Here is a 56,389-nt window from a genome sequence, read left to right as displayed (position 1 = left end):
TTGGGGCGGCGATCCACCAGGAAGGGCGCGAAGCCCGATGTGGTGCATCGGGCGAGCGGCCTGACACCGTGGGCGCCCGCCAAACGGAAACCCGATGGGCCGGGCTGGTTTGGGCCAAATCCTTCGGCCTCCGGCTCGTCCGGGCAGCCAGCCCGGCCTTCGCTGCAGACCTTGACGCCCGGGTCCAGCCTTTGGCTGGCCCGAGGACAGGCCAAGTCCCAAGCCGTCACCGGCAGAATGGTTCCGTGCAACCATGAAAGGCTCTAGATGGACCAGAACAGCTCTCATCGTCTCAAACGCCGCGGCCTGAAAGTCCTGCATCTTGCCGGGCTATTCCTGGCGATGCTGGTCATCTGCCTGCCGGGCCTGTGGATTGTCCTTAGTTCGCTCCGGCCGACAGTCGAGATCATGGCGAAGCCGCCGGTTTGGATACCGCAGGATGTCTCGCTCGATGCCTACCGTGCCATGTTTGGCGGCGCCGGGCAGGGCGGCATTCCGGTCTGGGAATATTTCCGCAATTCGCTGATCATTTCGATTACCTCGACGGCCATCGCCCTCATAATCGGCATGGCGGGCGGCTATGCGTTCGCACGCTACAAGTTCAAGGGCAAGTCGGGCATCTTCCTCGGCTTCATGCTGACGCGCGCCGTCCCCGGCATCGCACTGTCGCTGCCGCTGTTCATGATCTTCGCCCGGGTCGGCATTATCGACACGCATTTCGCGATGATCCTGATTTATGTAGCGCTGAACGTGCCATTCACGATCTGGCTCATCGACGGCTTCTTCCGGCAAGTGCCCAAGGACCTGGCGGAAGCCGCGCAGATCGATGGCTGTACGCGCTGGCAGGCATTCTGGCAGGTGGAGTTTCCGCTGGCCGGACCCGGCATCGCGTCGGCGGGCATCTTTGCCTTCCTCACCTCGTGGAACGAATATGCGCTGGCATCGCAGATCACCCGTTCGGTGAATTCGAAGACATTGCCTGTCGGCCTCCTCGATTATACGTCGGAGTTCACCATCGACTGGCGCGGCATGTGCGCACTCGCGGTGGTCATGATCATTCCGGCACTCACACTCACTTTTATCATCCAGAAGCATCTCGTGTCCGGACTGACGTTCGGCGCGGTGAAAGGTTAAGCTCGTCATGGCCCCTGTTACACTCAAAAAACTGGTCAAGAGTTATGGCAATGTCGACGTCGTCCATGGCATCGACCTGGAGGTCAAGGATCGCGAGTTTATCGCGCTGGTCGGCCCGTCCGGCTGCGGAAAATCGACGACGCTGCGCATGATTGCCGGGCTCGAGGACATCAGTGGCGGTGTGGTTGAAATCGGCGGCAAGCCGGTGAATGACCTGCCGCCGCGCGCCCGCAATATCTCGATGGTGTTCCAGTCCTACGCGCTCTACCCGCACATGACCGTGCGCGAGAACATGGGCTTTTCGTTGAAGATCGGCAAAGTCGCGCAGAGCGAAATCGACACACGCGTGAACGAAGCCGCAGCAATCCTCGGTCTGGACAAATATATGGACCGGCGCCCCTCACAGCTCTCCGGTGGCCAGCGCCAGCGTGTTGCAATGGGCCGCGCGATCGTGCGCAAGCCGGACGTGTTCCTCTTCGACGAACCCCTCTCCAACCTCGACGCCAAATTGCGTACGCAGGTTCGCACCGAGATCAAGCGCCTGCACGCCAAGGTGCAGTCGACGATGATCTATGTGACGCACGATCAGGTGGAAGCGATGACCCTCTCCGACCGCATCGTCATCATGCGCGATGGTCATATCGAGCAGGTCGGTACACCGGAGGAAGTGTTCAAGCGGCCGGCCACGCGCTTCGTCGCAGGGTTCATCGGTTCGCCGCCGATGAACCTCAACGAAGCGACGGTTGCCGATGGCAAACTCGTCTTTGCCGGCGGGCAGAGTCTGCCGCTGCCGATTGAATTCCGCGGTAAGGTTGCAGCGGGTGACAAGGTGATCTTCGGCCTGCGGCCCGACGATATTTACCCGACGGGTCACGGCTTGAACTCCGGGGAAGCCACCGATGTGCATGAAATGGAGCTGCCGGTCTCGATCACCGAGCCACTGGGCAACGAGACCTTGCTCTTTATTACCATGGCGCAGCGCGAGTGGGTGTCGCGCATGCTCAATCCGCGTCCCATGGGTGCCGGAGAGATGGTAAAATTCAGTTTCGACCTGTCTCAGGCGCATCTGTTCTCGCCGGAAACCGGTAAAACCTTGCGGAGGTGAGAGCCTTTCCCGGCCATATTGACCTATTCTGACGGAGGCGTGTTGTGACAAGATCAAGCAAAGACACGAAGACCCGCACTTCGCGTGCGGGCGAGTGGATTTGCGCCGGGATTGGCGCAACGGGCCCCGTCCCTTCGGGTTTCCGGCTGACGGACACCCACTTTGTCAGGCGGCTTCGGATGCACCACATCGACCTCGCCACCTTCCGCGCGGATTGCCTCGCCAGCCGAGAAACAGAATACGGCCAATATGGCCGGGAAAGGCTCTACTATGGCCAAAATCGAACGAGTTGAGTTGCGCATGGTGGATCTGCCGCCGAAAGTGCTGCGGACCGATGCGATCCAGAGCTTTGTCAGCCAGGAGACGCCGATCGTCACGATCACTGACAGTGATGGCGCTGCGGGCACCGGATACAGCTATACGATCGGTACGGGCGGATCATCGGTGATGCGCCTGCTCTCTGACCACCTCGCTCCCCGTTTGCTCGGCAAGGATGCCGATCAGATCGAGGCGATCTGGCGTGACCTTGAATTTGCCACCCACGCGACAACAATCGGCGCGATTACTGCAATTGCGCTTGCCGCTGTCGACACTGCGCTATGGGATTTGCGTGCCAGGAAGCAGAACCTGCCACTATGGAAACTGGCGGGCGGGGCGAAGGATCGCTGCCCGCTGTACACGACCGAAGGCGGCTGGCTGCACATTGAAAAGCAGGCGCTGGTCGATGATGCCCTGCAGGCAAAGGCCAAGGGTTTCAAGGGCGCAAAGGTCAAAATCGGCCGTCCGCATGGTTCCGAGGATCTGGAGCGGTTGTCGGCGGTGCGCGACGCTGTCGGGGCTGGTTTCGAGATCATGACCGATGCCAATCAGGGTTTTGCACTGGACGAGGCCATCCGCCGCTCTCAGGTACTTCGCGATATCGATCTGGCCTGGCTGGAGGAGCCGCTGCCGGCCGACGATATTGATGGGCATGTGCGCCTGTCGGCGGCAACACCAACGCCCGTGGCCATTGGCGAGTCGCTCTATTCGATCCGGCATTTCCGCGAATATATGCAGAAGCGTGCCTGCTCTATCGTGCAGGTGGATGTGGGCCGCATTGGCGGTATCACGCCATGGCTGAAGGTGGCACACACCGCCGAGACCTTCGATATTCCTGTCTGCCCGCATTTCCTGATGGAACTGCATGTGAGTCTCACTTGCGCGGTGCAGAACGGCAAATATGTCGAATTTATTCCGCAGCTCGATGACCTGACCCACACGCAGATGCGTATCGAGAACGGCTTTGCCATTGCGCCGAACGAGCCGGGCATTGGTATCGACTGGGATTGGGATGCCGTGAAGGCGCGCAGCATCGACGAATTTACCACCGAGATCCGGAGCTGATGCGATGCAACGTATGGGAATGATGATCGGGCTCAACGGGGATAAAGTCGCGGAATATAAGCGGCTGCACGCCGCCGTCTGGCCGGAAATTCTGGAACTGATATCAAGCTGCAATATCCGCAACTACACGATCTTCCTGCGCGAGCCGGAAAACATCCTGTTCGGTACATGGGAATATCACGGGACCGACTTCGAGGCCGACATGGCGAAGATGGCCGCCAATGCGAAGAACAAGGAATGGTGGGACGTGTGCATGCCGTGCCAGGTGCCGCTGGAAACGCGCGCCAAAGGCGAGTGGTGGGCGATGATGGAAGAAGTCTTCCATCTGGATTGATGAGGAATATTCGATGAGTTTTGAACCCGCATCCCTGCAACAGAGCTGGCCCTTGCCGGCGAAGCCACGACCGGTCGTGACCTTCGGCGCGGGCAGCATTGTCGGCGATGCGCATTATCCGGCCTACAACAAGGGCGGCTTTCCGATTGCCGGACTGTTCGATCCGGATGAGGCCAAGGCGCGGAAACTGGCGGATGAATGGGGTGTCACAGTCTATGCTTCCATCGCCGAGGGTGCGGCGGTTGAGAACGCGATCTTCGATCTCGCTACGCCGCCATCGCGTCACGCTGAAATCCTGAAGGTCCTGCCCGAGGGTTCCTTTGCGCTGATCCAGAAGCCGATGGGCAGCGATCTTGGACAAGCGTCCGAGATCCTGCGCATTTGCCGGGAGCGCAATATCACTGCGGCGGTCAATTTCCAGTTGCGCTTCGCGCCGATGATGCTGGCGCTGAAGGATGCGATGGCACAAGGCTGGCTTGGCGAGGTTGTCGATTTCGATGCCTGGCTGGCGCTGGATACGCCATGGTCGCTCTGGCCGTTCTTGAACGGCCTGCCGCGCGTCGAGATTGCCATGCACTCGATCCATTATATTGACCTTATACGGCAGATCCTCGGCAACCCGCTCGGCGTGCACGCCAAGACGCTCGGCCATCCCAATCATGAAGTGGCGCAGACGAGGACCAGCGCCATCCTCGACTATGGGAATAGGGTACGCTGTTCGCTGTCGATCAATCACGATCACAAATTCGGCCGCAAATTCCAGGCTTGCGAGTTCCGCGTCAGCGGCACGGAAGGCGCGGCCTATGTGAAGCTCGGCGTCAACCTCGACTATCCGCGCGGAGAGCCGGACGAATTGATGATCTATCCGAAGGGTGGCTCCGGCTGGGTCAGCGTTCCGCTGAAGGGCGCGTGGTTTCCGGATGCTTTTGTCGGGCGTATGGCCAACCTGCAGCGCTTTGCAAGCGGCGAGGACAAGGAACTGGTCAGTTCGGTCGAGGATGGCTGGTACACCATGGCGCTGGTCGAGGCTGCCTATCAATCGAGCGCGACGCCGGCAACTCCGCTCGCGCAGAAACCGGAGGCTTAGAACCTTTCATGTCTGGATGGAATCATTCTGCCGGAGGGAATTTGGTTCAAGGTCAAGGGGTTTGGCGAGGCCGATGTTTACCCATCGGACGAAGCCGAAGCCCGAAGGCTTTGGAGCAAATTCACCCGGCCCTTCGGGTTTCCGGCTGGCGGCCACCCACTTTGTCAGGCGGCTTCGTCCGATGCACGTACATCGGCCTCGCCACCTTCCGCGTGGATTGTCTCGCCATCCAGGAAACAGAAATGTTTCCATCCAAACATGAAAGGTTCTAGATGTCCGAACAAGCCATCTATTTCGAGGACTATGAACTCGGCCATATGCGTGTCACGACGGGACGCACCATTACTGAGACTGATTTCGTGGTGCACGCCGGCCATACGGGCGATTTCTTCCCGCACCACATGGACGCGGAATTTGCCAAGACAACGCAATTCGGACAGCGCGTTGCCCATGGCACCATGATTTTCTCCATTGGGGTCGGACTGGCGGCGAGCCTTATCAATCCCGTTGCGTTTTCCTATGGCTACGACCGCCTGCGCTTCGTGCGCCCGGTGTTCATCGGCGATACGATCCGCACGCGGGTAACGATCAGCGCAAAGGAAGACGATCCGAAACGGCCGGACAGCGGACGCGTGGTCGAGCACTGTGAGGTGATCAATCAACGCGACGAAGTGGTATTGGTGGCTGACCATATTTTGATTGCGGAGCGCAAGTCCAAGGGTGCATGACAGGCGCAACAGAGTGCCGAACGGAGAATTAAGATGACAGGTAAGCTTGAAGGTAAACGCGTTCTAATTACAGCTGCAGGGCAAGGCATCGGCCGGGCTTCGGTGCTGGCTTTTGCGCGCGAAGGCGCGATTGTGCATGCGACGGACATCAATGAGCAGCTACTTGATGCGCTGCCAAAGGATGCAGATATCCACCCCCGCAAGCTCGACGTGCTGAAGACGGACGAAGTCAATCAGGTGACCGGCGAGATTGGCGCCATCGACGTGCTGTTCAACTGCGCCGGTTTCGTCCATGGCGGTTCGATTCTCGAAATGCCGGATGCTGATCTGGAGTTTGCGCTGGACTTGAATGTCCGCGCGATGATCCGCACGATCAGGGCGGTTCTTCCGGGTATGATCGAGCGCAAGGATGGCGCGATTGTCAACATGTCTTCGGTTGCCAGCAGCGTGAAGGGCGTACCGAACCGTTTTGCCTATGGCGTGACCAAGGCGGCAGTTCTGGGCCTCACCAAGGCGGTCGCAGCCGATTACATCACCCAGGGTATCCGCTGCAATGCGATCTGCCCCGGCACGGTTGAGAGCCCATCGCTGGAACAGCGCATGCGTGCGGGAGGTGATTATGAGGCAACGCGCGCGGCCTTCATTGCGCGCCAGCCCATGGGCCGTCTCGGACTGCCGGAAGAAATCGCCGACCTCGCCGTTTATCTCGCCGGCGCGACTTATACGACAGGTCAGGCTTACAACATCGATGGCGGCTGGACCGTCTAGGAGACTTTGGGAAATCCACCGCGATGGCCATCTGATGCGATTTTCTACGCTTCCGGTGCTCATGGACGAAAAAGTCCACTGCGCTCCGGTTCTCGAAAACCACACCAGCTGCCTCATCAGGATGAATTCTCAAGCATCTCCAACAAGAAAAAGGAGCAGACGATGAAATTTCTACGATATGGCGAGCCAGGACAGGAAAAGCCTGGCGTTCTCGATGGCAAAGGGCAAATCCGCGATCTTTCTGGCAAGGTGAACGATATTTCCGGGGCGGTGCTTGACCCGGACGCGCTGGCCAAGCTTGGCGATCTGGATGTCGAGAGCCTACCGATAGTCGGCGGCAATCCGCGTCTCGGACCCTGCGTCGCCGGTACCGGCAAGTTCATCTGTATCGGTCTCAACTATGCTGATCACGCCGCGGAATCCGGCATGGCCGTTCCACCCGAGCCAGTAATTTTCATGAAGGCGACATCGGCAATCGCAGGTCCAAATGACGATCTGGTCATTCCGCGCGGTTCGGAAAAGAACGACTGGGAAGTAGAGCTCGGTGTCGTCATCGGACGCACCGCAAAATATGTCACGCAAGGCGAGGCGCTGGATTATGTCGCCGGCTATTGCACGGTGCATGATGTCAGCGAGCGCGCTTTCCAGACGGAGCGTTCGGGTCAATGGACCAAGGGCAAGAGCTGCGACACGTTCGGCCCGACCGGTCCGTGGCTCGTGACCAAGGATGAGGTCGCAGACCCGCAGGACCTTCCCATGTGGCTGACCGTAAATGGCGAGACCATGCAGAACGGCTCGACCAAGACGATGGTCTATGGCGTTGCCTTCCTCGTTTCTTATCTCAGCCAGTTCATGAGCCTGCAGCCCGGCGACATCATCTCGACCGGCACGCCTCCCGGCGTCGGCATGGGTATGAAACCGCCGCGCTATCTCAAGGCCGGCGATGTCGTGGAACTCGGCATCGAAGGCCTGGGCACCCAGAAACAGGTGACGCGCGCCGACGCGTAGGCGCGCTGCACCCTTAGCAACAGATACATGAGGCATATCGTGACCCGCATTACCGATCTTCGCGTTTTTGATGTCCGCTTTCCCACTTCGCAAAGCCTTGACGGGTCGGATGCGATGAATCCGGATCCGGACTATTCGGCGGCCTATGTCGTGCTCGACACCAATGCCGACGGGCTTTCCGGCCACGGTCTCACCTTCACCATCGGGCGCGGCAACGAAATCTGCTGCCTTGCCATCGAGGCGATGAAGCATCTCGTCATTGGTCTGGAGCTCGACTGGGTGAAGGAAAATCCTGGTCGTTTCTGGCACTTCATTACCGGCGACAGCCAGCTGCGCTGGATCGGCCCGGACAAGGGTGCGATGCATCTGGCGACCGGCGCCGTCGTCAATGCGGTCTGGGACCTGCTCGCCAAGGAAGCGAAGAAGCCCGTCTGGCAGCTGGTCGGTGAAATGACACCGGAGGAGATCGTCAACATCGTCGATTTCCGCTACCTGACCGACGTTTTGACTCGTGAAGAGGCTTTGGCAATCCTGCGTAAGGCCCAAAGCGGCAAGAAGGAACGGATCGCGACGCTGAAGGCGGAAGGCTATCCCTGCTATACGACCTCGGCTGGCTGGCTCGGCTATTCGGATGAAAAGTTGCGCCGCCTTTGCCAGGAAGCTATCGATGCCGGGTTCAATCATATCAAGATGAAGGTCGGCCGCGATCTCGACGACGATATCCGCCGCCTGACCATCGCCCGCGAGGTGATCGGACCGGATCGTATTCTGATGATCGATGCGAACCAGGTCTGGGAGGTCAATGAGGCGATCGACTGGGTGAAGAAGCTTGCCTTCGTCAAGCCGTTTTTCATCGAGGAGCCCACTAGCCCCGACGATGTCGCGGGCCACCGCAAGATCTCGCCAGGCGATCAGTCCGGTCAAGGTGGCGACCGGCGAAATGTGCCAGAACCGCATCGTGTTCAAGCAGTTCATCGCCGAAGGCGCCATCGACGTGGTTCAGATCGATTCCTGCCGTATGGGCGGACTGAACGAAGTGCTCGCCGTGCTGCTCATGGCGGCGAAGTACGATCTGCCTGTCTGGCCGCATGCGGGCGGCGTTGGCCTGTGCGAATATGTGCAGCATTTGTCGATGATCGACTACGTCGCCGTCTCTGGTACCAAAGAGGGCAGGGTGATCGAATATGTCGATCATTTGCATGAACACTTCGTCGATCCCTGCAGTATCCAGAATGCGGCCTATATGCCGCCATCGCTGCCGGGCTTCTCGATCGAGATGAAGCCGGAATCGATCAAGCAATATCTGCACAGACCGATGGCCTGAACCGGCAAGGGTCCATGAAACGCGGCGGCAGAGATGCCGCCGTTTTCGTTTACGGATATGTGTCGTCTTGCGTAAATGCGATGTCGTTTCCGCACCTATTCTTTTTCTGTGCCGGATGCTTTTATCGGGACACTTGAGGTGCCGCTTTCTAGGGGAAGCGGAGAATTGGGAAGCCGGTCGAAAACCCGGCGCTGCCCCCGCAACGGTAGTGGAGTAAAACGCGGCAAAATAGCCACTGGGAGTGCACCCCGGGAAGGCGCCGTGAAGCCCGGCAAGGCAACTCCAGAGCCCGGAAACCAGCCCCGAGTGACAACACCGACTGATCGCGGTGGGCGATCAAGGAGCATGATTTTGCGCAGGCAACGCTTGTTGACTGTGCGGACGTTCTTCTCCGTCACCACCAGTCAGTTCTTTGCAGCTGTAAGGGCGAGGACACGACATGGATATTCGTAATGAACTGCTCCGGAATCTTCAAAACCGGAAACCGGGCTACGGACTTGAACAGGCCTTCTATTCCGATCCGGACTATTACCGTCTCGATATGGAAAACATCTTCTATCGCGACTGGCTGTTCATCGGTCATGATTGCGAAGTGGCGAAGCCGGGGAATTATTTCACGGTGCAGGTCGGCGACTATCCGGTTGTCATCGTTCGTGACCGGCAGGGAAAGATCAGAGCCTTCCACAATTCCTGCCGCCATCGCGGTTCACGCGTCTGCTCGGCCGAAAAGGGTACTGCGGCGAAGCTCGTCTGCCCCTATCACCAGTGGACCTATGAGCTCGATGGCCGCCTGCTGTTTGCCCGCCAGATGGGCGATGATTTCGACGCCAGCCAGCACAGCCTGAAGACCGTTCATTGCGAAAGCGTCGGCGGGTATATCTTCATCTGCCTCGCACCCGTTGCGCCGGATTTCGCAGCGACGCGCGCGCTGCTCGAACCCTACCTCGCGCCGCATCGCCTCACCGAGACGAAGGTCGCGTTCCAAAGCTCGATCGTTGAAAAGGGCAACTGGAAGCTTGTCTGGGAAAACAATCGCGAGTGCTATCACTGCGTCGCCAACCACCCTGAACTGTGCAAGACCTTCCCGGAGGCGCCGAGTGTCACGGGTATTCAGGGTTCCAAGGACGATCCGGAAATCGTCGCGCATTGGGACAAGTGTGAAGCCGTTGGCCTGCCGAGTGTCTTCCGTATTGCCGAGGACGGCCAGTACCGCGCGACGCGCGTGCCACTGTTGCGCGATGCCGAGAGCTATACCTTGAGCGGCAAGCGTGCCGTCGGCAGGCAGCTTAGCGATGACGTCAATGCCAAACAGATCGGTTCGCTGCTGCTCTATCATTACCCGACAACATGGAATCACATTCTTGGCGATCATGCGATCTCGTTCCGCGTGCTGCCGCTCGGTCCCAATGAAACGCAGGTCACCACCAAATGGCTGGTGCACAAGGATGCGGTGGAAGGCGTCGACTACAATATCGAAGAACTGACGCATGTCTGGCTGGAGACCAACGACCAGGATCGCCGTATCGTTGAAGAAAACGCCTTCGGTATCCGTTCGCCCGCCTACGAGCCTGGCCCTTACTCGGTTGAGCATGAAGGCGGTGTGCTGCAGTTCCTCGAATGGTACAGCAATGCGATGGAGACGCGTCTCTCCGGCGACAAGAAACTCAGCAGGGTAGCTTAATGACGAGAGCGAGAGTGGGCCATATTGCGCCAGTTCTGTTTCTCGGATGGCGAGACAGCCCACGAGAAAGGTGGCGAGGCCGATGTCTTTCCATCGAACGATGCCGCCTGACAAAGTGGATGGCCGCCAGCCAGAAACCCGAAGGGCCGAGCGAATTCGGGCCAAATCCTTCGGGGCTCGGCTTTGGCCGCACAACCAGTGCGACCGCGCCAATCCCCTCGACCTTGTCCGCGAATTCTCTCCGGCAGAACGGTGCAATATGACCTACTCTCGCTCTGGGGGTGTTCCTCAGAACTATCCACACCTCGACCAGATGCAGCCGTGGAATGACCGGCTGCATCTGCTTGAGTGCCTGTCAATTGTTGAGGAAGCGCCCAATGTGAAGACCTTCACCTTCAGGTCGGACAATCAGAACTGGTTCCGCTATGAGCCGGGCCAGTTCATGACTTTCGAACTGCCGGTGCAGCCCGAAGCGGTGCTGCGCACCTATACGCTCTCCTCCACCCCGTCGCGGCCCTTCACCATCGCTGTGACGGTCAAGGCGCAGGAGGATAGCATCGGCACGCGCTGGATGCTGGATCATTTGACACCCGGCGTGCGGCTCAAGGCATTCGGCCCGCTTGGCGATTTCTCCATGCGCAAACATCCGGGCGGAAAATATCTGTTTATCTCGGCCGGATCCGGCATTACCCCGATGATGTCAATGACCCGCTGGATGCATGATTGCGCGCCGCAGAGCGACATCAGTTTCGTCACCTGTGCGCGCCGCCCCAGCGATATCATTTTCCGCAAGGAACTCGAATATCTCATGAGTTGCATGCCCAACCTGAAGCTCGCCTTCCTCATCAAGGAACACGAGATGGGCCAGGTGTGGACCGGCATTCGCGGCAGGCTCGAAGCACCAAAACTGCCGCTGCTCGCCCCGGATTTCAAGGACAGGACAATATTCTGCTGCGGACCGGAAGGGTTCATGCGCGATGTCCGCACCATGCTGGAAGCATCGGGTTTCGACATGAACCACTATCATCAGGAAAGCTTTGGTCCCGCCGCCGAGCCGGTTTTGCCGATGATGGATGACATCTCGACAGAAGCTGTCGAGGCGGCATCGACCGTCACATTCTCCATGTCGGGAATGGATGTGCCATGCGTTGCAGGCGACACGATTCTGAAAGCGGCGCGCGGCGCCGGTATCCGAATCGCAGCGGCCTGCGGATCCGGTCTCTGTGGCACCTGCAAGGTGATGAAGATTTCCGGTGAAGTCGACATGGACCATAATGGCGGCATTCTCGACGAGGAAATCGACGAGGGTTATGTCCTCGCCTGCTGCTCCAAGCCACTCGGCAATGTCGAAATCGAGGCTTGAGAAATCTCTAAACTCAGCCTGATGGGCATCTACCCATCAGGCCAAGCCGCTCGTCTTAAAACACCACGGTCTTGTGGCCGTTGAGCATGACGCGGGATTCGAGGTGCTTCTTCACCGCCCGTGCCAGCACCCGGCTTTCGATATCGCGGCCGGTGGCCACAAAATCCTCGGCGCTCATCGCGTGGCTGACCCGTTCGGTCTCCTGCTCGATGATCGGACCTTCGTCGAGGTCCGGGGTGACATAATGCGCGGTGGCACCGATCAGCTTGACACCGCGCTCATGCGCCTGGTGATAGGGCTTGGCGCCCTTGAAGCTGGGCAGGAACGAATGGTGGATGTTGATCACCTTGCCGAACAGCCGCTTCGACAGATTGTCGGACAGCACCTGCATGTAGCGGGCGAGGATGACGAGGTCGGCACCGGTGTCCTTGACGATCTGCAGCAGCGCCTCTTCCTGTTCCTTCTTGTTGTCCCTGGATACCGGCAGCACGTGATAGGGGATGCCCTCATGCTCGGCAAAGCGGCGGCTGTCCTCGTGGTTGGAGACGATGGCGGCGACATCGGCATCGAGCCAGCCAACCTTGATCTGGTAGAACAGATGCAACAGGGCATGGTCGAACTTCGACACCATGATGATGATCTTCGGCTTCTTCGCCTGATCGACCAAAGTGGTCTTCATGTCGAAGCGGTCGACACATGATTTCAGGCTGCGTTCGATGTCATCCTTGACGATCGCTTCCGGCGTGGTGAAGGCGATGCGCATGAAGAAGCGATTGGTCTGCCGGTCCCAGAACTGGTTGCTCTCCGCAATATTAGCGCCGGTACCGGCAAGTTCCGTCGTCACCGAGGCAACGATGCCGGGCTTGTCTTCGCAGGAGAGGGTGAGCACGAAGCGATGTGCATGCTCGGCCGCTTTCGATGCGGCCAGGTGATTTTGGGGCTGATGATCCATAAGTTAAACTCCAGGAAGCTCTTTCAGGAAACGGTCCAGTTCGTCACGCGGAATTCCAACCACATGTTCGGGCCCCGGATAGTTTTGTGCGTGCACGTCTGCGACAAACTCGGAAAAGGCTGCGACTCTCTCCTGCTGCAGGCGGTCATATTCAGCCGAAAAGTTGCGGTAGACCTTGGCATGACGCGGATAATGGCCGCGATTTGAACCGAGAACGTCCTGTGCGAACAGATATTGCGCGTCGCAACCCGTGCCCGCACCCATCGAGATCATGAACATCGACGTCCGCTCGGAAATGGCACGTGCTACGTCGACGGGAACCACCTCGATTTCCGCCGCAAAGGCACCGGCGTCCTCCAGCGCTTTGGTCTGCCGCCAGATTTCCAGTGCACTCAAGGCTGTCTTGCCGACGGCTCTGAATCCCCCGGTCCAGGTTGCTCTGGAAGGAATGAGCCCGACATGGCCGCAAACCGGGATACCTTCGTCACGCATCCGCCGCACCGTGGCGAGACTTGCGGCGCAATAGACCGCATCCCCGCCCGCACGCAGCGCCTTGAATGCGGCGCGCAGATAGTCCTCGGCCGTAATGAAATCCCCATATTCGAGGCCAGGGAAGGTGAAGGCTGAGGGTGCGGCGTCGCGAAACTCCGGCGTGAGCAATGCGGGCGGCACCGACAGCATATCGACGCGCGCCCGTTCAGCGGCTTCCGCTTCTTCAAGCGTCTCCACGCGCAGCATCGTCAATTGGCGGCGGCCCTTCAATGCGAGGATGTCCGCTACCGTAGGTCGTCCGTTGGCCATTTCCTGTCCTGTCTATGCTGCGAGGAGCGATTTCAGTCTGACGCCGGGTGCCGCAAGCTGGATGGGGTCGGGTCTGGCGCCGCGGGCAATGAGCATTTCGGCAAGCCTTATGTCCTTTGCGACCGCATTGCCGGGGCCGATACCGCTTGCGGCGGCAAGGCGGCCGTCGTCAGTGAGGTGAAAGAGGATGAAGGCACCATCGCCTAGCTGACGGCATATGGTCTGCGTGCCTTCGTCCGGCAGTCCGGCAACCTGCAGACCAAGCTCATATTGATCCGACCAGAACCACGGAACGGCCTGATGCGGCTCAAGCGATCCGAGCATGTTGCGGGCCGCAAGAGATCCTTGCTCCTGGGCATTGCGCCAGGCCTCGAGCCGCACACGCCTCCCGCCATAAATGGCCAGCGGGAACGTGCAGCAATCGCCGGCCGCGAAAATATCGGGGTCACTGGTCTGCAGCCATTCATTGACGACAATGCCGTTGCCGGTCTCAAGACCGGCCGCCTCTGCCAGCCCTGTGACCGGCGATGCGCCGATGCCGATCACGGCAAGATCGGCCGCGACGATATCGCCGGTCGAAAGGGTGATCGCTACGTTGTTCGCATTGTCGGCAATGGAGACAATCCCGGTATCGCAGCGGATGGTCACGCCTTCCTCGCGGTGACGCCGGTCGATGACTTGAGCGATTTCCTGCGGCACGCCTCGCATCATGATGCGGGCTTGTGCCTCGATCACGGTCACTCTCGCTCCGCGCCTGCGGGCGCTTGCCGCAAGCTCGAGTCCGATGAAGCCACCGCCTACGATCACGATGCGCGCGTCCGGCCGGAACTTGGCGCGGATGGCAAGAGCATCGTCAAAACTGCGTAACGTCACGCAATGTCTGCTGCCTGCTGCCTGGGGCAGGGTCCGGGGATCGCCCCGGTCGCGAGCAGGAGGCGATCGTACTCCATGGTTCGACCGTCTTCGAGAACCACGTTCTTCTCGGTACGGTTTATCGCCGATGCGGTCGTATCGCCGATGAAATCGATACGCTTCTCGTCGAACTGAGTTCCCTCCGCGATCATTCTCGGCAGGGGGTGATGCTCCGAGACCATGGCGTCTTTTGACAGAGGCGGGCGCTCGTAGGGCAGGTGCTTTTCGGTGCCGATCAGGGTGACCGGTCCGTCATAGCCGGTTTCCCTCAAGGCGAAGGCGGCGCGCGCGCCGCATTCCCCTGCGCCGATGATGACCATTCCTTTTTCCATAGCCATTATCCTAATTGGATCAATACTTTGCCGGCCTCGACTTTCACCGGATAAGTCTTCAGATTGACGCAAACTGGCGCGCCCTTGGCTTCACCGGTCTTGTAATTGAAGCGTCCATTGTGCTTGGGACATTCGATGATTTCATCCATCACCAACCCATCGGCCAAGTGGATATGTTCATGGGTGCACAGGCCATCCGTGGCGAAGAACTCGTCGTCGGGACTGCGATAGATCGCAAAAGTGCGCCCCGCGTGGTCAAATCGCATGACATCTTCTTCATCGATGTCGTCAAAGGTGCAGGCCTCGATCCAGTTGCTCACGGTTATTCCTCCCTCGTATTGGTGATTGCTATTCAGCTGCTGCGGCTACCGGTTCGTTGTGAAATTCCTCACGATAGGGCTTTGCCGTTGGCGGCAGTTCACGCTTGATGAAATAATCCTCGTTGCGCAGCTGGCGCAGGAACGCCGGTAGCATCTCGCGATACCCGTGCAGAATGGACGGGTTGGCGGCGGGCAGGTCGTGTTTGATCATTGCATGGAGCTGGGCCAGCGCGTGGTATGGCACCATCGGGAACATGTGATGCTCGACGTGATAGTTCATGTTCCAGTAGATGAACCGGCTGACCGGATTCATGAGAACAGTACGGCTATTGAGCCGGTGATCGGTGACATTGTCGGCAAGCCCGCCATGCTGCAGCAGGCCGGTAAGCACATGATGCCAGGCCCCATACAGACGCGGCAGCCCGATCAGCACCAGTGGCATGATCGATCCCGTATGGATCGACAGGGCAATCGTGACCGCGTAGATCCCGGCCCAGATGCGGGCGATCTGCACCACCCGCGGCTGTTCCTGCTCGGGAATGAAGGTCTTTTCTTCCGCGCTGACGTTGCCCAGCGTATTGCGGACGAGATCGCCTGAGGCATGCCAGACATCGAGAATGCCGAAGAAATTCAAGACGACGCGCAGAAGATCCGGCGGGCGCATCACGGCAATTTCCGGATCGCGGCCAACAATGACAGTGTCGGTGTGATGGCGCGTGTGGCTCCAGCGCCAGGTCACGGGATTGCGCATGATCATGAAGCAGGCGATCTGGTAGACCACATCATTCATCCAGCGGGTCTTGAACGCTGTGCCATGACCGCATTCGTGCCAGCGGCTGTCCGATGCGGAACCATAGAGAACGCCATAGGCGAGGAAGAACGGCACGCACAGCCATGTGCCCCAGAAATAAACGCCGAGACCGGCAAGGATAACCATACTGCCGAGCCAGATGGCCGTGTCGCGCATCGCCGGGCCATCGGAACGTTTCATCAGCTCCTTCATCTGCTTGCGCGGGATGTCGGTATGGTACCACTGCGCTGCGGCAAGGCCCGACTCAACTGCCAGCCGCGAGTCACGGCCGATAAGGCTGTAATCGCGTTTGGTTGGCGCGGCGAGTGCGGCAGTATTCATGCGAGACCTCCCAGTCGTGCAGCGGAAACGGTTTCTTCTTTCCGGCTGGATGGCGGAGATACTACGCTTGCGTACAACCCTCCTCAATCAAAGATGACAAAATTCTATCATTTTCAATCAGGGATTGGTAGAATTGAATGATAGATTCTATCATGGAGTGCGCAAGGTGGCGAACAGGCCGACAATTGCCGATCTGGCGCGGGAGTCCGGGGTCAGTGTTGCGACCGTGGACCGTGTCCTGAACAACCGGTTGCCGGTTCGCGAGGAGACGGCACGGCGCGTGTACGAAGCTGCCAATCGAATAGGCTATCACGCGGCCGGGCTGATCCGTCAGCGCATGCGGCAGGAATTGCCTGAGTACAGATTGGGCTTCGTATTGCAAAAGCCCGGCCATCATTTCTATCAGGAGTTTGCGCGGGAGATCGAAAACGCCGTGACCCAGGCGCCGCATTTTCGCGGCGTTCCGGTCATTGATTTTTCCGCGTCGCAAGCGCCGGACGAGATTATCGCCAAAGTAAAATCGCTGGCGGGGCGCTGCCGGTCCATCGGCCTGGTCGCTCCCGATCACCCGTCGATCAGTGCGGTGGTGGAGGATCTGAAGGCGAAGGACATCCCGGTTTTCTCGCTGCTTTCGGATTTCGCCGCCGGAGTTCGCGAAGGATATGTCGGCGTGAACAACCGCAAGGTCGGGCGCACAGCGGCCTGGATGATCACAAAAGCAGCCAAAAAACCAGGAAAAGTCGCGATTTTCGTCGGCAGTCATCGCTTTCACGGCCATGAATTGCGCGAGATCGGCTTCCGGGCCTTCTTTCGCGAACAAGCGCCGGAGTTCACCGTGCTCGATACGATGGTCAATCTGGAGACACGCCAGATCACGCATGAGGCGATGCTGGAACTTCTCCGCCGCCATCCGGATCTGGCCGGCTGCTATGTGGCGGGCGGGGGCATGGAAGGCGCGATCGCAGCCTTGCGTGAGCAGGCAGTGGAGCCGCCGCCAGTGATGATCGTCAACGAGATCACGCCGGAATCGCGGGCGGCTCTGGCCGAAGACATCGTCACCATGGCCATCGCCACGCCGCTGCCGCGGCTCTGCCGCGAACTCGTGGAACTGATGGGCCATGCCATCGAACGTGGCGCCGCCAATGCCCCGGGTCAGACCTTCCTGCCGTTCGATATCTATCTGCCGGAGAACATCTGACCGGCATTTGCACCCAATCACACCCAAAACTCTCGCTACAATTGAAATTCTTTGGTCAGAATCGATGGTTCTCAGGCCATTTTCCCATGCCCTTGCGCCAAATCCGTGCATTTCCGGGCGCGAGCCTCGCGGATGGCACACAAGCTCAGAATCTATCAGAAATGATAGTTTTCCGGTCAGATCACCGATTGACGGGAGGGCAGCCTCAACAGATGGTTGCGCGCGACATTTGCGGGTCGTTGCAACCACCGGCAGCAGACCTTTTAAGTACCATCGGGAGGCATTCGGATGACCGACACAATTTCTCACCCTGTTTTTGCAATCAACCATATGGTCGCGCCGAGCCTTGGCATCCGCGGGTTCTTTCAGCTCGCAAAATCGCTGGGCCTCAGCGATGTCGAGATACGCAACGACCTCGAAGGCAATGCGATCATCGATGGTACGCCGGCAGCGGAAGTCCGGTCGCTGGCCGCGGAGGCCGGCGTTCACATTGCCACGATCAATGCGCTGCAACGGGTCAACGAGTGGACGCCGGAGCGCGAGCAGCAAGCGATCGAGCTTGCCGACTATGCGAAGGAGGCCGGAGCGGCGGCACTGGTGCTGGTTCCGGTCAATGATGGCTCCGGCCGCCAGGATGGCGAGCGGCAGGAGAACCTGCGCACCGCGCTGAAGGCGCTGAAGCCCATCCTCGAGGCCCGCGGGCTCATCGGCTTCGTCGAGCCGCTGGGGTTCGAGATCTGTTCGCTGCGTTCCAAGCGCGAGGCGGCCGAGGCAATCGGAGCCATTGGTGGGCAGGGCCGCTTCAAACTCGTGCATGACACGTTCCACCACCACCTTGCCGGCGAACCGGAACTGTTTCCGGCGTTGACGGGCCTCGTCCATATTTCCGGCGTGACCGATCCGGAGGTGACTGTCAGCGACATGCGCGACCCGCACCGGGTCCTGGTCGATGCGGATGACCGCCTCGGTAATGTCGACCAGATCCAGGCCTTGCTCGATCAGGGTTACACGGGTCTGTTCTCGTTCGAACCTTTTGCGGCCGAAGTCCAGCGGCTTGAAAATCCGTCCGCAGCGATTTCGGCGAGCATGGACACGATCAAAGCCGGACTGATTTGAACACTCAAGGATATTTCCTGGCCGCCCGTTGCGGCCGGGAAATCGAATGGCGAAACGTCTTTCTCATTTTTGCCCCTAGTTTGGTGCGCATTCCTTTTCCGGCTTCAGTCTTGGTGTCTGGGTTCCGTCGGCGGCAAAGGAAGGCGGCAGGGTGTCCGCCGCAGGATTTGTTCCCCAGCAGCTCACCGTGCCGGCGAGCGAGAAATCAAGTCGCGCCCCAGCTGACAATTTGTCGAGGCCGATCCAGGGGCTGTCATGGGGAGACCCATTGACTGTCAGCTTCTGAATATATTTCGCCGGCGACTTGTCAGCGCTGATGGTTATCACTTTGCCGTTGCCAAGCAGGATGCTCGACTTGGGAAAAAGCGGACTGTTCAGCGCAAAACCGGGTACAGCCGGAATTTCCGGATAGAGGCCGAGCGCACCCCAGACGAATATTCCCGACATTGCGCCCTCGTCATCATTGCCCGGAAGACCGGATGGCGCCGTTGTGAACTGCTCGTCGAGAATGCGGCGAACCAGCGCCTGCGTCTTGTGCGGCTGGCTGGTCCAATTATACATCCAGGGTGTGAGGAATCCGGGCTCATTGCCGATCCAAAGCCGCGCCGGCTGATAGCTCCAGCCGCCATTCAGGTTCATGGTGAATTCATCGAGCCGGGCGACGGCATCATTTTCCGCGTTCGCATCTTTGGTCGGGTCGATCACCAGCTTGCGGAAAAGCCCGCGAATGTCATGGGGCACCATGAATGTATATTGTTCCGCATTGCCTTCCCGGTAATCATTGTCCCATGTCGAGACGGGGAGGTATGGCCTCCACGTACCGTCACTGTTGCGCGGCTGCAATTGCGGATAGGGTTGGCCTTTCACCTTACGCCAGTCCGGGTTGAACAGATTTGCCCAGTTGCCCGAACGCGTCAGCAAGGATGCGGGTTCGGCGGCCGTGTCACCCGCGACAATCTGGGCATCTGACGCCGGGACGGCGCTCGTAAAGCGCGAAACGGCGAAGTCGGTGCTTGCATATTCCATATTGGTGGAGGTGGGCTGCCCTTCGCCCGCACCTCTGGCAAGGTAACCGCGGCTTATATAGCCGCTCAGACCTGGCAAGGTCCTGACGCCCCGGCAGGTGGTTTTTCGCCCGAAGGCGGTATCGAGCATGATTGTGCGGGCTTTCTGCGTGTCGAAATCCTTGACGCCGAAGGCATGGGCTTGCGCCACGATGATCGATGCCCCGTCGCCCGGCATGATATTGCTGTTGTTGTTGCCTTCGGCCCACATCGGGAATGTGCCGCCGCAATCGTCGGCGTCAAAGATCAGCGATTGCATCATGTCACCGACTTCCTGCGGCGCGAGCAGGGCCTGAAGCGGGATCAGCGAGCGGTAAGTGTCCCAGCTGGAGAAGGTCGTGTATTGCACATGGCCGGCCGGCGCTTTCCGGGTCGTGGCGGCACTGTTGAAACTGATAAAGTCGCCATTCACATCGCTGAATATCGATGGTGCCAGGAAGGCGTGGTACAGGGCTGTGTAGAATTTCTTCTTGTCGTCCGTACTTCCACCGGTAATTTGAATCGTGTTCAGACGCTTGTTCCAGGCATCGTCGGCGTTTTGCCGTGTCTGATCGAAACTCATCGCGCCGGTCTCCGCTTCGAGATTGGCCTTGGCATTGCTCGCGCTCACATAGGAAAGGCCAACTTTCATGCCGGCCTTTATGCCCACTCCGGAAACCGGTGCGGGCGGCGGTGTAAATGTCAGCGTGGCAGCGGCGCCGGACGTCGTGGCCGTAAAGGGCTGATCGAACGCCGCATGGAAATAAAGCTTGTAGCTCTGACCAGCACCGCAAAAGCCGCCACCCGTCGCATCGCCCGAGACGGTTCGATTCTGGCTGATCCACCGATATGGTGCCGGTGCCATTGTTCGTTTTGGAGGTTATTTTCAGCATCGCGGGACTTGCGGCCGGATAGGTGAACTGCCCCGATCCGCTTCGTTCCGCTGCCGCCAATTGCACCTGAACCGCGTTGGACATCTTGACTGAATAATAGCCGGCCTGCGCAATTTCATCGCCGTGGCTGAAAACGATGCTGGATTGTTTCGCATCGGTAACCGGCAGAACCGGAAAGGCGCCGCCTGCATCACAACCGACACCGCTCAGATGGGTCATGCTGAAGCCGGTGATCGAGGCCTGGGTATAATGATAGCCGGGCGGGCTCCAGGTATTCGGTACCGGCGGCGTATCGGGACCCCATGCGATCATGCCGAATGGCACACTCGCTGAAGGTGTGGTGAAACCGCCAAGAAGATCTTCCTTTGTCCCCGTATCGGTCGCCGGTACCTGTCCCGTGCCGATCAGCGGATCGACGAACTGGGTCAGCGCCATGTCGGTACGCGGCGCGGGCAATGGATCAAGCCTGTTGATCGCCAAAGGGTCGTCCTGTTTCTGTTCGTCAGGATTGTCCTGATTCTGGCCGACCGGGCCGGGTTGGTTCTCCTTGCCGGCATCGTCCTGTGGCGCGCCATTGCGCACGGTCATTTCGTCGTAGGTGCCCTGGCCGGTAGCGGCTTTATCGCCGTCCGAGCCATTGCAGCCGGCCAGCATGGTGCAGCCGAGCAATCCCGCAATAAGCGTGCTTTTGAATCTCATCATTTCCTCCAAATGAATTTTCTGATTATGATTTTCGTTTGAAATCAGCGGCCTGGATAAAATGCGATCTTGCGGCCATGAGCGCCGGCAAAGGGGCGAGCTGCGCCTTTGCCGTTTCTCATGCCAGGAATTACTGGACGATCTGGACGCCCGTTGCCTCCTTGGCGGTTGCCTTGCTGTAATCGGCACCCGGACCCGATGGCGGGGCAAGGTTATCGCCCGTGCCCCATTCGGTCGGTGTGGCCGAAAGCGTGAAGCTCAGCGTGCCGCCATTCCTGATCTTGTCCAAAGGCAGCCACGAGCCTTGATAGGTCGCGCCGTTGAGCTTCATCTCGTTGATGTAGCGTACATCGCCGAGCAGCGCTTCCTTGTCGGTCTCGATGCGCAGCTTCTTGCCATTGCCGAGCCAGACGGTTGCTCCGGCAAATTGCGGTGTTGACACCGCCAGACCGGGGGCGGAAGGAACGACAGGATAGAGCCCGAGTGCCGCCCAGACATACCAGGCCGAAGTCGCGCCCATATCGTCATTGCCGGGGAGGCCGCCGGGTATCATCAGGAAGTTCTTCCGCATGATGACCGGGATGATGTATTGCGCATATTTCGGCGCGCCCGCCCAGTTGTAGGCCCAGGGCGTCTGGAAAGCGGGTTCGTTACCAATGTAATAGTTGTTGGAATTTTCGCCACCATTGAGATTCCGCCCTGTCGGTTCGGCGCCGGCGCCGGTAAACGGTGTCGATGCCGGAATGGAAAACAGTGTATTCAGGCGCGTGATGGCTGCGGCCTTGCCTTTTGCTGTATCGACTTTTCCAGTTCCTGCGTCGAAACCAAGGCGGTCGATCAATGCGGTCCAATCCTGCGCAAACGACCAGAAGTAGTTTGGTTCCGTTGATTCATGGAAGAAGTTGCCGTTCTGCCAGGCTCCCGCCGCGTTCCTAGCGCCCAGCGTTTTCGTACTGTCGTTGAAAATGTTCTTCCAGTTTGCCGCGCGTTCGAACAGGGTCTGAATTTCGGCCTGATCGACCTCCGCCGTTTCGGGCAGAGCTTGGAGGAATGCGCCAATCGAACCGTCCGTCGTGATCATTTCAAGCGTGTTGGACGACGCGCGATCCAGAATCTGCCGTGTTCACATAGCCATTCTTTATGTAGTTTCCCAGCTGCCCGAGCGAGCTTGATTTATTATTGCATGCGCTTTTTGTGTTGGAGGCGGATTGCCGCATGAATTTGCGCGCATTGTCGAGATCAAATCCCCTCGCTCCGAACATATAAGAACCGGCAACGACATTCGGCGCGTGATCGCCTTGCATCGGCGTCGTGTCTTCGCTGCCATCCACCCAATGCGGGAAAGCCCCGCATTGCTGCGCATCGGCAACGAGCGACTGCATCATGTCGCTGGCCTCATCGGGGGCGATGAAGGCTACAAGTTGTGCTGCCGACCGGTAGGTATCCCACATGGAAAAGCCGGAATAGTGCGTCTTGTAGCTCGCATCCTTGCCATCGGCCGTGAATTTGTAATTGGCGACGTTTTCGGTGACGCGCTGTGGCACCGATCCGGCAGCGCTACCCAGGTTGACCTGCTTCATGCTGCGATAGTCGCCATTCACATCGCTAAAGACAGTTGGTCCGCTATAGACCCGGTAAAAGGCCGAGTAGAACTGCTTCAGATAGTTGGCTGCTGCCGCTGTCAATTTGCTGGCATTTTCAGGTTTCGCCAGATCGATCTGAATCGTATTGAGACGTTGATTCCAGATTGTACTGCTCTTTGTCTTGGTCCCGTTGGGCCCGTCAAACATCCAGCCGGGGTTTTCTGCTTCCAGATTGGCCTTGGCGTTAGCGGCGCTGACCGAGGAAATACCCACTTTGAGTTGCACTGTCTTGTCAGCATCCGTCAGATCGAATTGCAGTGTTGCTACCGCGTTTGCGACCGGAGAGGTATTTTTGAGCTTCTTGTCGAAGGTCGCATAAAAATAGACAGGCTGGCTCCAGGTTGCCTCGCAGAAGGGGCTGGCTATGGCCTTGCCCGACAGGGATTGCTTATCGGCACCGAACGTGAGATCGACCATGCTGGAAGCAACGCCAGACTTGTTCGAGTTGTTGCGGGTGGCGTCGATTGTGAGAAATGCCTTGGTTGCATCCGGCCAGGTGAAGCGCGCCATGCCGGTTCTTGTCGTCGCCGTCAATTCGCTGACGATGTTGTTGTTGAACTTGACTTTGTAGTAGCCGGGTTCCGCGGACTCGTTCGCATGGCTATACCCAACCCCGCCGGTCGATATCGCGCTGCCCGATTCTTGCGGCAATATGGCAACTGCACCCTGGCCACGGCACCCAGGGCCGTTCAGGTGAGTCATGCTGAAATACTGGATCGTGCTGTCCTTATAATAATAGCCGCCCGAGCCATAGCCCCAACCGCTACCGCTGCCCATTGTATCGGGGCCGAAACTGACCATGCCGAAGGGGGTCTGCGCGCCGGGATTGAGATTGCCGGAATGCCCGCCGCCGGTGGTGGTGTCGGTCGTGCCGACGAACAAATCGACGAACTGGGTCAGCACCATGTCGGTGCGCGGATTGAGCAGCTTGTAGAGGGCGTCTTCGAGCGCCGTTACGCGATTGGTAAAGTCGTTGACCGAAGTTGCGCCGAGCTTTTGTGATGCCGCCAAGTCTTCCTGCAGTTTTTGTACTGCATCCCGAAGCTTCGCGATCGTGCCCTGATCAGCTTTATCTGTCTTCAACGTCTCGACGGCGGCGAGCAGATCGGCAATGTCGGCGGCTTCCAATTTCAGCTTGATCGCTGCATCATAATCCTTTTTCAGCGTGGCAAAGTCCCCATGCAGCGTGGTGAGCCTGGCGAGATCGTCCACGGAGAGCGTTCTTTCACCCGTATCCTCCAGTGCATTTTCAAGCGTGCTGATACGGGGACCAAGCGCCTTCAATGCGGCAAGGTCAATCTCAACCGCCGTCATTCTGCTTTGCAGTTCCGCAACGTCGTTCTTCACGTCCGTTTCCGAAAGCGTCAACCGCTCCTGTATTTCAGCCAAAGCTTTTAGCATATCCGCAAACCGTGTTTGATCTGCCTCGCTTTCAGCCTTGAGCTGATCGAATTCGTTCTTCAACGTGTCGAAGGTGCTTTGGCTTGTATCAGGCGTCGTCGGTTTTTTATCATCCGAGCCGTTGCAGCCGGCCAGCATGGTGCAGCCGAGCAATCCCGCAATAAGCGTGTTTTTGAATCTCATCATTTTCCTCCAAATGAATTTTTTGATTATGATTTTGGTTTGAAATCAGGCCTCTGGGCCAAGGCCGTCGCGACGTAATGCCGTCGGCCGGTCGCCGCCAAAACCAGCTTCCTCCCAAGCCGGCTTAAAACGATTAAAAAGGGTATTGTGACTATTTCCCCTGCTGATCCCTGTCAATTATCAATAAGTCTTAGAAATATCGGGCGCGATAGGGGAACCGTCGCACCTTGGCCGGGCGGCTAGCCGTCTTCCTCGTCATAGACGGTGATGCCGGCAATGGCCGGCACCCACGGAAGCGCCGACCGCTGCCAGACGGCATGGGTTGGCGGCAATTGGGAACGCTGATCGAGCGTGCCGACCCGCACACCGTAGACCGATGGATTGTTGCTATCGGAGGTTGCATAGATCGGCGTACCACATTCACCGCAAAAGGCCTGTACCCGGCGCGCGCCGCTTGCGGCGATCTTGATATAGGTTTTTGGGGACCCTGATAGAATATGAAAGTTGTCCGCCGCCACGGGAACCGATGTGCGAAAGGCCGTCCCGGTCAGGATCTGGCAGTCGGTGCAATGGCAGATGCTCACTTCATCCGGATCGGCATCGCAAGTGAACGTTATGCGGCGGCAATGGCACGCTCCGTCAACTTTCATGGGTCCATCCCTTCAAACAGCAAGCATATCAATTTTCTTCTATGGAGATGCCACCCTCGCCGATCTTCAGTTCGACGCCGGCGGGCTTGGTTTCTTCATGGTAGACATAGATGCCCAAGCCGACGACGACGACCAGAAGAGCACCGACAATTAAGTACAGACCGTTGCGGTTCAATGTTTAATCCTTTGATGAGCGGAAGAATTGCGACCAAGGGATAACGCTGCGGCAAACAACTGGTTCCCTTTAACCGACGTGGCCGGTTAATTGGACTGATCCAGTGCATGCGGCGAAGGTTGGCCGGGCGTCTGATCGCTTGCCGGGTAAAGCCAAAGGAACGCCACGAGTGCAAGGATGATGATGACAGCCGTCGATATCCATGTTTGCATGCGCATGTGATCGCCTCCGGTTGCTGTGTTAACCGCGTTAAGGCCAAGATGGTTCCGCCACACCCAGGGGGCAGGGCTTATTCGATCAGCAGCAGGCCGCGCTTCTTGTCTCCGTCGAACGTATCCATGGCTGCGAACAGCCGTTCGCGTTCGATGAGCCAGGGCCTGTAGTTTTCATTGACATCGAGAACAAAGACCAGGTCTTCGGCCTCCATATACCCTCCGATCGGCGAATGATGGCCGCCGCCGCCGCCAAACACCTTTTCTCTGGTGAAATTCACGATGTAACGGCGGTCTGGATCGTTGGCGCGCCGCATATGTTCGCGAAATTCTTCGGCGTTCAGATCCCGGACGACAGTCACCTTCCTGCCGGTATGGTGTTGCGCGACTTCGGCGAGTTCATCGAGTGTGAGTCCGATGATGCAAAAGCCGGTCCAGCACTTTCCGGTCCCGTCGAGAACCGCGGCTTCGGTCGTCTCTTCTTCACCGATGGAGCGGAAAGCATTTGCAAGGCTTGCAGGGCCGCAGCGGGAGCCATTGGATTGCCAGGTCAATTCTGAATTGAAGCTCGCGGCCACCGGCAGATGCCATGCGCGATCGATCAGTTCCGGTGCGCGGACAACCGAGGATTGAATTGCCTCGGACGAAACCCCGGACTGTCCCGCAACGAGGAACGCTGCCCCGCTGATGAGGGCGATGCAGGCAACCACACTGAAAACAAAACGACGCCTCATCGCAGAAACCTCGACAGCCGGTCGTATGAATCTTATCGGTCAGGCGGAAAAACCGCAAATCAACATGCGCTCAAGGACCGTGCGCGCGGGATTGCAAAAAGCCGGGAGATGCGGCATCCCCACACCGCATCTCCGCCTAGTCCCCGCGCAATATCGTTGAAAATGTATCATTCAGTATAAACAGAATCTGCTGAACTTTATTTTCTTTGCGGTAGTGGCGCGCGCTGGCCCAACCGTCCCCACACTGGTTGCCGGATCCCGCTTGGATACCGGGAAAACATGAACGACATCGATAATGCCAGCAGCATCAAAACAGCCAGGCTGTCGATTGATAGAGATAGCATCTTGTCCTCCCTTTATGCTTACGCAACTCCCGCTCTGTCACGGCTCAAATACGCTTGCCGTCATTGAAGAATAGGAGGGCAATTTACAAAGTTCTTCACCCTTGCGGGTGAGGCGCCAAAAAAACCGTTCACTGTTGCTTTTTTGGCCCTCCGATGACCAGCGCGATCTCGTGAACGTCGCCATTCCAGGCAAGCCGGCGCGACGAGGCCATCCCGTAACCCAATTGCAACGTGGTCCTTGCGGCGGCCTTGGTCATTGCGTGCCCCTGCGGGTCGATTGCCGTTCAAGACGCGGACGAGGGCGCTTCGACTGCCGAGGGGGGTGTCCTGTTGGGCAAAGGATCGTCTTTAGAGAACAATGCCAGTGCCCCGAGCAAGGCGAACAGGATCAAAAATACGGCAATCACAACGCATTGGTGGATCATGGGCTCCTCCGTTCGTATCATCCCGGCATAGGCGCCAATGGTTACCCATCCCTTAATTTAGAATAGATCGCCGCCGATGCAAAATTGCACAGCCGTGCAAAGATTTGATGTCCATTTATTGAATTGGACGGCTGAATCCGGCTTGACGCTGCGAACAGAAAATGGAATAAATATTTCAGAAACTGAGTGTGACGGTCTGTATGTTCCGTAATTGAGCTCAGAATCAAGTTTGCGCGAAACTTCGCGCACTCTCCATGCCAGATCTTTCGCAAGCCAAGGGTAGGTTGGCCGCGCATTGGGACGGCATGAGGAGCTTCCGGATTAAACCGGTGTGCCAATAACGGTGCAATCGGGCACCATTTGTGGAGGAGAAGAAATGAAAAAGCTTTTGTTGGGCGTGGCTGTTTCAGCCTTGATGATGGGGTCGGCGTCTGCCGCCAATATTGGCGTGTCGATGGCTCTGTTCGACGACAACTTCCTGACGGTTCTGCGCAATGGCATGCAGGATTATGCCAAGACGCTGGATGGCGTGACGCTGCAGGTTGAAGACGCGCAGAATGACGTTGCCAAGCAGCAGAGCCAGATCCAGAACTTCATTGCATCCAAGGTCGACGCCATCATCGTCAACCCGGTCGATACGGACGCTACCGCTGCCATGTCGAAGATCGCCGCCGAGGCAGGCATTCCACTGGTTTACGTCAACCGCGAGCCGGTGAACGTCAATGAACTTCCCGAGAAGCAGGCCTTCGTGGCTTCGAACGAAGTCGAATCCGGAACGCTCGAGACCAAGGAAGTCTGCCGCCTGCTCAAGGGCAAGGGCGATATCGTTGTCATGATGGGCGAATTGTCCAATCAGGCAGCGCGTCAGCGCACCAAGGACATTCACGACGTGATCGCGACCGATGAGTGCAAAGGTCTCAAGATCGTTGAAGAACAGACCGCCAACTGGTCCCGTACGCAGGGCGCGGACCTGATGACGAACTGGCTCTCCGCCGGTCTCAAATTCGATGCGGTCGTCTCCAACAATGACGAAATGGCCATTGGCGCGATCCAGGCGCTCAAGGCTGCCGGACGCGCGATGGACACGGTCGTTATCGGCGGTGTCGATGCCACGCAGGACGCGCTTGCCGCCATGGCTGCCGGCGACCTCGACGTGACGGTGTTCCAGAACGCCGCCGGCCAGGGCCAGGGTGCCGTTGACGCGGCGCTGAAGCTTGCCAAGGGCGAGAAGGTCGAGACCAAGGTCTATGTGCCTTTCGAACTGGTGACCCCGGAGAACCTGTCGAAGTACCAGAAGTCGAATTAAGAGACCTTTGCCAATCCACCCTGACGGGCATCTGATGCGATTTTCTGCGCTTCCGGTGCTCATGGACCGAAAAAGTCCACTGCGCGCCGGTTCTCGAAAAGCGCACCACCTGCCTCGTCAGGCTGAATTCTCAAACGGTCTCCCCCGCCGGTAATCCGGGACGCATCAATCGGGTGCGTTCCGGTATATAATAAAGCCTCTCTGGGAGGAGATGATCATGTCAGTCAGTCCCTCGACCATGGCCGCGGTGCGCGCGAGTGGCGCCGTACCGCAGGCGGAATATCTTCTGAACGTTGAGAACATCCGCAAGGAATTCCCCGGCGTGCTGGCGCTGGACAATGTGCAGTTCCGGCTGAAGCGCGGCACGGTGCATGCGCTGATGGGCGAGAACGGTGCCGGTAAATCCACACTGATGAAGATTCTCGCTGGAATATATATTCCAGATCAGGGTGAGGTTTATCTCAAGGGCCTGCCGATCCGCCTCAAATCACCCCTGGATGCTCTGGAGAATGGCATCGCCATGATCCATCAGGAGCTGAACCTGATGCCGTTCATGACGGTGGCGGAAAATATCTGGATACGCCGCGAGCCGAAGAACAGATTCGGCTTCGTCGACCACGGCAAGATGTATGACATGACGGCCGAGCTTTTCCAGCGGCTGAACATCACGCTCGACCCGGAAAGCCAGGTTCGGGACCTCAGTGTTGCCAACCGGCAGATGGTAGAGATTGCCAAGGCGGTTTCCTACGAATCCGATGTGCTGATCATGGATGAGCCGACTTCGGCCCTGACCGAGCGCGAAGTGGAGCATCTGTTCGCGATTATCCGCGACTTGCGCGCACAAGGCATCGGCATCGTCTACATTACCCACAAGATGAGCGAGCTGTTCGAGATTGCCGACGAGTTTTCGGTATTCCGCGACGGCCGCTACATCGGCACGCATCTTTCGACCGAAGTAACACGCGACGACATCATCAAGATGATGGTCGGGCGCGAGATCACCCAGATGTTCCCGAAAGAAACCGTGCCGATTGGCGGCGTGGTGCTTTCGGTTAAGGACCTTTCGCTGAAGAACGTGTTCCACAACGTTTCGTTCGAAGTCCGGGCAGGAGAGATTCTCGGTGTTGCCGGCCTGGTCGGTTCCGGACGGTCGAATGTGGCCGAGACGATTTTTGGTGTGACGCCGGCAACGGAGGGGACCATCGAAATCAATGGCAAGCCGATCAAGATGAATTCGCCAAACCAGGCGATCAGCCATGGCATGGCTTTTATCACGGAAGACCGCAAGGAGACCGGTTGTCTGCTCATCCTCGACGTGCTCGAGAACATGCAGATCGCCGTGCTGCAGGATCGCTTCGTGAAGTACGGTTTTGTCGCCGAGAAGGAAATTACCAAGGCGTGCAAGACCATGAGCGATACGCTGCGGGTCAAGACGCCGAACATGGAGGAGAGAGTCGAAAACCTTTCCGGCGGCAATCAGCAAAAGGTGCTGATCGGCCGCTGGCTTTTGACCAATCCGAAAATCCTCATTCTCGACGAGCCGACCCGCGGCATCGATGTCGGCGCCAAGGCGGAGATCCATCGCCTCGTGTCCCAGCTCGCAGGCCAGGGCGTGGCGGTAATCATGATCTCGTCGGAAATGCCGGAAGTGCTCGGGATGAGCGACCGGATCATGGTGATGCACGAGGGCCGGGTGACCGGTTTTCTCGATCGTGCGGAAGCAACCCAGGTAAAAGTTATGGAGCTCGCCTCAAAATGAGCGCCCCGGGGAGGAAACAACAATGACTAGCGAACAAGTAACCGCCAAGGCGACAACACCAGCACTCGCGCGCAGGAGCCGCCGCCGGCTGCCGCCGGAGGTCAATATCCTTCTGGTGCTGATTGGCATCGCGCTGATTTTCGAGCTTCTCGGCTGGATTTTTGCCGGTCAAAGTTTCCTGATGAATGTGCAGCGCCTGCGGATCATCATCCTGCAGGTCTCCGTCATAGGCATCATCGCCGTCGGCGTGACGCAGGTCATCATTACCGGCGGCATCGATCTTTCCTCCGGCTCCGTCGTCGGCATGACGGCGATGATCGCCGCAAGTTTCGCCCAGTCCTCCACTTGGGCCCGGCCGGTCTATCCAGCTTTGACGGACCTGCCGTTTTTCATCCCCATCGGCATTGGTCTCGGCATCGGGCTACTTGCCGGCATCGTCAATGGCTGGCTCATCGCGTTCACCAAGATACCGCCGTTCATCGCTACGCTCGGCATGATGGTCTCTGCCCGCGGCGTGGCGAAATGGTACACCAAGGGCTCGCCGGTTTCCGGCCTTACCGACCAATTCAATTTCATCGGCACCAGTATATGGCCGGTGGTCGTTTTCCTGGTGGTGGCGCTGATCTTCCATATTGCCCTGCGCTACACACGCTACGGCAAGTTCACCTACGCCATTGGCGCCAATCTCCAGGCGGCACGCGTTTCCGGTATCAATATCGAGCGGCACCTGATCAAGGTTTATGCCATTGCCGGTTTGCTGGCGGGTCTTGCGGGTATCGTCAGTGCCGCCCGTGCGCAAACGGCACAGGCGGGCATGGGCGTCACCTACGAACTTGACGCCATTGCCGCTGCCGTCATTGGCGGAACGTCGCTGACGGGCGGTATCGGCCGCATCACCGGCACCGTCATCGGCGCCATCATTCTCGGTGTCATGATCTCCGGCTTCACCTTCCTGCGGGTGGACGCCTATTACCAGGAGATCATCAAGGGCGTGATCATCGTTGCGGCCGTGATCGTGGACGTATATCGCCAGAAGAAGCGCAAGGTCTAGTGAGACGCCGGCTATCTCTCCCCTTGTGGGAGAGAAAGCGATTTCAGCATCTTAGCTCTTGCTAAGCGCTAGAAATCGCAAGTGAGGGGATTTGCTGGGTCAAATACCCCCTCTCTTGGATTTTCTAAGGATTTAGCAAAGAGACTAAATCCAAGAAAATCCTTTCTCCCCCTCAAGGGGGAGATAAACGCGGCACTGACGGCAAGGAATCAATCTGCAACGCCCGGGATCCTTCCGGGCTTCTTTTAAGAGGGTATGAAATGACTGTACGTTTTGGTCTGCTCGGTGCAGGCCGTATCGGCAAGGTCCACGCGAAGGCGGTGACGTCCAACCGCCAAGCGAAACTGGTCGCTGTCGCCGATGCTTTCGAACAGGCCGCCAAGGATCTTTCCGCCGCGCATGGCTGCGAAATCCGCACCATCGACGAAATCGAGAAGGCTTCGGACATCGATGCCGTCATCATCTGCACGCCGACCGATACGCATGCGGATCTGATCGAGCGCTTTTCCCGGGCCGGAAAGGCGATCTTCTGCGAGAAGCCGATCGATCTCGACGTGGCGCGCGTGAGGCAGTGCCTCGCGGTGGTCAAGGAAACCGGCGCCACGCTGATGGTCGGCTTCAATCGCCGCTTCGATCCGCATTTCGCCGCCGTGCGCAAAGCGATCGACGACGGCGCCATAGGCGATGTAGAGATGGTTACGATCACTTCGCGCGATCCGGGCGCACCGCCGGCCGAATATATCAGCCGTTCGGGCGGTATCTTCCGCGACATGACAATCCATGATTTCGATATGGCCCGTTTTCTGCTCGGAGAGGAACCCGTTGCGGTGACCGCCCATGCCTCGGTGCTGGTGGACAAGAAGATCGGCGAACTGGGCGACTATGACAGCGTCAGCGTCATTCTCTCGACCGCGTCGGGCAAGCAGTGCGTGATCTCAAACTCACGGCGTGCGACCTATGGTTATGACCAGCGTATCGAAGTGCACGGCTCGAAGGGCATGGCGGCCGCGGAGAACCAGCGGCCGGTGTCGATCGAGATCGCCAATGGCAGGGGCTATACCCGCCCGCCGCTGCACGACTTTTTCATGACCCGCTATACGGAAGCCTATGCCAACGAGATCGCCGCATTCATCAATGCAATCGCGACGGGCACGAAGGCAGCACCGAGCGGCAAGGATGGGCTGATCGCACTGGCGCTTGCCGATGCGGCGCTAAGGTCGGTCAATGAAGGCAAGACGATCACGGTTTGAGTTGTCCGTTATAGCTCCCCGAAGGCGGACGAGACCCGTGGCTCGCCCTGGTAGCGATTTCAGCATCTTAGCTCTTGCTAAGCGCTAGAAATCGCCAGAGAGGGGATTTGCTCTATTGAACTACCCCCTCTCTTGGATTTTCTAAGGATTTAGCGAAGAGGCTAAATCCAAGAAAATCCTTTCTCCCCCACAAAGGGGGAGATAATCGGCATCGGCTGTTCGGGATACCATCACCGCACATCAACCCAGCGTTGTTCGTTGAACGAGCGTGCCATCGCGTGCACGGTGCGCTCGATCTCGAGACCGTCGGCGAATTCGATCAGGTGGGCGGGCTGGCCGTTGATGCGTTTGATCAGCTCATGGCATTCGATGATCTTCAGATCGTTGAAGCCGAGGCCATGGCCGGGCGCCGGGATAAACTGACCATAGGGCTCATGCTGCGGCGCGGTCAGGATCGTGCGGTAGCCCTGTTCGGCAGGGCGGTCGGCTGTGACATAGAGCTGAAACTCGTTGGCGCGCTCCTGATCGAACAGGATCGACCCCTTGGAGCCGAAGATCTGCAGCGCGATACGGCCCTTGCGGCCCCAAGCGGAACGGTTGACCTGCAGCGTTCCCGCGACGCCGTTTTCCATATGCATGAGGACGCCGGCGCTGTCATAGGTTTCGACCGGGCGATCGCTGCCATCGTGCGTCTTGCGGGCAGGGTAGGGTTTCGACATGTCGCACATGACGCGGGAAACGCGGCCGAAAAGCGTGAATAGCAGCGAGAGCGGATGGACGGCGAAATCGTCGAGGGCGCCATAGCCGGATGCCGCTTCGTGTTTCCAGTAGAACAGCGCGTCGGGATCGGCCATGAAGTCCTCATCCATCTCGATGCGCAGATGATTGACCTCGCCGATGATCCTCTCGGCGAGGAGCTTGCGGATGTGGCGGATGGCAGGGCCCTGGATATAGTTGTAGCCAAGAGCCGCGACCTTGCCGGACTGTCTTGCCGCGGCGAGCATGGCTTGCGCATCGTTGAAGGCGGGCGCCATTGGCTTCTCGCACCAGACATGCTTGCCGGCCTTCAATGCCGCAATCGCCATTTCGGGATGAAACTGGTTTGGCGTCGTCACCGAGATGACGTTGACCTCGGGGTCGTCGATCACAGCCCGCCAGTCGCCGGACCCTTTCTGAAAGCCGAACTCATTGGCGCGGCGCACGGCAAGTTCGGCATTGGCTTCGCCAAGATGAACAAGCCGCACAGGTGGTACATCGCCAAAGACCGCCCGAACCGAATTCCATGCCAGCGCGTGGCATTTGCCCATGAAGCCCGTTCCGATCAGTCCAACGTTCAGCATTGTTCTCTCCATCGCTTGCAGTTGCCGATTGAAATAATCTATAACAAGGCAAAATGGAATAACTGATCCGCTTTGATATAATTATTTTGCGGCGTATGGCCCCAGGATTTTTCTTCGAATTTCGGAAAGGATCATAGGCCATTTAAACGTGCCGCTGCGTTCTTTTCGCGTCCTGGCGGACGCACGGCGCAGCAGTATCATCGGAAGATCAACAGGGAACGATTCGGGTGGCAAGCATGGATGATGGAGCGTCGTTACCGCGGGACTTTGAGGCCCTTCGCACCCTTATTCTCGATCGCCGCGAGGTATTGCCGAAGCGCCTGGCGCAGATCGCCGCCTATGCTTTGAGCAATCCCGACGAGATAGCGTTCGGTACGGCGGCCAGCATTGCCCAGACGGCAGGGGTACAACCTTCCACGCTGATCCGTTTTGCCCAGCATCTCGGTTTCGACGGGTTTACCAGCCTGCAGTCGGTCTTCCGCGAGCGGCTGCGGGAGCGGCAGATCTCCTATGAGGAGCGACTGTCGGCATTGCGCGGCGACACGCACGGGCTCTCCAAGAATCGCGTCATCCTCAACGGCTTCCTGACCGCAGCCAGCCATTCCATCGAGACGATCTCACACAATGTCGAAGAGGATGTGCTTGAGCGCGCGGTTGATATCCTGGCGGGGGCCGAGACGATCTACCTGCTGGCGCGCCGCCGCTCCTATCCGATCACCGCCTATATGGCCTATGCCTTCGGCAAGCTGAAAATCCGCAACCAGCTGATCGAATCGACCGCAGGGATCGATCCGGAAATCCTGTCTTTTGCGCAGCCGAGCGATGCCGCGATCGCCATCAGCTTCTCACCCTACGCTTCCGCGACGATCGAGCATGCGGCGGCACTCGCGGCGCGCAACGTGCCGGTCGTTGCAATCACCGACAGTGCCTTCTCGCCGCTGGCTCAGTCGGCCAAGGTGTGGTTCGAGGCGGCGGAGGGCGACTTTTCCGGGTTCCGCTCCCTGTCCGGGACGATGGCGCTTGCCATGGCGCTGACGGTCAGCGTGGCGGAGAAGCGGCGGAGCCACTAAGCCGCGTCACGAACGGATACGACGATCGTCTTTCCAAGTTCGGCCAGGGCAGCCTGCATAATGGCAAATTTGCTGGGATGATCAGGATCGAGCAGCCGTCTTGCCTCGGTTTCATTTTTGCCGAGCCGGCGCGCCAACTCTGACTTTGACAAGCCCGACACATTGAAGGCCTCGATCAGCGCTAGTTTCATTGCATCGTCGGCATGAACGGCAACGTCGTCGAGTCCCTCTGCTTTTGCAACAGGAAGAGGAAGCCCATCAGCAAGATAGCCGCGCAGGGCGAGGCCAAGGGCTTCGGCGGCGCTGGCAAGTGCCTCTTTGCGATCCTTGCCATGCGTGATGGCTTCGGGCACATCCGGAAATGTTACTAGAAAGCCATCGTCCGGATCAGGTTCGAGCTTTGCTTTGTAAACATAGTCCATGCAAGTGCTCCCAATGCGTGAGATGCGCGACAATATCACTCGATCCCCAATTGCTTTCGAATCAACCTCACATAGCCGGGGTTCATTTCGCCATCCTTGATGGTGGTTTTGTTGTCACCCAGCTTTATCCGCATGTGAGAGCCCTTGCCCTTATCCGTGAAAATTTCGAACGTCTTGCCTTGTTCTTTGGCAATTCTCCGAAGCTCTCGAAGGAACTGGTCGCGTTTCATTCACAAGCCTTTACGCACAAATACATTCACACAGGCGTGTACGAACCGCAACAGAATTCGTACAAATATGTACGAATGAAGAGTTTAGTCACATTCCCACCCGGCGCAATTCAACTTTGAGCTAAGAGGCATCAAACAGATAGAAGGTGCGGTGAAGCATAGAAATATAAAAAGAACAGACATTCCATATTGACGATTTGGTAGAATTATTATTTCATATAGGAAAATTCCCCGGCCGTTTGACGCCGGGCTTATCAGCCTATCGGGAGGACTATCATGGACAGAGCTGATGCAAGCACGCCCCTTGGCATGCCGCTTGATGTCATTACCATTGGCCGTTCGTCCGTGGATCTTTATGGCCAGCAGATCGGCTCCCGGCTGGAGGATATCACCTCGTTTGCCAAGTCGGTCGGCGGGTGTCCGGCCAATATCGCCGTCGGTACCGCGCGGCTCGGACTGCGGTCTGCACTTTTGTCGCGTGTCGGCGACGAGCAGATGGGCCGGTTCATCCGCGAGCAGATGGTGCGCGAAGGCGTGGCCACGGATGGTGTGATCACCGATCCGCAACGGCTTTCGGCGCTGGTCATCCTGTCGGTCGAGAACGACAAGAGCTTTCCGCTGATCTTCTATCGCGAAAATTGTGCCGATATGGCGCTCGACGAAGGCGATATCGACCCGGCTTTCATCCAGTCGGCGCGCGCAGTGGTGGTAACCGGGACGCATTTTTCCAAGCCGAACACCGATGCGGCGCAGCGCAAGGCGATCCGCCTGATGAAAGAGGCGGGCGGCAAGGTGGTGTTCGACATCGATTACCGGCCCAATCTCTGGGGCCTTGCCGGACACGCAGCCGGCGACAGCCGCTACATCGCCTCCGATGCTGTGTCGAACCATTTGAAGACGGTGCTTGCCGATTGCGACCTGATCGTCGGCACGGAAGAGGAAGTGCTGATTGCCTCCGGCGAAGCCGACCTCTTGAGCGCCTTGAAGACCATCCGCGCCTTGTCGAGCGGCACGATTGTGCTCAAGCGCGGTCCGATGGGCTGCATCGTCTATGAAGGGGCGATTTCGGACAATCTCGAAGATGGAATTGTCGGCAAGGGTTTCCCGATCGAGGTGTTCAATGTTCTCGGCGCGGGGGATGCCTTCATGTCGGGGCTGCTGCGCGGTTGGCTCGGCGGGGAGTCGCTGGCGACCGCCGCGACTTGGGCCAATGCCTGCGGCGCCTTTGCCGTATCGCGCCTGCTGTGCGCGCCGGAAATCCCGACGTTTGAGGAGCTGCAATATTTCCTCAAGCATGGCAGCCCGTATCACGCCTTGCGCAAGGATGAGGCGATCAATCACGTGCACTGGGCAACGACGCGCCGGCACGAAATCCCCTCGATGATGGCCTTTGCCATCGACCATCGCGTCCAGCTGGAAGATCTTGCCGCCAAGCTTGGTGCCGATGCCGGCAAGGTCCACGCCTTCAAGGAACTGGCGGTGAAGGCAGCGGCAAAGGTTGCGGATGGCCGCGGCGGGTATGGCATGCTGCTGGATGAAAAGTTCGGCCGCGAGGCGATGTTCGAATTCGCCCGGCATAATTTCGATTGGCTGGGCCGGCCGGTGGAATTGCCGGGATCGCGTCCGTTGCGCTTCGAGTTTTCACAGGATATCGGCTCGCAACTGGCGGAGTGGCCGGTAGACCATTGCATCAAGTGCCTGTGCTTCTATCATCCGGACGATCCTGCGGAGCTGAAGAAAGAGCAGCAGGCGAAACTGCGCATGCTGTTCGAGGCGGCGCGCAAGGTCGGGCGCGAATTGCTTATCGAGATCATTGCAGGCAAGCATGGCAAGCTCGACGACAACACGATTCCCACGGCGCTCGAAGAGCTCTACGCGCTTGGCATCAAGCCGGATTGGTGGAAACTGGAGCCGCAGGCTTCGGCTGCCGCCTGGAAACAGATCGAGGCGGTGATCGAGAAGAACGATCCCTGGTGCCGCGGTGTCGTGCTGCTCGGACTGGAAGCACCGCAGGACGAGCTGGAGGCCGCATTCGCCGCGACCGCGAATGCGCCGGTGGTCAAAGGCTTCGCTGTCGGCCGGACCCTGTTCATGGATGCGGCGGAAAACTGGCTGTCGGGCCGCATCTCGGATGAGGCGGCGATTGATGACATGGCAGATCGTTTCGAAAAATTGACCAAGGCCTGGCTTGCCAGCCGCAACAAACAAGCGGCATAGAAAGAGCAATTCCAGGAAACGTGGAAACCGGTGTTCCGTCGGCAAATGCGGAAGGATGAGACCGGGAGGAGACTGACATGACCAAGACGATACGCCTGACCATGGCGCAGGCACTGACGCGCTTCCTAGCCAACCAGATGACGGTGATCGACGGCAAGAAGATGCCGGTCTTCGCCGGTGTCTGGGCCATTTTCGGCCATGGCAACGTTGCCGGCATCGGTGAGGCGCTTTATCAGGTCCGCGAAGAACTGCCGACCTACCGTGCCCATAATGAGCAGGCCATGGCCCATGCTGCCATCGCTTTTGCCAAGGCAAGCTTCCGCCGCCGCATGATGGCGGTAACGAGCTCCGTCGGTCCGGGCGCGACCAATATGGTGACCGCCGCTGCACTGGCGCATGTCAACCGGCTGCCGCTGCTGCTTTTGCCCGGCGACGTCTTTGCGAACCGCCTGCCGGATCCGGTCCTGCAGCAGGTGGAATCGTTCGGTGATGGCACCGTTTCCGCCAATGACTGTTTCCGCCCGGTGTCCCGCTATTTTGACCGCATCACCCGGCCGGAACAGATTATCCCGGCGCTGACGCGGACGATGACGGTGCTGACCGATCCTGCCGAATGCGGGCCGGTGACGCTGGCGTTGTGCCAGGATGTGCAGGCCGAGGCCTATGACTACCCGGAAAGCTTTTTCGAGGAACGGCTTTGGGCGCCGAGGCGCCCCCGGCCGGATATCGGCGAGCTTGCTGCGGCAATCGGGGCGCTGCGTTCGGCCGAAAAGCCGCTGGTGATCGCCGGTGGCGGTGTCATCTATTCCGAAGCCTCCCGGGAACTCGCCGATTTCGTCGAGGCGACGGGCATTCCGGTCTGCGAGACCCAGGGTGGAAAATCGTCGCTGCCCGACAGGCACCCGCTCAACATGGCGGCCGTCGGCGTGACCGGCACCTCCGCGGCCAACCGGCTGGCGCAGGAGGCCGATGTCATACTCGCGGTCGGAACACGGCTCCAGGACTTCACCACCGGCTCCTGGGCATTGTTCCAGAATACCGAGAAGACCTTCATCGGCCTTAACATCCAGCCGTTCGATGCAGCCAAGCATCGCGCGTTGCCGCTGGTCGCTGACGCGCGGGAGGGCTTGGTCGAACTTGCCGCCGGGCTCAAGGACTATCGCGCCCCGAAAGGCTGGACCGAGAAAGCCGGGAGTGGCAAGGCGGAATGGCAGCGTGCTGCCGCCAAGGTTACCGGGCCCACGAATGTGGCACTGCCTTCCGATGCCCAAGTCATCGGCGCCGTGCAGCGGGCGATGGGCAGTGAAGCGACCGTGCTGCATGCGGCTGGTGGTCTGCCGGGCGAAATGCACAAGCTCTGGCAGGCGGGCGCGCCCGGCTCCTATCATGCCGAATATGGGTTCTCCTGCATGGGCTATGAGATCGCTGGCGGGCTCGGGGCGAAGATGGCAAAGCCCGAGACGGAAGTTGTCGTCATGATCGGCGATGGCTCCTATCTGATGCTGAATTCGGAAATCGCCACGTCGGTAATGCTCGGGCACAAGATCAATATCGTGCTGCTCGACAATCGCGGTTATGGCTGTATCAACCGGCTGCAGATGGGCACCGGCGGCGCGAACTTCAACAACCTCCTGAAGGACTCGAAACACGAAGTTCTACCGGATATCGATTTTGCCGCACATGCAAGGAGCCTGGGGGCAATTGCCGAAAAAGTGGCATCGATCGCCGAAATTGAAAACGCCCTGGAGCGTGCCAAGCGGAATGACCGCACGACGGTGATCGTCATCGATACCGACCCCCTGATCTCCACCGAAGAGGGTGGATTCTGGTGGGATGTCGCCGTGCCGGAGGTGAGCCAGCGGCCGCAGGTCAATGAAGCGCGCAAGGCCTATGACGAAGCGCTCAAGCTGAGGTCGGCCAGGAACTAGGTGCTGCGCGCCCATCCGAAAACATACGAGTATCACATAGACTGGAGAATGACGTGAAGGCAAAATTGGGTATGTCCCCGATCGCATGGTGGAACGATGATCTCGCTGAGCTCAGCGACGACGTCTCGCTGGAGGAGTGCCTGCGCCAGTCGCGTTCCGCGGGCTTCACCGGGATGGAAATGGGCCGGCGATTTCCCAATGATCCGGACGTGATGCTGCCGATCCTTCGAGCGGCGGACGTTACGCTGTGCGGCGGCTGGTTCTCCGGTACGCTGGTTGAAGAGGATCTGGCGAAGAACAAGGACCGCATCCAGCCGATGATCGACCTTTTCAAGGCCGTGAATGCGCCCTGCATCGTCTACGGCGAGGTCGGCCGCTCTATCCAGGGCGATCGGTCCAAACCCCTCATGACCAAGCCGAAGCTTACGGACGAGGAGATGAGGGCCTATGCCCGCAAGGTAACGGAGTTCGGTGAATGGTGCGCACAGCAGGGCATGCCGCTCTCCTACCACCATCACATGGCAGCGGTCGTCGAAACCGAACCGGAGCTCGACGCCTTCATGAAATATTCCGGCGAGGGTATTCCGCTCCTGCTGGATGCCGGCCATCTGGCCTTCGCCGGCGGCGACGTACTGCGTGCAATCGACAATCATCACCGGCGGATCAACCATGTCCATGTCAAGGACGTCCGCTTGCCCGTGATCCACGGTTTGGACCGCTCGAAGCAGTCTTTCCTTGACGCCGTTGCCCTCGGCGCCTTCACCGTGCCGGGTGACGGCTCGCTGGATTTCGGTGCGATCGTCCAAAAGTTTGCCGATTACGGTTACGAAGGCTGGTTCGTTGTCGAGGCCGAGCAGGATCCGAAGAAAAATCCGCCGCTCAAGATGGCGCAAGTCGGATATAAGGAACTTATACGGGTCATGACTGCCGCCGGCTATGCGGTCGAGACCCAGGGTTTCCCCAAGGTTTGAAAGTGGGTCCGACATGAACAAAGACAGCAATCACCCCTGGTTTCGGCCGCTCTGGCGGCGCGTTGCGGTGGTGGCCGTGTGTTTTGCATGGGCCATCGTCGAGTTTGCAACCGGGACGCCTTTCTGGGGCGTGATCGCTCTCGGCTTTGCCGGATATGGCATCTGGCAATTCTTCATTGCCTATGACGCTTCGGAGCCTGCCCAACCGGCGGAAACGGAAATCGAAAAGGAGTGAAACCATGTCGAAACTGTTGCTGAAAGCCAAGCGGGGGCCCGGGCATGTGGCGCATGTCACTCCGGAAAGCGCCGGATGGACCTATGTCGGTTTCGACCTGCATCGTGCGGTGGCGGGACAGACGGTCTCGGGCCGAAGCGAAAACAAGGAAGTCTGCCTGGTTTTTGTCACAGGCAAGGGCGTTGCAACGGTCAATGGCCGCGATCTCGGGCTGCTCGGCGAACGCATGTCGCCGTTCGAGGGCAAGCCCTGGTCGGTCTATGTGCCCGAAGGCTGTGACTGGTCGGTGACGGCGGATACGCCGCTGGAGCTTGCCGTGTGCTCGGCACCGGGCCTTGGCGGCGGCCTGCCGGTGCGCGTGATTTCGCCCGACGATCTCGGCCAGGAGACGCGCGGCAAGGGCACCAACACCCGCTACGTCACCAATATCCTTCCTGAGAACGAGCCAGCGGATTCGCTGCTAGTCGTTGAGGTCATCACGCCGGGCGGTCATACATCGAGCTATCCGCCACACAAGCACGACCAGGACAACCTGCCGGCGGAATCCTACCTCGAAGAAACCTACTATCACCGTTTCAACCCGCCGCAGGGCTTTGGCTTCCAGCGCGTCTATACGGATGACCGGACGCTGGACGAAGCCATGGCGATCGAGGATGGCGACGTGGTCATGGTGCCCAAGGGCTACCACCCCTGCGCTGCCTGCCACGGCTACGATCTCTACTATCTGAATGTCATGGCCGGGCCGAAGCGCACTTGGAAATTCCACAACGCAGTGGAGCATGAGTGGCTGATGGGTCGATGAGTGAAACTGCGGCTGCGGAGTAGGCGTGCGTGGTTCGATGTTCGCAAGCGCATGGGGCTTGTCATCATCGTCGAGCACTTCCCCTTCCGTCATCCTCGGGTTTGACCCGAGGATGACGGAGAAGGGGTGCTTTACGATGAGACGTGAACTGTAGCCTCGGTTGCTTGTTTAAGAGCAAGCACTACCACCGCAGGATAAACCGCCCGGTGATTGCGCCGATGAGGCCGGCAACGAGCACGCCGAGCGTGTACCACACCGCGATGAACGGCATGGCGCTTTCAAAGCAGTGGAACGAATAGACAAGCGCGGCGATTGCACCGGCGGCAAGGCCCGCCGCCGCGCCCGCGACGGTCAGGCGCGTCGGCGCCAGACCGCGCAGCACCCAGAAGGCGCCGATCAGCAGCGGCAATGACAATATGACGATGTTGAAGGTGCAGACGGCAATCGTCCGGCCTTTGAGCATGGCCATATATTCGTCGGGCGGTGTCATCGCCAGCTGGGCAAAGGCAAGGATGATCATCACCACGATTGCGCCGGCCATCAGGCCGAGATTGACGCGGATCGAACCGAGCGGATGCGCGATGCGCTTGACCGCCCAGGCACCGGCGACGGCGAGGATCAGCGTATAGCCAAACTTGGTCCAGAACATCATCGTCGTGCTGGCTTCAGCCAGGTCTGGCCGCATTCCGAGCCACAGCAACATCAGGATCGCGGATGCGGCGAGGCTGATGCCGAGCCCTGTCGCGACCCGCATGATGACAGCAGTTCTCGGCACGGGCTTCAATTCGCCAGTCAGACGCGTAATCAGGTCATTTGTCATCATTGGCTGCATGTCCCTTTAACCTTGCGGTTATTGCCCTTATTCCCCTGTGTATGCTGACCTTTACGGACGTCTCCGAAAGGCCCGTACTTTGCGCGACCTCGGCGATGGACTGGCCTTCGATCCTGGTGCGATAGATCAGATCGCGGCTTTTTGCCGGCGCCGATTGCAGGAGCCGCTGCACATCCATGCGATCCGCCGCCGCATCGGACTGGTCCTGCGCGAACAGGTCTTCCACATCGTCGAGCGGAACCGTCGCCCGGATGCGGTTGCGCCTGAAATGGTCGATCAGCTTGTAGCGCGCAATCGCATGCAGCCAGGCGGTGAAAGGCCTGTCGACCTCATAGGTTGCGCGTCTGGTGTGCAATGCCATCAGCGTCTCCTGCACGAGGTCGTCGGCGTCGCCCTTGTGCGCATCGGCCAGCCGGCGCAGGAAATAGAAGCGCAAGTGTTTGGCAACATCGCTCAAGAGGACGCCATAGCTCCGCGCATCACCCGCCAGGCTTGCGAGCATCAGTTCCTTCAATCGCGTTTCGATCGAATGCACGCCGATTCATTCCTTATTCGTGCGGAGCGGCGAAAGGTTACAGATGAGATGGAAGTCAGTGGCAGGTCAATGCTTCAAGCAGGAATCCACTAAAGAATGATCACCAATGCGTGATGGCTGTAACCGGATCGCGGGGCTTCGCGAATTGCCTCATGTGAGCTGATCAGACGCATCTGAAACTTGTGGGCACGTTTCATCGTGTCTTGTTCAACCAAGGAGACAACCCATGAACATTTTTGCACGCGGTATCGCCCTGCCGGCCTTCGTTCTCGCTACCGGTCTTGCCGGTGCCGGCTTGGCCTTTGCGGAAGATGCCATGAAGGCCGATCCAATGAAGCAGGCCGACTGCGTGAAGAAGGCCGAAATGGAAAAGGACGCCGTGAAGAAGGATTCCATGATGAAGGAATGCGACACGATGGCGATGAAAAAGGATACAATGCAGCCAATGAAGAAGGACGCCATGGCGCCTGACGCGATGGCTCCCAAGAAGAAGTAAAAAACTGAAAGAGTGGTTGTGCGTGGTTCGACAAGCTCACCATGAGGATACCGGGTTCTTGTCGAGATTGCCAAGCTGCGGACGTTGCAGTCTGGTGTGGAGCGAATCAGCTTCCCTCATGGTGAGCTTGTCGAACCACGCACAACCCGCGGCCCATGGAGGCTCAAAATGACAAGTGTCACGACCGGCACAAGCGATACGGAAATGTCGAAACCCAAAAAGGTGCTGTTTTACCGCCATTCCGTCGCGGTGCGCATCACCCATTGGCTGAACGTTCTGTGCCTGAGCTTCCTCCTGATGAGCGGCCTGCAAATCTTCAATGCGCATCCCCACCTCTACTGGGGACAGTATGGGGCCGATGCTCTTCCTGATCCCTCCTTCATATCCATCGGCGCGTTCAGGGATGGCGATACCATCAAGGGCGTGACGCGGATTGGCGCCCTGGCGATAAATACCACCGGCGTCCTCGGCGCATCGAAAGAAGACGGGGAACTCAGCCCGCGCGCCTTTCCTTCCTGGATCACCATCCCAAGCTACCAAGATCTTGCCACGGGCCGCCGCTGGCACTTCTTCTTTGCCTGGTTCTTTGTCATCAATGGACTGGTCTATCTGCTCTACGGGTCGATCGCCGGCCATTTCCGCCGCGATCTCGTTCCGACCAGAGACCAGTTGACGCCCACGCATCTGGCGCATGAGATTTCCGAACATGCGCGGCTGCGCTTTCCCAAGGGCGAAGAGGCAAGGCACTACAATTCCTTGCAAAAGCTTGCCTATGTGGGCGTCATTTTCATCCTCCTGCCGTTGATGGTGCTGACCGGGCTCACCATGTCGCCCGGCTTCAATTCAATATTTCCGTGGCTGCTGGATGTCTTCGGCGGGCGGCAATCGGCACGCACGATCCACTTTATCGCTGCGTCGCTGCTCGTCGCCTTTGTCATCGTCCACATCGCGATGGTGCTGGTTTCCGGCGTCTGGAACAATCTGCGCTCGATGATCACCGGCTATTACGTGCTGAAGATCGGACAGGAAAAGGAGATGCCGAAATGAAATTCGATCTCACACGCCGCCGATTTCTGATCGGCTCCGGCGTCGCGGCGACCGGGCTGCTGACCGGCTGCGATGCCCTGGTGGAAAATGCCAGCGTCAACGATGTCCTGCAGAAAGCGGAATCCCTGAGCATGGGTGCTCAGCGCCTGCTCATGTCGCAACCAGCCGCTGGCACGCGAATATACCGAGGCGGATCTGTCGCCGGTTTTCAAGGCAAATGGCACGACGCAGCCGGATAGCGAAGACTATGCACGGCTGATGGAGAGCAATTTTGCTGATTGGAAGCTGGTGGTGAATGGCATGGTGCAAACGCCGCTGGAGCTGTCGCTGGCCGATCTGAAGGCCATGCCGTCACGCACCCAGATCACCCGGCATGATTGCGTCGAAGGCTGGAGCGCCATCGGCAAGTGGAAAGGTGTGCCTCTCGGTCTCGTGCTGCAGAAAGCCGGCATCGCGCCCGGCGCCCGGTATGCGGTTTTCCATTGCGCCGACGATTATGAGCCGTCGCTCGACGGCAGCGGCCGTTATTATGAGAGCATCGATCTTGTCGATGCATGGCATCCGCAAACGATCCTTTCCTACAACATGAACGGTAAGGATCTCGAAGTTACCCATGGGGCGCCGCTGCGCCTGCGGGTCGAACGCCAGCTCGGCTACAAGCATGCCAAATATGTCATGCGCATCGAACTGGTGGACAGCTTCAAGAACCTTGCTGGCGGCAAGGGCGGCTTCTGGGAAGACCGCGGCTATGAATGGTATGCGGGGATATAACGCGAAAATCCCTGCGGCATACCGAAATGTACCATCACTGTGGCAGCCCCGCTTTTTCCAGACCACTGGCCCATCGCGCGGCATCTTCCGGCCGCCGGATCGGGAAGCAATCGTTGAGACCCGACAGGCGGAGGTCGGGGTAAAGCTGGCGCAAACGCGCCATGGCCTCCGCAGCCTCAGGAGCTTGTCCGGCTAGCGCGTGGCTTGCCGCAGCGACACAGGTTGCGATGAAGTGGACCGGCTGTTCGCGAATGGCCGCATGAGCCCATGAGGATGCATCCTCGTATCGGCCAGCAAAGAAGTATGCCGCGGCCATTGCCGCATGTGCATTGGACATCTGGGGGTCCTGTGGGTTCAGGCGCATGGCCCGCGCGAGATGATCCATCGCCACCTCCGGTTCGCCAAGCCAAATCCTGGCCCAACCGCTGAACAGCCAAGCCGAGGCCCAATTGGGATTGAGCACAAGAGCGCGCTCCAACAAGTCAACACCGTAGTCATGTGCGCCCAGAACATATGTGAAGGCGATTCCGGCCGTGCAGAGCGCCACCGCATCATCCTTGCCCAAGGCTGCGGCGTGCCGGGCGAGTCGCTCGGTTTCGGCGGTCTCCTCCACGCGATCGACCATCCAGCCGCTTGCCTTCCGCTGGGAATAACAGCGTGCCGCCATGCCGTAAGCGGCAGCATATTCAGGATCGAGTTCGATCGCGCGGTAAAATAGCCGGAGAGCCTCGTTGTTCGCTTCCCGGTTCCAGCGATGCAACGCCGCCGAACCGCGCAGGAAATAATCGTAGGCATCGAGGTTCTCGGTAGGCTTGCGCTTGGCCCGCTCGATCTCGGCCTGTTCGAGCTTCGATCCGATGGCGCCGACCACATTCGCGGTTATCTGGTCCTGAAGCTCGAAAATGTCTTCCAGCCCTCCCTCGAAGCGATCCGCCCAAATATGTATGCCCGTGGCCGCTTCAACGAGTTCGGCCGAAATGCGCACCCGGTTCGCCGCCCTGCGCACGCTGCCTTCCAGCACGTAGCGCACGCCCAATTCGCGCCCGACTTGCTTCACGTCGACGGGGCGCCCCTTGTAGGTAAAGCTCGAATTGCGCGCGATGACAAACAACCAGCGAATGCGCGACAGCCCGATGGTTATCTCTTCCACGATGCCGTCGCCGAAATAATCCTCTGCCGCATCGCTCATGTTTCCAAATGGCAGTACGGCGATCGACGGCCGGTCCGGAAGTGCGGGTCTGGGCGCCCGCAAAGGCATGATCTGCTCAAGGTGCGCCCGGTAAGTCCGAAGGGGGCGCGCGATATTCTTGAGGTGGTGCATCCCCATATCGGCAAAATTGACATCGACCTTGCCGTCGATCTGCCGGTACACGTCTTCGGAGATGCAGATTCCACCGGCCTCGGAAATCTCCTCAAGCCGGGCTGCGACGTTGACACCGTCACCCAGGATGTCATCGCCTTCGATCAGGACGTCTCCGAGATTGATACCGATCCGGAACAGCATCCGCTGGTCGGCGGGTGCCGCCGCATTTCGCTCTGACATCAGCCTCTGGATGGCTGCGCCACACGCAACGGCAGCAACGACGGACGGAAACTCCAGCAATACGCCATCGCCGATTGTCTTTACGATCCGCCCGCCCTGTTTCGTAATGATCGGCGAAATGGCCTCGCGGTGGCCCCTCAGGGCGCGCGCCGTTCCGGCTTCATCGGCTGCCATCAGCCGGCTATAGCCCACGACGTCGGCAGCCAGAATAGCCGCCAGCCTGCGCTCTACCTGGGGTTGACCCACGGACCCTCTTCCTCCGCTGTAGCTCCAAGGACAATACTATACACGAGCCTCCTTTGGAACGCTCGGAAAAGCTCCTATTGTATGAGGGCCCCGGCATATCCTGCCAGTGAACGGTTGTACCGTGGCAGGTGACGGGCAAGCGCAGTTAACGCCAGGGCAACGGCTTCCCGTTCCCTGCCGGTGTCGACGAGCGACAAGGCGAGGAACGCCGTGACCGCATCATCAAGCTCGTCGGAGCCTGCCTGCTGTTCGGCGGTGAGAAGCGCTATGCTTTCGTCCGCCTGGCCAAGATTGCGCAGGGTACTGGCCAGCTGGATGGTGGCGCGGCGCCGCAGTTGACCCGCAAGACCGGCGGCAAGCGCCTGCCGGTAAAGCGGAGCAGCTTGCTGTTCGCGCCCCACGGAGTCATTTTGCCGAGGCACGCTCGAATAGCGCGACGGCATCGCCGGGCGGGAGCCCGGCCGTAAGGCTCTCGATCTTCCCGACAAAATCATCGGGTTCGTGCTGGTCAAATTCAGCCCACAGAGCGTCCAGACGCTGCTGCCAATCCTTATCCGTCATCGACGCATATCCTTCCAACGAAGGCCGCAGGGTGACCGCGCCGGTGAAACTTTGTCAATATTTGCCGGCGATCCTTAAAATTGTCTGTCCCTTTCCCCATATGCGCGAGACGAGGTTATGTGCCTTACGTAGAGGAGACTGACTGCATGCCATTTGTTCTTTCCCACCTTGGCCGGATTGCGGCGATATTCGTCATCGGATTGGCGGTGTCGTTCAGCGCTGTGTATGAGGCTGACGCCCGGCGGGCAGGTGGCGGTGGTTTCGGCAGCCGCGGGACCCGTACATTCCAGGCGCCAGCGCCAACGCGCACCGCACCTGCTCCGGCTGCGCCGATCGAACGCTTCGATGACACCGCGGCCACAGAACCAGCCAACGGCGGCGCAGCCGCAGGCTGGACAGCAGCGTCCCGGTTTGTTTGGTGGCATGGGACGTTCGCTGATCGGCGGCCTGCTTTTGGGCGGCCTGATCGGTGCTTTCCTCGGTTACGGTTTCGGCGGCGCTGCCGGCATGCTCGGCATGCTGCTGCAGATCGCGCTGGTCATCGGCGCAATCATGCTCGCCATGCGGTTCTTCCGGTCGCGTCAGCCTTCCACGGCGATAGCCGGTGCAAGCCCGTCCTTTGGCCGCAGTTCTTATGGCGGACAGCCTTCAGCGTCTCAGTCGTTCCGCGTTCCGACGATTGGCTCCGGTGCTGGCCAGAGTGCCTCGGGCCAGGACACTGCAGGCCGTACTGTGGACCAGAGCACTGCCGGACGGAGCACAGCAGGATCCGGCCAGGGCTATGCGGCAAAGGGACTGACGGCGGCATCGGACGAAATCGGCCTGAAACAGGACGATCTCGACAGGTTCGAGCAGCTCCTGACTGAAGTCCAGACCGCCTATGGCAAGGAAGATTACGCCGCGCTGCGCAGCCTGACCACACCCGAGGCCATGTCCTATCTGGCTGAAGAACTCGGTCAGAATGCCACGGACGGGCTGCGGAACAGCGTGTCCAATGTCAAGCTGCTCCAGAGCGACATTGCTGAGGCCTGGGCCGAAGGCGATGCGGAATATGCCACCGCAGCCATGCGCTATTCGAGCGTCGATGCGATGCTCGACCGTAACACCGGCCGGGTCGTCAACGGCGATGACGGCGAACCTTCGCAGACCAGGGAAGTCTGGACTTTCGTGCGCAAGCCCAATTCCGATTGGAAGCTGGCGGCCATTCAGGACGCGGCCTAACAACCCTTATTGCGCTCCGCCCAGGCGGAGCGGCCGTCAAACAAGAACCTGTAGTACGGCCGATGGAACGCATCGGCCGTACTACATTTGTCATTGGATGTCAGCCGCATTGTCCCGGTTGCCATGCAGGATCTCACGCTTTCCCACATGATTGGCCGGTCCGACGAGGCCTTCTTTTTCCATGCGCTCAACGAGCGAGGCGGCGCGATTATAGCCGATCTGCAGTCGGCGCTGGATATAGGAGGTTGAGCATTTCTTGTCGCGGAGGATGATCTTGACTGCCTGATCATAAAGCTCGTTGCCATCCTCGGCAGCCATACCGCTCTTGTCGAAGACCGCGCTGTCGTCGGCCTCGGGCTCGTCCTCTTCGCTTTCGTCGGCGGTGACCGTGTCGAGATAGTCCGGCTGGCCCTGAGCCTTCAGGTGCGCCACGACCTTCTCGACTTCCTCGTCGGAAACAAAGGGGCCATGAACACGGGAAATACGCCCGCCGCCGATCATGTGCAGCATGTCGCCCTGGCCGAGCAGCTGCTCGGCGCCCTGTTCTCCGAGAATGGTACGGCTGTCGATCTTGGACGTTACCTGGAACGAGATACGTGTAGGGAAGTTGGCCTTGATGGTCCCGGTGATGACATCGACCGATGGCCGCTGCGTTGCCATGATCAGATGGATGCCGGCAGCGCGGGCCATCTGGGCGAGCCGCTGGATCGCGCCTTCAATATCCTTGCCCGCGACCATCATAAGGTCGGCCATTTCGTCAACGATAATGACGATGTAGGGCATCGGCGTAAGGTCCATCGCCTCCTGCTCGTATTGCGGCTCGCCGGTTCCCTTGTCGAGATCCGGTCTGTACCGTGCACATGACCGTTTCACCCTTTTCCAGAGCGCCGGTGACGCGGGCGTTAAAGCCATCGATGTTGCGTACACCGAGCTTGGACATTTTCCGGTAGCGGTCTTCCATCTCTCGCACCGCCCATTTGAGGGCCATGACAGCCTTTTTCGGATCGGTGACGACCGGTGTCAGGAGATGCGGGATGCCATCATAGATCGACAATTCGAGCATCTTCGGATCGACCATGATCAGGCGGCACTCGTCGGGAGTGAGCCGGTAAAGCAAGGAGAGAATCATGGTGTTGATCGCGACCGACTTGCCGGAGCCGGTGGTGCCGGCAACAAGCAAATGCGGCATCTTGGCGAGTTCCGCGATGACCGGTTCGCCGCCGATGGTCTTGCCGAGGCAAAGCGCCAGCTTGAACTTGGTCTTGTCGAAATTGTCAGATGCAACCATTTCGCGCAGATAGACGGTTTCGCGTGTCGCATTCGGCAACTCGATGCCGATGACGTTCCGGCCGGGTACCACCGCAACGCGTGCTGACAGTGCAGACATGGAGCGGGCGATATCGTCGGCCAGGCCGATGACGCGCGAGGATTTGACGCCCGGCGCCGGCTCGAATTCATAGAGCGTGACGACAGGTCCGGGGCGTACATGGATGATTTCGCCGCGAATACCGAAATCTTCCAGCACGCTTTCCAGAAGGCCGGCGTTCTGTTCCAGCGTTTCCTGCGAAATGGTGACGGTATCCTGCGTGACTGCCTCCTGCAGCAGTGTCACCGGAGGCTTTTCGTAACCTCCGTGCTGCGACCATGCGTCCACGGGGCTGGGGATGGCGAATTGTCTTGGCGGCAAAGGCGGCTGGACGGGAGCAATGTCGCGGCGCCGTGCGAGTGCAGGCACTGGCGCGGCGGGAACCTGGTCGGCAACGGCAACCGGGGCCGTTTCGATGGTACCGGTCACCTGCAATTCCGGCCCGGACGCTTCTGCTTCAACAGGGGGCTCAGCAATTGGCTCCGGATCGGGCGGCTGCACGGCAAGTTGCCGTTTCGGCGCGTCCTCCACAGGCCGATGCGGTTTGCACTCGACGATACGGAAGCGTGCGGTGATTTCATCCGGGCTGAACCGGGGCTTCGGCTTTGAACGGGCGACGGCGGCAACCGGTGCGGCGTCCACGGGGATATCCATCGATTCAAAAAAGGCGAAATCCGAGACATACGCGAACGGCGAATTGTCCGGCGACGGGGTTTTTGGATCGGGCATGACGGGGCCGGTGCGAACCGCGTGCGGCGTTTTTGGCGGCACCGCAGGCGATACAGGTGATTTTGGCAGCTCCGTCGGCGCGCGCCGAACGGGCAGCGGGGCGGGGACCACCAGCTCTTGGGGCGCCGCTGCGGTCTTGATTGGTGCTTCAAGTGCCGGCGCTTCCTTGCCCTTCAGAAGCTCGCTGTCGGGCGTGCGCGTGAAGCGCACGTTTTCGGACAGCGAGAACATGCGTTTCGAGATGGGCAGCGAAGATGGGTCGACGTTTAACGACGCTGATTGCTGAGGGCGCGTGGCCATGGGCGAAGCCGGCCTGTTCGTGACCGGCGCCACGGCCGGACGTCTAACGACAACCGGCTCATATTGCGGGCTGGTGTAAGCCGCCGGTGCGGACCGGCCGAGCAAGGATGGGGCCTGCGCCGTGGCTGCGGGAATCACCGGCCGTGTTTCGGCACGGACCGGCTGCTCCCCGAAATCGTCTTCAAACCCGTATTCATCTGTTTTAATTGGAAAATTTGTTCTGGGGATACGCATGATGCCTGCAAACGGAATGGTGTGAAAGTTACCCGATGGGCTCCCCATTTGAATAGGAAACCAAGGTTAACAACTTCCTACTTTTGCCGCTCCCGGCCATCGATTTCAGCGCCGTGGCAGGATGGCCACAGGACCGCGGTATCGCATGGCGGAATTCGTGCGGGATATTCGCCATTTCATGCTAGGCATTTGCTCAGGATGATTTATTGCGAGCGGTAATTCATATCCATTTTTGAAAAGGCACTGTGGCATGGCGATCAAATTCGCGTTGAAAGACAATGAGCCGAAATCCGCTTCGGCAAATACGGGCAAGCTCAAGACCGAGGCAAAGGCCGATCCGGCACCCGGTGCCGATGAGATCGATTGCCGATCCTTCCGGCAGCGATCTTTTTGATGGCAAGCCAGCCGAGCCAAAGCGCAAACGCAAGAAGTGATTGCGCACTAGCCGCTGTCACCAGCTCCAATATTGCGCAGGCGGGTCAGCTCGGCCTCGAGCGTTTTGATACGTTCATCGCGCTCAGCGACGATCGCCTCGACCTCGGCTGCTTCAGATCGCAGCGGGATATGTTGCGGGCAATTCATGTCCCAGGCCGCGACCTCGAACAGGATCACCTGCTCCGGCCGCGCGCGGTAATTTTCCGGCATCAGCTTCGCCATGAGGCCGGCGTCACCCTCGACCACGCGCGCTTTGCCCCAAAGTTTTACCCGCTGGCGTGTGCGGTAATCGATGAGGAAGAGATAGGCTTTCGCATTGTCGGCGAGATTGCCTTGCGTGATGTATTGGCGGTTGCCGGCGAAATCCGCGAAGGCGATGGTCCGCTCATCGAGGACATGCAGGAAACCCGCAGGCCCGCCGCGATGCTGGATATAGGGCTGGCCTTCGCTGTTGGCGGTGGCAAGGAACACGCTGATCTGGCTTTGGATGAATTGCGCAAGGTCCGGCGTAATGCCCGTGCGCCACGCGCCGCGCTGCTCCATGCCGGCATAGCCGTCGCGCGAGCCCTTGCGGGTCTGGATCGATTTGACCGTCGGCGTGAAGGCGACATCGCTGGAAAAGACGGGTGCGGATGACATGGCCGGATCCTTGGGATTCGTGATTGGCCCATGAGAATAGCTTCTTCCATCAAATCGCTGTAGAAGGGATTATCGGAAGTATTCCTCCCGAAAAATGGAAGATGCCATGGATCGCCTCGATGCAATGACCGTTCTCATCGCAGCCGTCGAAACCGGCAGCCTTTCGGCCGCATCGCGGCGCCTCGCCATGCCGCTCGCCACCGTGAGCCGGAAAGTTGCCGATCTCGAGGCGCATCTGAACACGCGTTTGCTCATCCGTTCGAGCCGCCACCTGTTGCTGACGGATGCCGGACGCGCCTATGTCGAAGCCAGCAGGGCCATACTTGAACAGGTGGACGAAGCCGAGCGTGCCGCCACGGGCGAATACACAACGCCGAAGGGTGATCTCACAGTCACCGCGCCGGTCGTGTTCGGACGCCTGCATGTGCTGCCGGTCGTGGTAGAGTTTCTCAAAGCCTTTCCCGAGATCAATATCAAGCTGAGCCTTAGCGATCGTCTGGTCAATCTGGTGGAGGATCATGTCGACCTTGCGATCCGCATCGGCAATTTGCCGGACAGCAACATGGTTGCAACCAAAGTGGGTTCGATCCGGCGTGCGGCCTATGCGAGCCCGGCCTATCTGGCACGGCGCGGCATCCCGCAGCGGCCGGAAGACCTTGCCTTGCATGACTGCATCACATTCGAGGGGTTCACCTCACCAAGCGTCTGGACGTTCATGCGCGGCAGGAAAGAGGTCGCCGTGCCGGTTCATTCCCGGCTCAGCATGACCACAGCGGAAGCGGCGGTTGATGCGGCAGTAGCGCAACTTGGGGTGACGCGGCTGCTCTCATATCAGGCCGCGCGCGCCATCGCCGCAGGCGAACTGCAGATGCTGCTGGAGCCATTCGAGCCGCCGCCGTGGCCGGTCAGCGCCATCTACCTTGCACAGGGGCTGGTCCCGCTGAAGCTGCGGGCCTTTCTGGATTTCGCCGTCCCGAGATTGAGGGCCGGCGACCGCATAGCGGGTTCGGATCAGCTTTTCTGAAAGGCGAGATGGGCGCCGAGCCCAACAAGCATCGCGCCACCGGCACGCTGCATGAGGCGCTGCGCGTGGCTTGAGCGCCGCAGCCTGGAAATTACCGCACCCGCGAGTATCACGCACACGATATCGGCGGACGAGAACATCAGATTGACGATGGTTCCCAGAATGACGAACTGGACCCAGACCGGAAACGCAGCGGATGCGTCGATGAATTGCGGCAGGAAAGCCATGAAGAAAATCGCGGTCTTCGGATTGAGAACCTCGACGCTGATGCTTTCGAAAAAGGCGCGCCGCCCGGATTTCACTTCGATGCCGGGCAGGGCAACTTCGCCTTGCGCCTTGGCGCGGAACAGCGAGATGCCGAGCCAGATCAGATAAGCCGCACCGGCAAATTTGACCGCCATGTAGAGCATGGGCACGGCGTGAAAAAGCACCGATAGCCCGGCGGCGGCGGCAATGACATGCACGTAACAACCAAGATGAATACCAAGCGATGCCATGAGGCCCGCGCCGCGGCCGCGCGCTATCGTCTGTGCTGCAGCATAGAGCATGGCCGGACCGGGGATATAGGCGAAGATCGCCGTGGTGGCGAGAAAGGCAATGAACAGCTCGGTCGACGGCATGCTTTGGCTCCTGTCGCAATTCCAGATCGTCGGGTCCGACTAGACAATGCCTTGGCCGCAGATTCAAGGAGAAGTGACAGGCCACGCACTACCATCGATAGTTGTTGAACAGCTTATCCTGCAGTTTCCTCGTAAAGCTGCCGTTGACGTTACGCTTGGTCGAATATTCTTCCATATCCGATCCGTCGAACTCCTGTACGGTCGTCATATCGGACCTGATCTCCGCCGACACGGCGAAACCGTCAGCGCCGGGAGTAAGCGTCCGGTTCGGAAGGCGCTTGCCGTTGACTTCAAGCGCATAGGATACTTTTTGCCCGCGAACATTGGGTGGCAGCTGGAATGCAAAGGTGACATCAGAGCCAGGATTTGCAATGTATTTCTGGTAGTAGTCGCGCGAACCGACAAAGATTGACGCTGCAATGACCGCCTCGTCGCTGGTCGCGTTCGAGACGGTGAACGCAAGCTGGCCTTCGGTCAGACCGTTCTTCCCCGGCCGCTTTGATCCGCTGAGAAATCCGCCTTTGTCGCTGACGCGATGAACCATCGCCGGCGCGTAATAGCTTTCCGCTGGGTCGGTCACGGCTGGCGGGTCGATCGGCGCCCCCGTAAGCGGTCCCTTGTACGGCGTGAGTGTCATGATGGCTGCAATGATGCCAACGCCAACGCCAAATGACTGTTTGCGGTCCTTTGGCTGAAAGACAAAGCAAAGCGCCGCTGCGAGGATGACCAGAAGCGACAAGGTCCAAAGGGGCTGGACGGTCAGTTCAAGATGGCGCGCCGACACCTTGGTGATCTTTTCGACCGCGGATGCTTCTTCCTTCTGGACCAGATCAGCAACCGCGGCGATAAAACCGCCAATCGCGGCACAAATGTAGATCGTTCCTGTATTGATGGTGCTGTTCAGCGTAAAACGCTGGCTGATTGGCCCGGGTGTATCTTGAGTAGACATGTCTTACTCCCCCCAAAACAATTCCTTTTCCCAAACGGATATTATAGCACCCGCGCTGTTTAGATTAAATGGATTAGGGGGCGGGGAACCTACTTACTTCGGGTCAGGAATAGCGGGGAAAAATTGTCTCCGGGCGGTCTTCAAATGGGCATAACCGAACAAACGGGTGGCGTCCCGCGATGCGGAGATCCCGAAATATTGGCAAACCCGTTCTCTGCCTTGATCTGGAATCATATCCTGGAATTGGAAGAGGCAATGGTAGCGAAGGCTCGTTTCGAGCGTTCCCCCCAAAGAAGGCAGTTCGATCCTCCGCCGCACTCGATGCCGTCGGTATTGGGAAGTTTACAGCATAAATCCTGTGCTGCTACTTTGAGGCACCGTGCAACAAGGGATTGAAAAAATGAGACCAAAACGCCTGTCACAGACAGGAGTGTTTGCAGCCCTTGGTGCAGCCGCACTCTTCGGTGCTGGAACTCCGCTGGCCAAGTTGTTGCTCACATCTGTCAATCCGTGGATGCTTGCCGCACTTTTGTACTTGGGTTCGGGTGTCGGCCTCAAGATTTATCGTTGGGTCAATCAGTCGCCCGCCGCAGGTCTAACGCGTGCAGAATTACCGTGGTTTGTCGGCGCCGTAATATCGGGGGGCGTGATTGGTCCGGTTCTCCTGATGTTTGGGTTAACCGGCATGCCTGCCTCCGGCGCTTCGCTGCTTTTGAACGCCGAAGGCGTATTTACTGCACTGCTTGCGTGGTTCGTTTTCAAAGAAAATTTTGACGGGCGTATCGCGGTTGGGATGGTTGCAATTGTCGCAGGAGCAATGGTCCTCAGTTGGCCTGGCGATGCGAAGTTCGCCGGACTGTGGCCTGCTCTGGCGGTCCTTGGGGCGTGCCTAGCATGGGGCATCGATAACAATCTAACGCGTAAAGTCGCGTTATCGGATGCCACATGGATCGCATCCGTTAAGGGGCTTGTGGCAGGAGGCGTTAATCTCGCACTCGCAATATTGGTTGGTGCGTCAGTTCCCCCGACGTTGAACATAGCCGGTGCAATGGTAGTAGGGCTTTTGGCCTACGGGGTAAGTCTTGTGCTATTCGTAATAGGGCTGAGGCATCTTGGGACCGCTCGCACCGGCGCGTACTTTTCGATTGCCCCATTTATCGGGGCGATGCTTGCCGTTGCC

General features: G+C 58.9%; 51 protein-coding genes, 6 pseudogenes and 1 riboswitch (1 of these 58 running past the window's edge). Of the genes and pseudogenes, 31 read left to right on the top strand and 26 right to left on the bottom strand.

The window, feature by feature from the left end; all coding sequences use genetic code 11:
- The first annotated feature begins 267 nt into the window (after window positions 1–267).
- Complete coding sequence (locus N8E89_RS03420) at window positions 268–1,134, top strand: carbohydrate ABC transporter permease (RefSeq protein WP_262261141.1); 867 nt, start codon at window positions 268–270, stop codon at window positions 1,132–1,134.
- 7 nt (window positions 1,135–1,141) lie between these two features.
- On the top strand, window positions 1,142–2,239 hold the full coding sequence (locus N8E89_RS03415) for an ABC transporter ATP-binding protein (RefSeq protein ID WP_262261140.1): 1,098 nt from the start codon (window positions 1,142–1,144) through the stop codon (window positions 2,237–2,239).
- Window positions 2,240–2,292: 53 nt separating this feature from the next.
- On the opposite strand, the gene N8E89_RS03410 is transcribed toward N8E89_RS03415, so the two are convergent.
- A complete protein-coding gene (locus N8E89_RS03410; RefSeq protein WP_262261997.1) occupies window positions 2,293–2,541 on the bottom strand; it encodes a hypothetical protein in 249 nt (82 codons plus the stop codon).
- On the opposite strand from N8E89_RS03410, the gene N8E89_RS03405 reads away from it, so the two are divergent.
- From N8E89_RS03405 to N8E89_RS03365, 9 genes and pseudogenes are all read left to right on the top strand, one after another.
- Window positions 2,510–3,622, top strand: coding sequence for a mandelate racemase/muconate lactonizing enzyme family protein (locus N8E89_RS03405; RefSeq protein ID WP_262261139.1), 1,113 nt, complete (start codon window positions 2,510–2,512; stop codon window positions 3,620–3,622). The genes N8E89_RS03410 and N8E89_RS03405 overlap by 32 nt on opposite strands.
- 4 nt (window positions 3,623–3,626) lie before the next feature.
- A complete protein-coding gene (locus N8E89_RS03400) occupies window positions 3,627–3,956 on the top strand; it encodes an L-rhamnose mutarotase (protein ID WP_113173877.1) in 330 nt (109 codons plus the stop codon).
- Between the two features lie 13 nt (window positions 3,957–3,969).
- Complete coding sequence (locus tag N8E89_RS03395; protein WP_262261138.1) at window positions 3,970–5,043, top strand: Gfo/Idh/MocA family protein; 1,074 nt, start codon at window positions 3,970–3,972, stop codon at window positions 5,041–5,043.
- Window positions 5,044–5,315: 272 nt separating this feature from the next.
- Window positions 5,316–5,771: a MaoC/PaaZ C-terminal domain-containing protein gene (locus N8E89_RS03390; RefSeq protein WP_262261136.1), complete on the top strand. Its 456-nt coding sequence runs from the start codon at window positions 5,316–5,318 to the stop codon at window positions 5,769–5,771.
- Window positions 5,772–5,804: 33 nt separating this feature from the next.
- Window positions 5,805–6,539: an SDR family oxidoreductase gene (locus N8E89_RS03385; RefSeq protein ID WP_113173874.1), complete on the top strand. Its 735-nt coding sequence runs from the start codon at window positions 5,805–5,807 to the stop codon at window positions 6,537–6,539.
- A 162-nt stretch (window positions 6,540–6,701) separates the two neighbouring features.
- The gene (locus N8E89_RS03380; protein WP_262261135.1) at window positions 6,702–7,547 is read left to right on the top strand and encodes a fumarylacetoacetate hydrolase family protein; all 846 of its coding nucleotides are present in this window, start codon (window positions 6,702–6,704) and stop codon (window positions 7,545–7,547) included.
- Window positions 7,548–7,586: 39 nt separating this feature from the next.
- Window positions 7,587–8,871, top strand: a pseudogene (locus N8E89_RS03375) (L-fuconate dehydratase).
- A gap of 119 nt (window positions 8,872–8,990) precedes the next feature.
- A riboswitch (cobalamin riboswitch) is annotated at window positions 8,991–9,191 on the top strand.
- Window positions 9,192–9,310: 119 nt separating this feature from the next.
- Window positions 9,311–10,552: an aromatic ring-hydroxylating oxygenase subunit alpha gene (locus N8E89_RS03370; RefSeq protein ID WP_106664124.1), complete on the top strand. Its 1,242-nt coding sequence runs from the start codon at window positions 9,311–9,313 to the stop codon at window positions 10,550–10,552.
- A gap of 259 nt (window positions 10,553–10,811) precedes the next feature.
- A complete protein-coding gene (locus N8E89_RS03365) occupies window positions 10,812–11,915 on the top strand; it encodes an FAD-binding oxidoreductase (protein WP_315975681.1) in 1,104 nt (367 codons plus the stop codon).
- Window positions 11,916–11,970: 55 nt separating this feature from the next.
- Here N8E89_RS03365 and purU read toward each other — a convergent pair whose 3' ends face one another.
- The 5 genes and pseudogenes from purU to N8E89_RS03340 all read right to left on the bottom strand — a co-directional run bounded on the left by purU (window position 11,971) and on the right by N8E89_RS03340 (window position 16,364).
- The gene (gene purU, locus N8E89_RS03360; RefSeq protein WP_262261132.1) at window positions 11,971–12,867 is read right to left on the bottom strand and encodes a formyltetrahydrofolate deformylase; all 897 of its coding nucleotides are present in this window, start codon (window positions 12,865–12,867) and stop codon (window positions 11,971–11,973) included.
- Between the two features lie 3 nt (window positions 12,868–12,870).
- A complete protein-coding gene (locus tag N8E89_RS03355; protein ID WP_262261131.1) occupies window positions 12,871–13,668 on the bottom strand; it encodes a 3-methyl-2-oxobutanoate hydroxymethyltransferase in 798 nt (265 codons plus the stop codon).
- 12 nt (window positions 13,669–13,680) lie between these two features.
- Window positions 13,681–14,918, bottom strand: a pseudogene (locus tag N8E89_RS03350) (NAD(P)/FAD-dependent oxidoreductase).
- Entirely contained in the window at window positions 14,918–15,178 is a 261-nt protein-coding gene (locus N8E89_RS03345; RefSeq protein ID WP_245448753.1) for a MocE family 2Fe-2S type ferredoxin, read from the bottom strand. Before N8E89_RS03345 ends, N8E89_RS03350 begins: the two are co-directional and overlap by 1 nt.
- 82 nt (window positions 15,179–15,260) lie before the next feature.
- Window positions 15,261–16,364 (bottom strand): fatty acid desaturase family protein, encoded by a 1,104-nt coding sequence (locus N8E89_RS03340; protein WP_262261129.1) that lies wholly within the window; start codon window positions 16,362–16,364, stop codon window positions 15,261–15,263.
- A 166-nt stretch (window positions 16,365–16,530) separates the two neighbouring features.
- Between N8E89_RS03340 and N8E89_RS03335 the strand changes: the two genes are divergently transcribed.
- Both N8E89_RS03335 and N8E89_RS03330 read left to right on the top strand, forming a co-directional pair.
- A complete protein-coding gene (locus N8E89_RS03335) occupies window positions 16,531–17,562 on the top strand; it encodes a LacI family DNA-binding transcriptional regulator (RefSeq protein WP_106664119.1) in 1,032 nt (343 codons plus the stop codon).
- 288 nt (window positions 17,563–17,850) lie between these two features.
- Window positions 17,851–18,678, top strand: a complete 828-nt coding sequence (locus N8E89_RS03330; protein ID WP_410010332.1) for a TIM barrel protein — start codon at window positions 17,851–17,853, stop codon at window positions 18,676–18,678.
- A gap of 75 nt (window positions 18,679–18,753) precedes the next feature.
- Here N8E89_RS03330 and N8E89_RS03325 read toward each other — a convergent pair whose 3' ends face one another.
- Both N8E89_RS03325 and N8E89_RS29235 read right to left on the bottom strand, forming a co-directional pair.
- Window positions 18,754–20,373: a GH92 family glycosyl hydrolase gene (locus tag N8E89_RS03325; RefSeq protein ID WP_410010331.1), complete on the bottom strand. Its 1,620-nt coding sequence runs from the start codon at window positions 20,371–20,373 to the stop codon at window positions 18,754–18,756.
- Between the two features lie 169 nt (window positions 20,374–20,542).
- Window positions 20,543–21,019 (bottom strand): annotated as a pseudogene (locus N8E89_RS29235) (hypothetical protein); the annotation flags it as partial.
- Here N8E89_RS29235 and N8E89_RS03320 point away from each other — a divergent pair.
- Entirely contained in the window at window positions 20,925–21,131 is a 207-nt protein-coding gene (locus tag N8E89_RS03320; protein WP_262261125.1) for a hypothetical protein, read from the top strand. The pseudogene N8E89_RS29235 and the gene N8E89_RS03320 sit on opposite strands and share 95 nt — an antisense overlap.
- A gap of 312 nt (window positions 21,132–21,443) precedes the next feature.
- Here N8E89_RS03320 and N8E89_RS03315 read toward each other — a convergent pair whose 3' ends face one another.
- From N8E89_RS03315 to N8E89_RS03285, 7 genes are all read right to left on the bottom strand, one after another.
- Window positions 21,444–22,394: a glycoside hydrolase domain-containing protein gene (locus N8E89_RS03315; RefSeq protein WP_262261123.1), complete on the bottom strand. Its 951-nt coding sequence runs from the start codon at window positions 22,392–22,394 to the stop codon at window positions 21,444–21,446.
- Between the two features lies 1 nt (window position 22,395).
- The gene (locus N8E89_RS03310) at window positions 22,396–24,543 is read right to left on the bottom strand and encodes a glycoside hydrolase domain-containing protein (RefSeq protein WP_262261122.1); all 2,148 of its coding nucleotides are present in this window, start codon (window positions 24,541–24,543) and stop codon (window positions 22,396–22,398) included.
- Window positions 24,544–24,779: 236 nt separating this feature from the next.
- On the bottom strand, window positions 24,780–25,190 hold the full coding sequence (locus tag N8E89_RS03305) for a GFA family protein (RefSeq protein ID WP_262261121.1): 411 nt from the start codon (window positions 25,188–25,190) through the stop codon (window positions 24,780–24,782).
- 28 nt (window positions 25,191–25,218) lie between these two features.
- A complete protein-coding gene (locus N8E89_RS03300; RefSeq protein ID WP_170117028.1) occupies window positions 25,219–25,365 on the bottom strand; it encodes a hypothetical protein in 147 nt (48 codons plus the stop codon).
- An 86-nt stretch (window positions 25,366–25,451) separates the two neighbouring features.
- Entirely contained in the window at window positions 25,452–25,583 is a 132-nt protein-coding gene (locus N8E89_RS03295; protein WP_262261120.1) for a hypothetical protein, read from the bottom strand.
- 71 nt (window positions 25,584–25,654) lie between these two features.
- Entirely contained in the window at window positions 25,655–26,311 is a 657-nt protein-coding gene (locus tag N8E89_RS03290) for a phytochelatin synthase family protein (protein ID WP_262261119.1), read from the bottom strand.
- A 472-nt stretch (window positions 26,312–26,783) separates the two neighbouring features.
- Window positions 26,784–26,912, bottom strand: coding sequence for a hypothetical protein (locus N8E89_RS03285; protein ID WP_262261118.1), 129 nt, complete (start codon window positions 26,910–26,912; stop codon window positions 26,784–26,786).
- Between the two features lie 544 nt (window positions 26,913–27,456).
- Here N8E89_RS03285 and N8E89_RS03280 point away from each other — a divergent pair.
- The 4 genes from N8E89_RS03280 to iolG all read left to right on the top strand — a co-directional run bounded on the left by N8E89_RS03280 (window position 27,457) and on the right by iolG (window position 32,446).
- The gene (locus N8E89_RS03280; protein ID WP_106664114.1) at window positions 27,457–28,386 is read left to right on the top strand and encodes a sugar ABC transporter substrate-binding protein; all 930 of its coding nucleotides are present in this window, start codon (window positions 27,457–27,459) and stop codon (window positions 28,384–28,386) included.
- 217 nt (window positions 28,387–28,603) lie between these two features.
- Window positions 28,604–30,145, top strand: coding sequence for a sugar ABC transporter ATP-binding protein (locus N8E89_RS03275; protein ID WP_262261117.1), 1,542 nt, complete (start codon window positions 28,604–28,606; stop codon window positions 30,143–30,145).
- Between the two features lie 22 nt (window positions 30,146–30,167).
- The gene (locus N8E89_RS03270) at window positions 30,168–31,196 is read left to right on the top strand and encodes an ABC transporter permease (RefSeq protein ID WP_113174284.1); all 1,029 of its coding nucleotides are present in this window, start codon (window positions 30,168–30,170) and stop codon (window positions 31,194–31,196) included.
- Between the two features lie 260 nt (window positions 31,197–31,456).
- Window positions 31,457–32,446 (top strand): inositol 2-dehydrogenase, encoded by a 990-nt coding sequence (gene iolG / locus N8E89_RS03265; protein WP_262261116.1) that lies wholly within the window; start codon window positions 31,457–31,459, stop codon window positions 32,444–32,446.
- 230 nt (window positions 32,447–32,676) lie between these two features.
- Here the strand turns inward: iolG and N8E89_RS03260 are convergent, their stop codons facing one another.
- Window positions 32,677–33,786, bottom strand: coding sequence for a Gfo/Idh/MocA family protein (locus N8E89_RS03260; protein WP_262261115.1), 1,110 nt, complete (start codon window positions 33,784–33,786; stop codon window positions 32,677–32,679).
- Between the two features lie 236 nt (window positions 33,787–34,022).
- On the opposite strand from N8E89_RS03260, the gene N8E89_RS03255 reads away from it, so the two are divergent.
- A complete protein-coding gene (locus tag N8E89_RS03255) occupies window positions 34,023–34,856 on the top strand; it encodes a MurR/RpiR family transcriptional regulator (protein ID WP_262261114.1) in 834 nt (277 codons plus the stop codon).
- Here N8E89_RS03255 and N8E89_RS03250 read toward each other — a convergent pair.
- Window positions 34,853–35,278, bottom strand: a complete 426-nt coding sequence (locus tag N8E89_RS03250; RefSeq protein WP_262261113.1) for a type II toxin-antitoxin system HicB family antitoxin — start codon at window positions 35,276–35,278, stop codon at window positions 34,853–34,855. The two genes, N8E89_RS03255 and N8E89_RS03250, sit on opposite strands and share 4 nt — an antisense overlap.
- Before the next feature lie 506 nt (window positions 35,279–35,784).
- Here N8E89_RS03250 and iolC point away from each other — a divergent pair.
- From iolC to iolB, 5 genes are all read left to right on the top strand, one after another.
- Window positions 35,785–37,725: a bifunctional 5-dehydro-2-deoxygluconokinase/5-dehydro-2-deoxyphosphogluconate aldolase gene (iolC, locus tag N8E89_RS03245; RefSeq protein WP_262261112.1), complete on the top strand. Its 1,941-nt coding sequence runs from the start codon at window positions 35,785–35,787 to the stop codon at window positions 37,723–37,725.
- A 77-nt stretch (window positions 37,726–37,802) separates the two neighbouring features.
- Window positions 37,803–39,653, top strand: coding sequence for a 3D-(3,5/4)-trihydroxycyclohexane-1,2-dione acylhydrolase (decyclizing) (gene iolD / locus N8E89_RS03240; RefSeq protein ID WP_113174277.1), 1,851 nt, complete (start codon window positions 37,803–37,805; stop codon window positions 39,651–39,653).
- 53 nt (window positions 39,654–39,706) lie between these two features.
- The gene (gene iolE, locus N8E89_RS03235) at window positions 39,707–40,624 is read left to right on the top strand and encodes a myo-inosose-2 dehydratase (protein ID WP_262261111.1); all 918 of its coding nucleotides are present in this window, start codon (window positions 39,707–39,709) and stop codon (window positions 40,622–40,624) included.
- A 13-nt stretch (window positions 40,625–40,637) separates the two neighbouring features.
- Window positions 40,638–40,859 (top strand): hypothetical protein, encoded by a 222-nt coding sequence (locus N8E89_RS03230; RefSeq protein WP_106664105.1) that lies wholly within the window; start codon window positions 40,638–40,640, stop codon window positions 40,857–40,859.
- A 4-nt stretch (window positions 40,860–40,863) separates the two neighbouring features.
- Window positions 40,864–41,661 carry a 5-deoxy-glucuronate isomerase gene (iolB, locus tag N8E89_RS03225; protein WP_113174274.1) on the top strand — a complete coding sequence of 266 codons (798 nt, stop codon included), beginning with the start codon at window positions 40,864–40,866 and terminating at the stop codon, window positions 41,659–41,661.
- A 181-nt stretch (window positions 41,662–41,842) separates the two neighbouring features.
- Here iolB and N8E89_RS03220 read toward each other — a convergent pair whose 3' ends face one another.
- The gene (locus tag N8E89_RS03220) at window positions 41,843–42,484 is read right to left on the bottom strand and encodes an NrsF family protein (RefSeq protein WP_162739884.1); all 642 of its coding nucleotides are present in this window, start codon (window positions 42,482–42,484) and stop codon (window positions 41,843–41,845) included.
- Window positions 42,471–42,995 carry a sigma-70 family RNA polymerase sigma factor gene (locus N8E89_RS03215; RefSeq protein ID WP_410010354.1) on the bottom strand — a complete coding sequence of 175 codons (525 nt, stop codon included), beginning with the start codon at window positions 42,993–42,995 and terminating at the stop codon, window positions 42,471–42,473. The genes N8E89_RS03220 and N8E89_RS03215 overlap by 14 nt, the downstream gene beginning before the upstream one ends.
- 259 nt (window positions 42,996–43,254) lie before the next feature.
- On the opposite strand from N8E89_RS03215, the gene N8E89_RS03210 reads away from it, so the two are divergent.
- From N8E89_RS03210 to N8E89_RS03200, 3 genes and pseudogenes are all read left to right on the top strand, one after another.
- Window positions 43,255–43,524, top strand: coding sequence for a pentapeptide MXKDX repeat protein (locus tag N8E89_RS03210; protein ID WP_113174271.1), 270 nt, complete (start codon window positions 43,255–43,257; stop codon window positions 43,522–43,524).
- A 168-nt stretch (window positions 43,525–43,692) separates the two neighbouring features.
- Window positions 43,693–44,571: a cytochrome b/b6 domain-containing protein gene (locus tag N8E89_RS03205; RefSeq protein WP_262261109.1), complete on the top strand. Its 879-nt coding sequence runs from the start codon at window positions 43,693–43,695 to the stop codon at window positions 44,569–44,571.
- Window positions 44,568–45,342: pseudogene (locus tag N8E89_RS03200) on the top strand (molybdopterin-binding protein). Before N8E89_RS03205 ends, N8E89_RS03200 begins: the two are co-directional and overlap by 4 nt.
- A 34-nt stretch (window positions 45,343–45,376) precedes the next feature.
- On the opposite strand, the gene N8E89_RS03195 reads toward N8E89_RS03200, so the two are convergent.
- From N8E89_RS03195 to N8E89_RS03185, 3 genes are all read right to left on the bottom strand, one after another.
- On the bottom strand, window positions 45,377–47,131 hold the full coding sequence (locus N8E89_RS03195; protein WP_245448736.1) for an adenylate/guanylate cyclase domain-containing protein: 1,755 nt from the start codon (window positions 47,129–47,131) through the stop codon (window positions 45,377–45,379).
- 74 nt (window positions 47,132–47,205) lie between these two features.
- On the bottom strand, window positions 47,206–47,532 hold the full coding sequence (locus N8E89_RS03190) for a tetratricopeptide repeat protein (protein ID WP_262261108.1): 327 nt from the start codon (window positions 47,530–47,532) through the stop codon (window positions 47,206–47,208).
- Between the two features lie 4 nt (window positions 47,533–47,536).
- Window positions 47,537–47,692, bottom strand: a complete 156-nt coding sequence (locus N8E89_RS03185) for a hypothetical protein (protein ID WP_262261107.1) — start codon at window positions 47,690–47,692, stop codon at window positions 47,537–47,539.
- Window positions 47,693–47,838: 146 nt separating this feature from the next.
- Here N8E89_RS03185 and N8E89_RS03180 point away from each other — a divergent pair.
- Window positions 47,839–48,913, top strand: a pseudogene (locus tag N8E89_RS03180) (Tim44 domain-containing protein).
- A 90-nt stretch (window positions 48,914–49,003) separates the two neighbouring features.
- On the opposite strand, the pseudogene N8E89_RS03175 reads toward N8E89_RS03180, so the two are convergent.
- Window positions 49,004–50,996 (bottom strand): annotated as a pseudogene (locus N8E89_RS03175) (DNA translocase FtsK); the annotation flags it as partial.
- 796 nt (window positions 50,997–51,792) lie between these two features.
- Here N8E89_RS03175 and N8E89_RS03170 point away from each other — a divergent pair.
- On the top strand, window positions 51,793–51,936 hold the full coding sequence (locus N8E89_RS03170) for a hypothetical protein (protein WP_262261106.1): 144 nt from the start codon (window positions 51,793–51,795) through the stop codon (window positions 51,934–51,936).
- Between the two features lie 47 nt (window positions 51,937–51,983).
- Here N8E89_RS03170 and N8E89_RS03165 read toward each other — a convergent pair whose 3' ends face one another.
- Window positions 51,984–52,616 carry a pyridoxamine 5'-phosphate oxidase family protein gene (locus tag N8E89_RS03165; protein ID WP_262261105.1) on the bottom strand — a complete coding sequence of 211 codons (633 nt, stop codon included), beginning with the start codon at window positions 52,614–52,616 and terminating at the stop codon, window positions 51,984–51,986.
- A 106-nt stretch (window positions 52,617–52,722) separates the two neighbouring features.
- On the opposite strand from N8E89_RS03165, the gene N8E89_RS03160 reads away from it, so the two are divergent.
- Window positions 52,723–53,640 (top strand): LysR family transcriptional regulator, encoded by a 918-nt coding sequence (locus N8E89_RS03160; RefSeq protein WP_262261104.1) that lies wholly within the window; start codon window positions 52,723–52,725, stop codon window positions 53,638–53,640.
- On the opposite strand, the gene N8E89_RS03155 is transcribed toward N8E89_RS03160, so the two are convergent.
- Window positions 53,628–54,260, bottom strand: coding sequence for a LysE family translocator (locus N8E89_RS03155; RefSeq protein ID WP_113172104.1), 633 nt, complete (start codon window positions 54,258–54,260; stop codon window positions 53,628–53,630). The genes N8E89_RS03160 and N8E89_RS03155 overlap by 13 nt on opposite strands.
- Before the next feature lie 88 nt (window positions 54,261–54,348).
- Window positions 54,349–55,209, bottom strand: a complete 861-nt coding sequence (locus tag N8E89_RS03150; protein ID WP_262261103.1) for a hypothetical protein — start codon at window positions 55,207–55,209, stop codon at window positions 54,349–54,351.
- Window positions 55,210–55,588: 379 nt separating this feature from the next.
- Between N8E89_RS03150 and N8E89_RS03145 the strand changes: the two genes are divergently transcribed.
- Window positions 55,589–56,389, top strand: the 5' portion of a protein-coding gene (locus N8E89_RS03145; RefSeq protein ID WP_315975673.1) for a DMT family transporter. The gene runs 267 nt beyond the window's last position; only the first 801 of its 1,068 coding nucleotides appear in the window; it begins with the start codon at window positions 55,589–55,591; its stop codon lies beyond the right edge, outside the window.

The organism is Phyllobacterium sp. A18/5-2, assembly GCF_025452215.1.
GTDB lineage: Bacteria > Pseudomonadota > Alphaproteobacteria > Rhizobiales > Rhizobiaceae > Phyllobacterium > Phyllobacterium sophorae.
This window is presented reverse-complemented; position numbering and strand designations above follow the sequence as displayed.

What these genes read in the sequence shown, in the direction of transcription:
- N8E89_RS03165 (WP_262261105.1), bottom strand. Translation starts at nt 52,616, where the DNA reads ATGTCATCCGCACCCGTCTTTTCCAGCGATGTCGCCTTCACGCCGACG.
- N8E89_RS03420 (WP_262261141.1), top strand. Translation starts at nt 268, where the DNA reads ATGGACCAGAACAGCTCTCATCGTCTCAAACGCCGCGGCCTGAAAGTC.
- iolD (WP_113174277.1), top strand. Translation starts at nt 37,803, where the DNA reads ATGACCAAGACGATACGCCTGACCATGGCGCAGGCACTGACGCGCTTC.
- N8E89_RS03270 (WP_113174284.1), top strand. Translation starts at nt 30,168, where the DNA reads ATGACTAGCGAACAAGTAACCGCCAAGGCGACAACACCAGCACTCGCG.
- N8E89_RS03220 (WP_162739884.1), bottom strand. Translation starts at nt 42,484, where the DNA reads ATGATGACAAATGACCTGATTACGCGTCTGACTGGCGAATTGAAGCCC.
- N8E89_RS03310 (WP_262261122.1), bottom strand. Translation starts at nt 24,543, where the DNA reads ATGATGAGATTCAAAAACACGCTTATTGCGGGATTGCTCGGCTGCACC.
- N8E89_RS03380 (WP_262261135.1), top strand. Translation starts at nt 6,702, where the DNA reads ATGAAATTTCTACGATATGGCGAGCCAGGACAGGAAAAGCCTGGCGTT.
- N8E89_RS03365 (WP_315975681.1), top strand. Translation starts at nt 10,812, where the DNA reads ATGACCTACTCTCGCTCTGGGGGTGTTCCTCAGAACTATCCACACCTC.
- N8E89_RS03330 (WP_410010332.1), top strand. Translation starts at nt 17,851, where the DNA reads ATGACCGACACAATTTCTCACCCTGTTTTTGCAATCAACCATATGGTC.
- N8E89_RS03160 (WP_262261104.1), top strand. Translation starts at nt 52,723, where the DNA reads ATGGATCGCCTCGATGCAATGACCGTTCTCATCGCAGCCGTCGAAACC.
- N8E89_RS03280 (WP_106664114.1), top strand. Translation starts at nt 27,457, where the DNA reads ATGAAAAAGCTTTTGTTGGGCGTGGCTGTTTCAGCCTTGATGATGGGG.
- N8E89_RS03400 (WP_113173877.1), top strand. Translation starts at nt 3,627, where the DNA reads ATGCAACGTATGGGAATGATGATCGGGCTCAACGGGGATAAAGTCGCG.
- purU (WP_262261132.1), bottom strand. Translation starts at nt 12,867, where the DNA reads ATGGATCATCAGCCCCAAAATCACCTGGCCGCATCGAAAGCGGCCGAG.
- N8E89_RS03410 (WP_262261997.1), bottom strand. Translation starts at nt 2,541, where the DNA reads ATGCGCAACTCAACTCGTTCGATTTTGGCCATAGTAGAGCCTTTCCCG.
- N8E89_RS03385 (WP_113173874.1), top strand. Translation starts at nt 5,805, where the DNA reads ATGACAGGTAAGCTTGAAGGTAAACGCGTTCTAATTACAGCTGCAGGG.
- N8E89_RS03215 (WP_410010354.1), bottom strand. Translation starts at nt 42,995, where the DNA reads ATGCTCGCAAGCCTGGCGGGTGATGCGCGGAGCTATGGCGTCCTCTTG.
- N8E89_RS03355 (WP_262261131.1), bottom strand. Translation starts at nt 13,668, where the DNA reads ATGGCCAACGGACGACCTACGGTAGCGGACATCCTCGCATTGAAGGGC.
- N8E89_RS03325 (WP_410010331.1), bottom strand. Translation starts at nt 20,373, where the DNA reads ATGAAAGTTGGCCTTTCCTATGTGAGCGCGAGCAATGCCAAGGCCAAT.
- iolB (WP_113174274.1), top strand. Translation starts at nt 40,864, where the DNA reads ATGTCGAAACTGTTGCTGAAAGCCAAGCGGGGGCCCGGGCATGTGGCG.
- N8E89_RS03345 (WP_245448753.1), bottom strand. Translation starts at nt 15,178, where the DNA reads ATGCGATTTGACCACGCGGGGCGCACTTTTGCGATCTATCGCAGTCCC.
- N8E89_RS03390 (WP_262261136.1), top strand. Translation starts at nt 5,316, where the DNA reads ATGTCCGAACAAGCCATCTATTTCGAGGACTATGAACTCGGCCATATG.
- N8E89_RS03210 (WP_113174271.1), top strand. Translation starts at nt 43,255, where the DNA reads ATGAACATTTTTGCACGCGGTATCGCCCTGCCGGCCTTCGTTCTCGCT.
- N8E89_RS03295 (WP_262261120.1), bottom strand. Translation starts at nt 25,583, where the DNA reads ATGCGCATGCAAACATGGATATCGACGGCTGTCATCATCATCCTTGCA.
- N8E89_RS03250 (WP_262261113.1), bottom strand. Translation starts at nt 35,278, where the DNA reads ATGGACTATGTTTACAAAGCAAAGCTCGAACCTGATCCGGACGATGGC.
- N8E89_RS03230 (WP_106664105.1), top strand. Translation starts at nt 40,638, where the DNA reads ATGAACAAAGACAGCAATCACCCCTGGTTTCGGCCGCTCTGGCGGCGC.
- N8E89_RS03290 (WP_262261119.1), bottom strand. Translation starts at nt 26,311, where the DNA reads ATGAGGCGTCGTTTTGTTTTCAGTGTGGTTGCCTGCATCGCCCTCATC.
- N8E89_RS03315 (WP_262261123.1), bottom strand. Translation starts at nt 22,394, where the DNA reads ATGATCACGACGGACGGTTCGATTGGCGCATTCCTCCAAGCTCTGCCC.
- N8E89_RS03150 (WP_262261103.1), bottom strand. Translation starts at nt 55,209, where the DNA reads ATGTCTACTCAAGATACACCCGGGCCAATCAGCCAGCGTTTTACGCTG.
- N8E89_RS03275 (WP_262261117.1), top strand. Translation starts at nt 28,604, where the DNA reads ATGTCAGTCAGTCCCTCGACCATGGCCGCGGTGCGCGCGAGTGGCGCC.
- N8E89_RS03205 (WP_262261109.1), top strand. Translation starts at nt 43,693, where the DNA reads ATGACAAGTGTCACGACCGGCACAAGCGATACGGAAATGTCGAAACCC.
- iolC (WP_262261112.1), top strand. Translation starts at nt 35,785, where the DNA reads ATGGACAGAGCTGATGCAAGCACGCCCCTTGGCATGCCGCTTGATGTC.
- N8E89_RS03405 (WP_262261139.1), top strand. Translation starts at nt 2,510, where the DNA reads ATGGCCAAAATCGAACGAGTTGAGTTGCGCATGGTGGATCTGCCGCCG.
- N8E89_RS03185 (WP_262261107.1), bottom strand. Translation starts at nt 47,692, where the DNA reads ATGACGGATAAGGATTGGCAGCAGCGTCTGGACGCTCTGTGGGCTGAA.
- N8E89_RS03170 (WP_262261106.1), top strand. Translation starts at nt 51,793, where the DNA reads ATGGCGATCAAATTCGCGTTGAAAGACAATGAGCCGAAATCCGCTTCG.
- N8E89_RS03255 (WP_262261114.1), top strand. Translation starts at nt 34,023, where the DNA reads ATGGATGATGGAGCGTCGTTACCGCGGGACTTTGAGGCCCTTCGCACC.
- N8E89_RS03260 (WP_262261115.1), bottom strand. Translation starts at nt 33,786, where the DNA reads ATGCTGAACGTTGGACTGATCGGAACGGGCTTCATGGGCAAATGCCAC.
- N8E89_RS03340 (WP_262261129.1), bottom strand. Translation starts at nt 16,364, where the DNA reads ATGAATACTGCCGCACTCGCCGCGCCAACCAAACGCGATTACAGCCTT.
- N8E89_RS03285 (WP_262261118.1), bottom strand. Translation starts at nt 26,912, where the DNA reads ATGACCAAGGCCGCCGCAAGGACCACGTTGCAATTGGGTTACGGGATG.
- N8E89_RS03320 (WP_262261125.1), top strand. Translation starts at nt 20,925, where the DNA reads ATGCCGAATGGCACACTCGCTGAAGGTGTGGTGAAACCGCCAAGAAGA.
- N8E89_RS03395 (WP_262261138.1), top strand. Translation starts at nt 3,970, where the DNA reads ATGAGTTTTGAACCCGCATCCCTGCAACAGAGCTGGCCCTTGCCGGCG.
- N8E89_RS03415 (WP_262261140.1), top strand. Translation starts at nt 1,142, where the DNA reads ATGGCCCCTGTTACACTCAAAAAACTGGTCAAGAGTTATGGCAATGTC.
- N8E89_RS03155 (WP_113172104.1), bottom strand. Translation starts at nt 54,260, where the DNA reads ATGCCGTCGACCGAGCTGTTCATTGCCTTTCTCGCCACCACGGCGATC.
- N8E89_RS03370 (WP_106664124.1), top strand. Translation starts at nt 9,311, where the DNA reads ATGGATATTCGTAATGAACTGCTCCGGAATCTTCAAAACCGGAAACCG.
- iolG (WP_262261116.1), top strand. Translation starts at nt 31,457, where the DNA reads ATGACTGTACGTTTTGGTCTGCTCGGTGCAGGCCGTATCGGCAAGGTC.
- N8E89_RS03305 (WP_262261121.1), bottom strand. Translation starts at nt 25,190, where the DNA reads ATGAAAGTTGACGGAGCGTGCCATTGCCGCCGCATAACGTTCACTTGC.